Genomic DNA, 57537 nt, shown 5'->3' with positions numbered 1-57537 from the left:
AAAGCATGCTCCAACATGCACATTCTGCGCTTTCTCGGCAAAATGGGCGCAGGCATGGACATTGTATCGGGCGGGGAGCTTTTCAGAGCGTTGCGGGCAGGTATTCAGCCGGCCAAAATCGTTTACAGCGGAGTAGGAAAAACACGCACTGAAATTCTGCAGGCACTGGAAGCTGGCATCCTGATGTTCAATGTGGAATCCATGGGAGAGCTGGAAAAAATAAGCGAAGTGGCCAACCAGACGGGTCACACAGCCAACGTAGCTCTGCGCATCAACCCCGATGTGGACCCGCATACCCACCCGTACATATCCACCGGACTGAAAGAAAACAAATTCGGTCTGGACATGGAACAGTCCTATGCGGCTTATATGCGTGCCATGGAACTGCCCGCCATCACACCCATGGGTATTGATTGCCACATAGGTTCACAGCTGACCAGTCTGTCACCATTCAGAGAAGCTGTCGAAAAGATACTTCTTTTCCGGGAAAAGCTGTGCTCTGCAGGACTGTGCATTGACTACATAGATCTGGGCGGAGGACTGGGAATACCGTATGACACCGAAGAACCGCCTCATCCGCAGGAATTCGGCAAGCTGCTTACTGATATGCTTTCGGGACTTGGCATCACATTGATACTGGAACCCGGAAGGGTCATTGCAGGCAACGCGGGCATTCTGGTCACCAAAGTCCAGTACACCAAAAAAACCGCTACCAAAGAATTTGTCATTGTCGATGCCGCCATGAACGATCTTATCAGACCTTCTTTGTACCAGTCACACCATCATATTGCCGAAGTCAGCCCCAGAGGCAGGGCAAAACACACGGTGGATGTTGTGGGCCCCATCTGTGAATCGGGCGATTTTCTGGCACGCGACAGGCTCATGCCTGCGGTAGAACCGCGCGAACTGCTGGCGGTGTTCTCCGCCGGAGCATACGGGTTCACCATGAGCTCGCAGTATAACTCGCGGCCTCGTGCCGCTGAAGTTCTGGTGCGGGGTGATACTGCTCACCTCATCAGGCGCAGAGAGACCTATGAGGACCTCATTGCGCCTGAAGAAACACGTTCTTAAAAGCGGAGGCACTATGAAAGGCCAGCGTAACATCGGCATGGTGGCGCATGACGAACGCAAAGAAGACCTGCTGGACTGGGTGCAGCACAACCTGCAGGCTCTTGTTCCGCACAGGATATTTGCCACCGGCACCACTGGCGGGCTGTTGCGTCAGCGCTTCTGCGACCTGACCATAACCCCCATGAAAAGCGGCCCGCTGGGCGGAGACCAGCAACTGGGTTCCATGATTGCCGAAGGCAGGCTGGATATGCTTTTCTTTCTCATCGACCCCATGGCACCCCATCCTCATGATGTTGACATCAAAGCACTGCTGCGACTGGCAGTGCTGTATAACATCCCTGCAGCCTACAATCGCTCCACAGCGGACTTCCTTATTACCAGCCCGTTTATGACCGGAGAGTATATTCCTGAAATAAAAGATTATACTCCGTACGCGAAGCGGCTTGGCGCTAAATAGCAATCTGCACACGTTAACAAAAATTAACTTTATGCGCTCTGACCGTTGACATCTTTGGAGCGTGCGTTTACAAAAGTGAACATCAAACAGCAAAGCAACAAGGACACCATGGAGAAGCTGTCTTTTGATACATTCTTCCGGCGCGTGAAAGAATCGACCGAAATAAACACCCAACAAGCGCTGGCCAGGGCACTGGGGGTTAACAGGTCCGCCGTTTCACAGGCCAAACAGCGTGAAAAAGTGCCTGAGAAGTGGGTACTGAAAATCGCACGCATGTTTGCGCTGTCCCCTGACTGGCTGGAATCAGGCTCTGGCAGCCATGCGCTCCGCACTGCCGCTTCCGACATGCCGGACGGAATTTTCATTCCCGTACCTAAAGTGGAGGCAAAACTATCTGCGGGGGGCGGCTCGCTTGAAGTGGGCGCCACTGCGACCGGAGAGCATCTGTTCCACAGTACATGGTTGCGCCGTAAAGGAAATCCCGCAGACATGGTACTGATGGATGTGGTGGGAGACAGTATGGAACCGGAAATATTTGCAGGTGATACTGTGCTTGTTGATCAGGGAAACCAGACATTGCGCAACGGAGCCATTTTCGCCATGGGCGTGGATGACTCGGTACTTGTGAAGCGCGTACAAAGTGCCCCCGAAGGTCTGATACTGCTCAGCGAAAACCCGTCATATTCTCCGGTGCTTCTTCAGGGCGATGAGATTGAAACTGTCAGGGTGATAGGCAAAGTCATCTGGATAAGCAGAGAATACCGCTGACAGGACAATATATACGGGCGGCCCGCCGCCCTTTATTTTACAAAAACATGTTCACTTTTTGCAACAAGGAGGCCGCCATGCAAAAACGATTCTGCACTTGCGGAACAGCAGTCTGGGTTTGCTACCTTTTCAACTCATGGAGCAGCGTGTTCTTCAATTGCGAAGATGAAGACTCTTCTGCCCTGCTTGCCCGTTGTCCCTGCTGCGGCAACAAGCTGGATATCAATCAGCTCAAATAGCTGCGGCTGCGGTGTTAATAAAAGTCAACACGCACTGCTCCGCAGCACTGGCTGACTGCGCATGCTGTCCATTCCCCGAACATAAAAGCCCGCCGGTGTGGTGTCGGCGGGCTTTTATGCACATGGCAAAAGAACGAACGAGTCAGATGGCAGGCACGTTGCGCGCGATGTCTTCTGCCAGCAACGCCAGCAGGCGGCTGTGAGCCTGCACATATCCGCTGTAATTATTCTGTTGCGCAGAAAGCCTGTTCACAAAGTAGTGCCACTCCCCGGTATCCGCACCGCTGTCCAGCCGCCACATGGCTTCCATTGTCACATCACCGTCTGTCGAAGCATCCAAACGCAAAATGACAATCTTCACCCGGTCTTCACCGGCTGCATAACTTTCTGTGACAACAGCACGGTTCGTATCTCCGGCAAGTTTTCTGGCCAACATGCGCGAGATGGAATCACGCAGCGGCTCAGCCCAGTAATCAAACTCTGCAAGATAGATCCGGCCTGCATCTCCGCGTACAACGATATTCGGACGATCCAGATACGGCGGAATTTCGACCTTTTCCAGCCACAGCACTGCGCGGGTTTCCTGCGGTATCGCGGCCGGCAGCACGTCATCAGCAGAAAGCAGATAAAATCTCGTGGGGGCGCTTTTTCCCGCACAACCTGTCAGCAAACCTGCAGCAAACAGCAGACATAGCAAAGCCCGCAAAACTCCGGAACAGACACTCATACGCATGCTACCTCCTGTACTCACCTTTGCCCCGGATCAGGGCTTCCGGATGCCGCTCAAGATAATCAGCCCACACCCGCAACGAACGGGCTGCGCCTGTAAGCTCTCTCAACGCTTCCCGCATATCACGCACGATGGCAGCATCAGGAGCTGTAAGCGCCTCCACACCTTCCATCGCTTTTTCCGAACGCCGGGCAGCGGCCTCCAGTGCATCCAGCGAAGCGCGCATGGCAACCGCCGTTTCCTCGGTCTGTGACTTCAGAGTATCCGCCAGTGAACCGTATCTGCCGAGCACATCTTGCGACTTCTTACCAAGCGGCTCCACAGCCGCATGCGTGTCCCGCATCAGTCTTTCTGCAGCCGACACAGCCAGACGGGCCTCCTGCGCAAGGGCAAGAAGCTCCGCGGGCAAGGCCTGTGTTTCAGGTCTGCTGACCAACCTGTCCACAGCCTGCAGCGTGTTCGCAAACCGTCCTGCAAGCTCTTTGACGGGAATCTGCTCAAGCGTTCTGGCAACCTCTTCCATGGCTGATGATATAGTGGGAATTTCAGGCAGCCGCGCCCTTTCATGCAGGACAGGTCTGGTATCGGGATAAAAATCCAGCGTGATGACAAGCTGACCGGTCACAAAGCTTTGCAGGTCAAGGCGCGCCCGCAGCCCGTTGCCAATCAGCCGGTCTAACACTCCCTGCTCTCCAACGCCCAGCATCTGTTCAAGAGAAGCTTCGCCCGACGTGACTGCACTGGAAGAAACCACCATCTGCCTGGTATCAAAATCCACAACCACCGGTATGGTAAACTCCAGAGCTTCCGGATCGGTATAAATGGAAATACTGGAAACTGATCCCACTTTCACTCCGCGGAACATCACGGGAGAACCTATGGTCAGCCCTTTAACGCTTCCCTTGAAAAACATGACACACTGCACGGTTTCGGTAAAAAAACGCCCCGAACCGAACAATGCCACAGAAGCCACTGCAACAATCAATGCGCCGGAGACAAACACTCCCACCACAAAAGAATTTTTAAACCTGCTCACCGTACCTCCTGCACATGTCCCTGACCGCGGGTCAGGAACCTGATCAATGCCGGATCATCAGAAGTATTTAATAATGTTTTGGGATTTCCGGAAGCAGTCATTGTACGCCTGCTCACATCCAGAAAAATGGAATTAGTGCCAATGGCAAAAATACTGGGCAATTCGTGTGTCACAAGGACAACAGTGGCATCCAATGATTCGCGGATTTCCAGTATCAGTTCATCCAGCAGGTACGCGCTGACCGGATCCAGACCGGCTGAAGGTTCGTCAAAAAAGAGGATTTCAGGGTCAAGAGCCATGGCTCTGGCCAATCCGGCCCGCTTGCGCATTCCGCCGCTGATTTCAGAAGGGTAAAAGTCAGCAAATCCTGCTAGTCCCACCAGTGCAAGCTTGAATTCAGCAAGCTCTCGGATTTCCTTTTTATTCAAGGAAGTATACTGTTCCAGCGGCAAAGCAACGTTTTCAGCCAGAGAAAGCGAACTCCACAATGCGCCGCTCTGGTACAGCATGCCGGTTTTGCGCAGCATGTCGCGCCGTGCGCCGGCATCAGCCTGCCACAGGCTTTGTCCCTCATACAGCACCTGTCCTTCAGCAGGGCTTTTCAACCCCACAAGAACCTTAAGAAGAGTACTCTTGCCGCAACCGCTGCCCCCCATAATGACAAAAATATCCCCTCGCCTGATGCTGAAGGACACATCCCGCATCAGAACAAAATCACCATAGGCCACTTTAAGCCCGCGTACACCAAGGTGTTCTGAATCTGTGCTCATAGATTATATCCCGAGAATATTACACAGAAACGTTATAACAGCAGTAGCTACAACGATACTGACTATGCTTGACACAACAGCAGACGTTGTCGCCTTGCCCACAGCAGAAGCACTCCTTCCACAGTGTATCCCCATATAGCAACTGCACACGGCAACAACAAAACCAAAAACCACACTATGTGCAATACCTACCCCGAAGTGGGTTAAAGAAACCGTCTGCCACGTCATATTGAAATACTGGTGCAGATTGATGTCCAGCATCAGCCAGCCCACGGCCGCCCCCCCCACGATACCCATAAGATTGGCATACACGCACAGCAACGGCATCATGAGTACCAGAGCCAGCATCCGCGGCAGAACAAGAAAATCCAGCGGAGAAATTCCGAATGTGGAAAAGGCGTCGATCTCCTCGTTGACCTGCATGGTTCCCAGCTCGGCCGCAAATGCAGCCCCGACGCGTCCGGACACAATAATAGCGGTCATCACTGCACCCATGACACGCAGCATGGCAATCCCTACAAGGCTCGCCACATAAATCTCAGCACCGAACATCTTAAGCTGCACCGCGCCCACAAAGGCAAAAATCAACCCGGCCAGCATGCTGATAAGCGAGACAATCGGCAGCGACTGCGCACCGCAAAACCGGAGTAATGCAAAAGTATCAGACCAGCGGAACACTGCTCTTCCGATACACATCCGCAAAACGGAAAGAGTTACATCACCGATGAACTCCATGACCGAAATCGTACCGGCAAACGCGGCATGCAACGCTTCGCCCATTCTGGCCGATAACGGCGATTTTCTGCTGACGGCTGCGCCTTCTCTTTCAGGAACCTGCGCCGCCAGTGAGAGCAACCGCAGCACACCGTCGGGCAACCCGGATGTGTCATACGCAATACCGCGGCCTTCAAGCGTTTCCAGCACAGAACGGCAAAAAGTGAGAAAGCGGCTGTCCCATGCCGTCAGTCCGGCACATGAAAACGAAACAGCCCCTCCGCGGCAATCACTTTCCAGCCGGAGCGCGAGCTTTCCGACAGAAGGGACAGTGTCGTGCAGCGTCCATCTGCCCTGAAAAACAATCACACAGCGTCCCGCGCCGTCATGCTGCAGATCAACTCTGGCCATAAGAAAACATTCTCCACGCAATGGTTCTTCAGCAAAACTACTCAATACCAACTACGCCAAAAGAAAAGACATGGCTATATGTGAACAAAAAAAGAGGGGCCGAAGCCCCTCCTGACATGTCACACGGCACCCTTTAGCTGATGATGCGGCACGGCTGAACATATGGTTGCACAATTCATGGAAGCATTGCCGGGAGTTACCAGGGTATTCCCTGCTCTGACAACCTGCGGCGGACTCGCCGCTCAAGGCTGCGCAAAAGAAATCGGGTTTTCAAAGAACGGAGCGTGCAGAGAGCCTTGATGCGCCGCCGCAGTGTGTGAAAGCTGTTTTCCTTGTCGGCTGCTTTCCGCTTCAGTCCTTTAGCTTTCCAGATATCCAGCTGAGCCTCTATCTCCTGCATATCCTTGCTGATAAAAGCATCTACCAGCGGCAGAAAGGCCGTCTGCTCCTTAAGCTGCGGAGCAAGAAAATCCGAGCGGAACCATGCAGGATCAAGGCCTTCAAACAGGGTCAGGCAATGACTCACACACCGCTCCCGCCAGACAGCATCCTCGCCTGTCATCCGCGGAGCCAGCTTTTTTATATCTCTGAACAGATTTTCATTAAGATACTTCACAAGCGGCTTTACCGCACCGGCATCAAGCAGGATGCGTTTCACCTCTATGAAATGGGCTATCTGATGATCCACTTCAAGGGGTAACGCCATGGATGTCCGTTTGTGATCCTGACGGAAATAGTACATGAAATGGCCGCACTGAGAAAATCTGTTCACAGAAGTCAGAGCCTGATACATACTGCATACATCCTGACCGAGCTTGAATGCAGGATGGGTAAGGCCTATACGGCGCAGGAAACTTGTTCTGAAAATCCAGCGCCAGAGAACCTTGCTCTTCCAGTATGCAGGGTCGTCAAACGTAATGCCGGAAGCCTCCGGAAGATAAAAATACCTGCGGGTATTAAACGTTTTTTCGGAAAAAACCACCGCGTTGCCGCACACCATGTCCACATCGTCACGATAGGCAACGGCAAGCATTTTCTGCGCGGCATCTCTGTCCAGAAAGTCATCGGCATCAAGCCACAGCAGATAGTCGCCGCGTGCATGCTGCTGACCGACTTCACGCGTGACTCCGGCGCCCCTGTTTTCCTGATCAAAAACCTTTACCCGGCTGTCCGCCTCGGCATATATGCCTGCAACATCAAGAGTCCTGTCAGCGGAACCGTCATTGACGACAATAACTTCAATATCGCTTTCTGTCTGCCACAGACACGACTCCAGCGCCACCGGCAACCAGCGTTCCATATTATAAGCCGGAATCACTATCGACAATTTAGGGGCCATACCTTCTCCGTAACGCTGAAAACATAACGCGTGTACAAAAAAAGCGCTGCAGCTTTCCGCCGCAACGCTTTTCCGCTCAATGGTGCCGAGGGCGGGACTCGAACCCGCACGGACGTAATCCACTACCCCCTCAAGATAGCGTGTCTACCAGTTCCACCACCTCGGCAAATATCTACTGATCGGAAGCAGCAGGCTTTTCAGCAGGTTCTTCGATTGTTACCGGAGCCTGCTTGGGTTTTTCAACCTGCACGTCGATTATGCTCGACTCTGCACGGTGGCTGGCACCGCTGATGTAGTTATAGCTCAGAGACGTGACAATAAAAAGGGCGGCAACAACGGCAGTCAGCTTTGCCAGCATGCCGCCGGCACCCGCCCCGCCGAACATGGAAGAACTGCCGCCACCGAAAATGACGCCCATTCCTTCCTTGCCGGACTGAAGCAATACAAGCACCGTCAACACGATACAAGCGACGATGTGGAGAGTGAGAATCACAGTTTGCACGGTTCTTGTTCCTCCTCGGAGCTATATGCGATTCCGCACCGGCGGAAATCAGGCAAGAATTATCCGGCTGAAGCTTTCAGCCTGTAAAGAAGCGCCACCTACCAAGACTCCGTCCACATTGTCAAGAGAAATGATAGCGGCCGCATTGTCGGGCTTTACGCTGCCACCGTACAGAATACGCATGGAATCAGCCGCTGCGGGCAACAATTCGCGCAGCATACCGCGCACCACAGCGTGGGTTGCGGCAATTTCGGCGGTACCGGCAACTTTGCCTGTACCTATGGCCCAGACAGGCTCATAAGCTATAGCCAGCCGTTCAGGAGCAATACCGGCCGGCACACCGGACAGCCCCTCGGAAAGCTGTCCGCGAAGCACCTTTTCCAGCTGCCCGCCTTCACGTTCTTCCAGCGTTTCGCCGATGCACAGCACCACATTCAGGCCTTTTTCCAGACAAAATGCGGTCTTCTGCCCCACAAAGGCACTGCTTTCACCCAGAACGCTCCGGCGCTCCGAATGTCCGGTCAACGCCCACGCGGCACCTGTAGACGCGATCATCCCCGGCGATATTTCGCCGGTATACGCTCCTTCATCTGCGGGATAGACGTTTTGAGCTCCGCAATAAAAACCGGCAACACCGGAAAAAGCCTGAGCAACCTGTGCAAGCCCCACAAAAGGCGGAAAAACAAGTACCTCACGGTCATCCGGCACTGTCCCCACAGCTTTTACAAGTTCTCCGGCGGTAAGCGCAGCTTCCTGCGGGGTCTTATACATTTTCCAGTTTGCAGCCATCAGTTTTTTCATAGTCTGATCTCCTAAAGTTCCGGACTTTGTTTTTCCGCGTTGTGCGGCGGAACCTGCCGCGTGTAAACCAGAGCATCTTCGCCGGTATCCTGATAATACCCTTTACGCACTCCCGCCGGTTCAAACCCCAGCCGCTCATAAAGCCGAATGGCAGGCAGATTACTCCGCCGCACTTCCAGGATTGCTTTTTCTATGCCCATCCTTGCAGCCACTTGCAACATCATTGACAGCAGCTTACAAGCATAGCCGTTGCGGCGGTGGGCCGGGTGAGTCGCTATGTTCAGAATTTCCAGCTCACCCGCGGCATGATAGATAGCAATATATGCCACCAGCGTCTCCGACAGCCTCAGGCCGAACACGGCAAACACATTCTGCGTAAAAGCCAGCTCAAACTGCTCTTTTGTCCACGGCGTGGCAAAGCACATTTTTTCCAGAGCTACAATTTCGGCACTGTCTTCAGCCGAAAGACGATAAAAAACACAACCGGCAGCCATAAACCCCTGCGTGATACAACATGCGAAAAACAGAAAAAAAAACCGGCAATTCACCAGACGCCGGCACCATGCACCTTGTGGAAGTAGTGGACGCTCTGGGACGCCCTCTGCTGGTTATGCCAGCAGAATCGGTCCATCGGCAAGGGCTTAACCATAAAATCATCCTTGTGCTGCTTTACGACCTACAAGGCAGACTGTACCTGCAAAAGCGCGCCGCCTCCAAGACGGTCTACCCCGGCAGATGGGATCTTTCCGCCACAGGACATGTGCAGGCCGGCGAAGCCGCCATGGACGCAGCCGTACGTGAGCTGCGCGAAGAGCTGGGCGTTGAGCCGGTCAGCATCAAGGAGCTCTGCAGAGTCGCAGCCTGCGCCGAAACCGGCCATGCGTTCACCACCCTGTTCACAACAGGACGCATTTCAGCCGTCCCTTCTCCCAACCCGGCAGAAGTTGCCGAGGGAATGTTCATCAGTGCGGATGATCTCGATGCTACTGTCAACCACTTCGGCGAAATGCTCACTCCGGCTGTCCACTGGGCGTACACCAACGGTTTTCTGTTCCGACGGTCTGCATGAACACCACTATACCGCCAGCAGGCCGGCAGCGGCCCCGTGCAGCACCCCGTTGGTAGCCAGAATGCCCAGCGGATCAAACGCATATGCACTCCGGCCGTCAAAAGCAGTGACACGCCCGCCCGCTTCCTCCACCAGAAGCCAGCCGGCAGCGGTGTCCCACGGTTTCAGTCCGCGCTCATAAAAAATATCGTAATGGCCGGCAGCCAGATAGGCAAGATCAAGCGCAGCGGCACCATAACGGCGCACACCTCTGCATTGTTCAAGGCTGTTTTTCAGCCATGCCAGCACATCCCCGCTTTCTTCCGCCACCGAATAAGGAAAACCGGTGGCCACCAGCGCATCAGCCAGAGAACCGGTGGTTGTAACCCCCAGCCGCACAGGAGCGGCATCTGAACCGCCGCACTGCCGCCAGGCCCCTGCGCCCCGCACGGCCCAGAAGCATTCGCCCATCACAGGGTTATTCACGATGCCCGCCACAACCTTTCCGTCGTGCCACAGCCCCAGTGACGTGGCTACAAAAGGCAGCCCGTGGGCAAAATTTGTCGTCCCGTCCACCGGATCCAGAATCCATGTCCATTTGCCCAGAGAAGCGTCGGGGGAAGTCTCTTCACCCAAAAAAACGGCATCGGGAAAAATGCGTTTCAGCGCATTGCGCAGAAACTCTTCCACAGCGAGGTCAGTGGCTGTCACCAGATCGATCCTGCCCTTGAACCTGATCGTGCGGGGTTTATGCCAGTGTTCCAGTATAATGCCGCCCGCCTCACGCACCGCATTTTTTGCCGCTGCACATAATTCTTCTGTCTGCTGCATCTGCGCCCCGTAAAAAAAGCGGCCTTTCAGCCGCTTCATCTTGTTATAATTCAAGGCTAGTTGACATAAACTCTGCTGTAAAATTTCTTATCATCCAGAGTTCTGCCCGTGCCCCGCACAACCGTGGTAAGAGGCTCGGAATCTATGGTGACCTTCAGTCCCGTCTCTGCCGTGATCAGGCGGTCAAGCCCCTTGAGCAGGGCACCGCCTCCCGCCAGAAGAATACCGTGTGTCACAATGTCGCCTGCAAGCTCAGGCGGAGTTTTTTCAAGAGCCTTGCGGACGGCCATGACTATAGCTTTCACGGGGTCCTGCAGTGCCTCACGGATTTCAGAGTCAGTCACCTCGACCGCTTTAGGAGTGCCGGTAACCATATCTTTACCGGATACACTCATGGAAAGCGGTTCGGGCAATTCAAAGGCCGAGCCCACGGTCATCTTTATCCGTTCGGACATATTCTCGCCGATAAGCAGCTGGAAACGTTCCTGCATAAACCGCTGCACAGCCTGGTTCATGGCATCGCCGGCGACGCGCACTGATTCTGCATATGCTATGGCGGAAAGTGAAATAACCGCCACTTCAGTGGTGCCGCCGCCGATATCAACAACCATGCTGCCAAACGGCTCGTTAATGGGCATATCAGCGCCTATGGCCGCCGCCATGGGTTCTTCTATCAGCTTGACATCGCGTGCGCCTGCCTGCTGGGCAGATTCGATAACCGCACGCTTTTCCACCTGCGTTATCCCCGTGGGCACGCAGATGACAATTCTGGGCTTGGCCATGCTCATCCCGGAAATAACCTTGCGGACGAAATACGCTATCATCTGCTTGGTCACTTCGAAATCAGCGATGACTCCGTCCTTCATGGGACGGATGGCCCTGATACGCTGCGGAGTTCTGCCAAGGAACTCCTTGGCCTCCTTACCCACAGCCAGCACGGTGTTGCGCTGCTGGTCTATGGCAACCACAGAAGGCTCGTTAAGAACTATGCCCTCGGTTCTGGTATACAGCAGCGTGTTGGCCGTGCCCAGATCCATGGCCAGGTCCTTGCCCAGGAACCCGAAAAGTTTTCCAAACATTATATATCCCCGGAGGTGGTGGTATCAGAAGGTTCGCGTGCTCCGGAACCGGCCGCACGCTGCTGACCGAGCTCGTTTTCCAGATCGTGCAGCTGGCTTCTCAGATACAGATTTTCAAGAAACAATGCCAGATGCCCGGCGGCCATTTGAGAAAAAATCCTGACTTCGTCTGAAACTTTTCTAGGCGTTTCGTGCGCCAGACACAGTACGCCCCGCGTTCTTTTATGAACATGCATAGGCAGACAGATAACACTGTGAAACTGAGGTGTCACAGCATCTTTGCCAAACAGCGGCGCCACCTGAGACCCGGATGCGTTGCTGTCCGTTATCACAGGCGTGCCGTTTTTAAATACCCAGCCGATAAGACCGGCACCCAGCGGCAGCTCGCTTGCTGCATGGGCATTCTCAAAAGGTCTGGTCTGCCCTTCCACAAAATATGTTCCCGCTTTTTCGTCAAGAACACAGAAATACGCGTGGCTGAAGCGGGCTGTTTCCGCAGCTATGGTCAGAAACTGCGCGAGAAAAGGCTTCCAGCGGGTCACACGCTTGCGCAGCTCGTAAAGAAGCTGCAGGGCGTTGTAATAAGAAGAAACACTCGCTTTTTCTTCAATGGCGCAGGAGCTGTCCTTCATGTCGACAATCAGTTCTCCGAACAGCTGAAGAATTTTCTGATCCTTGTCGGAAAAAGAGTACTGCCGCTTGCTGTCAAGACAGATCGCTCCCATGCCCTTGCCCAGCGGATACCCCATGAACGCCTTGATCTTGGATTCCTCGTTCTGCATGTAATAGCCAAGGAAACACTGCCGCTGATCAAAATTGTTCACCAGCATGGGCTGCTGGTTCCGCAGTATCCAGCCCACAAGGCCCTGCCCGGGCATGATGGTGCAGGCGGGGTCTATCTTGTCACCCAGGCTGAATCTGGCAGCGACGGAATATGCTTCTCCGCTTCCTTCCGGAAGAAAAAGCACGGAGGAGTACGCATCAAAAACGCTGCTGATGATGCCGAGAATATGCTGATAGCAGGAATTAGTGCTCATAGAATTAGTGACCGATACATGCCGCCGGACAGTCGGGCCGGAATAAATCCGGCGCGAACCGGACGTTGAGACAGTCGGGACAAAACTACCTTTACAAGACATCAGGACGGCTTTCAATGCCGGTCTGCAAACTTACGCGCTTAAAGAGACGTTCAGCAGTGTGAAAACTTCACGGAACCGGCACTATCATTCAAAAAACAATTTTTTGTAGAATATTTTTAGAAAAAAAACTAACATAAAAGATAGCCGGACATGACTGACGGCACACGTGCGGCTTTAGTATTTCATCACATTTATACCGCCATCTTTGCACATATGCTTACACGCTGGGAAGATTCATTCAGGGAGTGCGGCCTCCCGTGGAAGGACGATGTCTCGTTTGACGAGCCGCTTTCCGTCACGTCCCTTGACCAGCTGCGAGACTTCCTTGACGTAGTTCACATCCGCCATTGCCTTCTGCGCCCCTTTTTTGAGCAACAGGATTACCCGCTCATCGATTCCAGAGAGCTGCTGCCCTCGTTTGAAGGCGATCTCATTGAATATAAAAATCTGCCGGGGTTCTGCATGGTGGCTTTCGGCAGACCCATGAACTACTTTCAGGAAATTTTCCAGTACGACAAACTGCACAGCCTGCTGGATGTGACCGGCAAAGCCGAAGGACAGGCATGCCCGCTGGAAAACAACATCATTGTGCAGAACACGACAACTCTGCAGAACAGACTGCCCAAATCCCTGCACGAAGAGTTTCGCTCACGCTTCGGCAAGACTGATGTTTCACAGCTGGAGTACTACCCCGCACTCATGCCGCTGCTGCTTGAAATGGACCGGGGGCAGGTCATGGCGCAGGACAGTTTCGGCTTTTATCATCTTGCCGGCGTCTATGCCTCATTCCCTTCCGACCTTGATTCGGAAATCAAGCGGTTCGGCCTGCACATCGGCAAATTTGCCGTAGGTGACAACGAGCTGTACGAACGCAACCGCCTTTTCGTCTACCAGTTTTTAATGGAACTGTACGGCTTTCCCATTGTTTCCGAACGACGCACCTCAAGCGCGCTTTTTGCGCGCCGTCTGCACAAGCTTGGTGAACACTTCATGGTACGGGTGCTGGGACAGACCGACAGAACCATCACAACCATCAAAAACGGTTCGAACCTGCGGCACTACCCCACTGTGGACAAAATAGCACTGGTTCCCGTGGAACCGGAACAGACCGATGCCATAGCCGACCTGGCACAAGGCGGATACTTTGTCGACGAAAAGCGGCGCGTCATCATACTCAAGGTTACGTACCGCCAGCATAAATTCAATGCCGACAACGTGCGGCAGGAGCGTGCTCTTTCGGTTGAAAGGCAGGAGGTCATCCATCCGGTAACGGGGCAGACACTTACGCATCTCAATATCATTAAAGATACCAGCAATATGTTCCTGCGCCTGAACGATATTGTGCGTGGTGAGTATTCCGGCAGAATAATCTACAAGCGCAATGAAATCATCGAGAACACCGATACAGACGAAAAACGCCTGAAATTCCTGTACGCATGGCTTTCCAAACATCAGCGCAGAATCATCGGCTACAGTGATGAATTTTATGCCAATGTTGTAAAAGTTCTGGACAATTACCTTCTTTCGCCGGACAGATACGAGGTGTTCGGCAGCATGCACGAACTGTATCAGGAAGTCTGGTCCAAATACAGCTACATCCAGCAGGCGCGCAAAGTACGCTACCTTGAAGATATTCAGGACAGAATATATAAGGGCGAGCGTATTTCATACGGCACCATGCTGCGAGAGGCCGTAGAGTTGCTGCGCAACCTCAAATTTGAAATAGTCAGCTACTTTGACCAGCTGGTAGCCAGTGTCATCGCCACCGGCGAATCCATGCTGAACGACCGTTATCTTGTCAGAAATTATATTGAAAAACGTGACGAAGAACTGACGGAATACGGGCGGGACATAAAACGCCTTTACGGCAAACTGGTGGCGCTCATTGACGAGTTCAGAGCCATACGCCGCTCGCGCCGGGAATAACCGTCCGCCTACCTCACACCACTCCTGCGGCGCAAGCCGCAATGACCGCAAGGAGAAATGCCTTGGCCCAACTGCACACCACCCCGCTTACAGCATGGCACCGCGCACACGGCGCTAAAATGGCCCCTTTTGCCGGCTGGGATATGCCCATCCAGTATTCCGGCATCATTGCCGAACACCAGCACACCCGCAATGGCGCATCGGTTTTCGATATCTGCCATATGGGCGAATTTCTTCTGAAAGGCGAAGGAGCCCGCGAAGCGTTGTCACAGGTGGTCACCCACAATCTGGCCACCCTTGCACCGGGCAAGTGCCGGTACGGCTTTCTGCTCAACGAACAAGGTGGCATTCTTGACGACCTGATCGTCTACTGCCTGAACACCGACGAGTACATGCTGGTGGTCAACGGTGCCTGCACTGAAAGCGATTTCGAGTGGATACAGTCCCACATGCCCGCAACTGCCGTGCTGGACGACGTTTCCTCCGCCACGGCAAAAATAGACCTTCAGGGCCCTGAGTCCTTGAATGTACTGGAAAAATGCTTTGCCCGCGATTTCCGCTCACTGGGCTATTTCGGATTTGAACAGGTGACACTGGACGGTGCCTGCGTCATTGTAAGCCGGACCGGATACACAGGCGAACTCGGGTATGAGTTTTATCTGCCCTGGACAAAAGCCCTGATGCTCTGGGAACTCCTGCTGCAGGACAGCCGTGTGCAGCCCGCCGGTCTCGGGGCCCGCGACACGCTGCGGCTGGAAGTTGGCCTGCCTCTTTACGGTCAGGATCTTGATGCCGCGCACACCCCTGCCGAGGCGGGATACGGCATGATGCTGAAATCAGAAGCGGCTTACATAGGCAAAGGAAAAGATACTCAAATCAGAGAGCAGCTCATTCCCCTTATTATCCGCGGAAGGCGCAGCGCCCGTCACAATGATATAGTCACCCTGCCCGACGGCCGGGAAGTGGGCGTTGTCACCAGCGGCTCTTTTGCACCATCTGTGGGCAGCGCTGTGGCTCTGGCGTATATCAACGCAGAATATGCAGACAGGCAGAAATTCCTTGTGCAGGCAGCCCGTACGGCGCTTGAAGCTGAAAAAGCCGACCTGCCTTTTTATAAAAAAGGCACAGCGCGCATCAAGCTGTAACCACAGAATTCCGAAGGCTCCACCTTTTACAGGCACGGCTTTCCGTGCCTTTTTTCATAGAGCTTATGAGAACGTTTTTTCTTTCACCGGACGAATGGGACAGACAGTGCACTCTTAGAGGCTCCGAAGCACACCATATGATAAAGGTGCTGCGGATGCGTGCAGGAGACACCTGCCGGATTCTGGACGGCAAAGGCCGTGAAGGCTTATTCATAATACGCGGTATGGATAAAAACAGTGTGCAGCTGGAGCTTGCAGAAACTGTCATGCACCCCGAACCGCATTCGCGTGCGTATATTGCCCTGGGCTGGGGCAAATCAGTAAGGCGCAGCTGGATTTTTGAAAAGGCAGTGGAGCTGGAAGCTGCGGGAATCTGGCTGTGGCAGGCGGCACGCAGCCAGTCAAAAATGCCTGACATGACAAAAGAAAGCTGGCACAGCCAGCTTGTTGCAGGTGCAAAGCAATGCGTCAACCCATGGATTCCCGAACTGAAATCGGTGACCGCGGGGGTGACCGGACTGGTCGAACTGGCTCAGGGCTTTGACCGTAAATTCATTCTGTGGGAAGGAGAAGCCAGAGAAGCGTTGCTGTCTGGCGAAACCCTCGGCAGTTCAGGTGACACTCTGTTTGTAATAGGCCCCGAAGGCGGCTTCGCAGATGACGAGGTCAGCCTGCTGAAAGAAAGCGGCTTTGCAGCCGCCAGTCTGGGCAACAGAATACTGCGCTGGGAAACGGCGGCACTTCTTTGCCTTGGGCTGCACTTCTGGAGCAAACAACGATAAACCGGAGCATTCCCCTGTTACACCTGACACAACCACAGCAGCCCCTGCCGGAAAAAATCCGGCCGGCCGATCTGGAAGGCTTTGTCGGACAAACACACCTGCGTGACAGGCTGCGGGCGCTTATGAACGCCTCGCGTCTGCCCAGTCTGTTGTTTTTCGGCCCTCCGGGCTGTGGCAAATCAACCATAGCACTGCTGCTTGCCCGCAACACCGGCCAAAAATACATCCGTATCAGCGCGCCGGAAGCCGGTCTGCAGCAGCTGCGCAAGTCTCTGGCGGGAGTCCGCATCCTTGTGCTGGACGAACTGCACCGATTTTCCAAGGCGCAACAGGACTTTTTCCTTCCCGTGCTGGAAAGCGGCGAAGTCACACTGCTTGCCTCCACAACGGAAAATCCTTCTTTCAGCGTAACGCGGCAGTTGCTTTCCCGAATGCATGTTCTGCGACTGAAACCGCTGGCCCACAGCGACCTGCTGACTCTGGCCCGCAGAGGAGCCGAGGCTCAAGGCGCTGCACTGAAAGACGATGTGTGCGAAATGCTTGCCACGGTGGCCCATGGCGATGCCCGCACACTGCTTAATCTGGTGGAGTATGTCGCCGGACTGCCCGAAGAAAAACAGACCCCCGAAGCCGTTAAAGCTGCTCTGCCAGAGCTGGTCATGCGTCATGACAAAGACGGCGACAGCCATTACGAAATTGCTTCAGCGCTCATCAAGTCCATCCGCGGAAGTGACCCCGACGCGGCTCTTTATTACCTTGCCTGCCTGCTTGAAGGCGGAGAAGACCCGCGTTTTATCTGCCGGCGGCTCATTCTCTCCGCATCGGAAGACATAGGTCTTGCAGACCCGCAGGCTTTGCCGATGGCTGTATCCTGCCAGCAGGCAGTTGAATTTGTAGGCATGCCCGAAGGCTTTATTCCGCTGGCGGAAACCGCCGTTTATCTGGCTCTGGCACCCAAAAGCAACAGCACATATGCAGCGTACCTCAATGCCTCGAAAGAGATACGGCTGAACGGTCCCAAACCTGTGCCCATGCATCTGCGCAATCCTTCCTCCAAGCTCCAGAAAGACTGGGGCTACGGCAAAGGGTATCTGTACCCGCACAACTATCCCGAAGGCTGGGTGGAACAGACATATCTGCCGGACGGATTGCAGGAGCGGGCTTTTTACCACCCCAGAGAAAACGGCCATGAACAAAGGATGGCCGCGTGGTGGCGCCGCCTGCGCAGGCCCCGCCGTACAGGAAAATAGCACTATGCCGGCAATACGTTACAGTGTTATCACACCCAGCCGCGGCGACCGTCCCGCAGCACTCGCACACGCCATAGACAGTGTTTTCGCAGCGGCAGACAACGCCGCATTGCCGCATGAACAGATTGAGGTGCTGGTTGGCTTTGACGGGGTGAAGGGCAGACGCGTGCATACCTCTTCAAGTATCCGCTATTATGACTTTCCTGCGGATAACGACTACGGAAACGCCATAAGAAACGGTCTGCTGAAAGCCTCCAAGGGGACGAAAGTGCTGTTTCTAGATGACGATAATGCTCTGACAGAACAGGCATTTGCCGTATACGAATGTTTTACGCACATAGAGATGCTCGTGGCACGCATCGATATCAGCAGGGCTCACCCGAAGCCGTGGATTCCCGTAATCGAGCAAGGTAAGGAGCCATTCTTTCAGGGGAACGTCGACCCGCTCTGTCTCTGCCTTTCACGCGAGCTTGTGACTGTGCGCTGCGGTGGCTGGCTGGGCACTGGTTACGAAGCAGACTATCTCAACATGTTCCGTTATTTCAGGCGGACAAAGAGTATTCACTACACGGAAAAACTTGTCGGAATATACGACGCAGGACGAGGGCTTGATGACGGCGCGCTGAACTTCCGCCAGCAGGCACTGCTTTCCTGACAGACCATGGAGATACCAATGAAAAAAATCATGCTGTTTCTGGCTGTAGCTTATTGCGCCTTCATGCTGAACGGCTGTGCCGTTTATAAAGCCAGCGTGGATGAACGCCCCATCAAAACCATTTACAACGATGAAGTCATCACCGCCAACATCATGGCCGCATACCTTAAAGACGATGCCAAAAAAATTCTTGATATTTCCCCGGCATCTTATGAAGGCCATGTGTATCTTGTCGGAGAATATGCAACCGATTACCAGAAGCAGCGGGCCATCGAACTGGCGCGGAAGACCGATGGAGTCCGCTCTGTCACCTATTACCTGCTGCCCAAAAAAGCCGGCAGCAGCTGCGGTACCACGGACAATATTGAAATTCAGGCCAAAGTGGATGCCAAGCTGATCGCTGACGACCGCATCTGGTCTACCAACGTGGATGTGAAAGCCGTGCAATGCAATGTGGTTCTTCTCGGCATTGTGGGCACACAGCAGGAAATTTCCAGATCAGTGGCGCATGCCCGCAGTGTTCCGGGCGTTCGCAGTGTCCGCTCTTATCTGCGTGTGAAATAACTACGCAAAATATACCAGCCGGAAGCATACACATGAATACGGATGTACATGACTTTACCGACGACTATCAGACACCGGAAGGCAGGGCCGGTGTTTTTTCATCGTTATTTCCCAATGTAAGCTTTTACCTGCGCATGGCTCTCACGGTGCGTCACGCTGCAGCATTGAGCAAAAAAAACTGCTATGACAGCCAGCAATGGGTCCGCAGCAGCCTGAGAATAGTCCATGCACTGGAACGCGCCGGCGGCTCGGTCATCACAGAAAACACTAAAGCTTTCAAAGCAGCTCAGGGGCCTTGTGTTTTCATCGGCAACCACATGAGCACCCTTGAAACGTTCATTCTGCCCTGCATTATCCAGCCTCACAAAGACGTGACATTCGTCGTCAAGCAGAGTCTCGTTGAGTATCCTTTTTTCAAGCACGTACTGCTGACCCGCAACCCCATTACCGTAACCCGGACTGCGCCGCGCGAAGATCTGAAAGCAGTTCTTGAGGGCGGAGAACAGCGGCTGGCTCAGGGACTTTCAATTATCGTTTTCCCGCAAAGCACCAGAAGCTACACACTGGACCGCACACTTTTCAATTCCATAGGCATAAAGCTGGCAAAACGGGCGGGAGTGCCCGTGGTGCCCGTGGCTCTGGATACCCGGGCCTGGGGCATAGGAAGCCTGTGCAAAGATTTCGGAAGCATTCGCCCTTCCATTCCGGCCAGATTCCGGTTCGGCGACCCCATAACCGTCCACGGAACAGGGAAGAACGAACATGCTCAGGTATGCGACTTTATAGAGGACGCGCTGGCCCGGTGGCGCACCCGGCCTGAAGACACTCAGAAAACCATTGAGTGATTGAACACTTTTTTCTTGTGAAGTTTTTGTCATAAGCCTTGACAAGCCGACAGGCGGGCGTTACCTCTTTATCTACCAACTTGGTTGAATAAACAATCAGCGCTTTCCTGTCCCGAAGCACTTCCGCAACGCTAAAGGACAAAGCGGGTGCTCACTCAATTTTTCTGCTTAACCAGAATTATTATCAGGCGCCGGTTTCCGGAAAACGCTCCTCACAGGCCTCTCACGAGGCCTTTTTCTTTTTCTGAGAACCATTGTCAGCGAGCATGACTGATTGACTGATGAATACAAGTAATATAAAGCATTACAACCTGAGTGAAGAAGAAGTTCAGTAAGAGCGCTTCTTGGGCGTAGGAGCGGTTCTTACCTCCCTGCCAACCTAAAAAGACGGGCACTGCTATGACAATGACAAAAAAAGACGCGCTGCTGCTGGCAGCGAAGGAACTCTTCGGGGAGTACGGTTACTCTGAAACCACATTCAAAAAAATTTCCGAACGGGCCGGAGTGGCACTGGGGTTACTGACACACCACTACGGCAACAAAGAAAAGCTGTTCCTCGCAGCCGGTCTGGACGTGCTGGACAGATTTATAGTCTATCTGCAGGACGCATGTGCCAAGGGTAATAACGGCTACGAATCCGTCATGAACTTCTGTCGCGCGTATCTTGACTTCTCCATCGACAAAAACGAGCACTTCATGGTTCTTGTACGCTGCTCACCCTACAGCGATATGAAAACCAAAACAGACCGCGACATAATGTACGAAAAGTTCAATCAGGTCCCACGGGAACTTGAATATCATGTCCGCCGCGGCATTGAGGACGGTTCGCTGAAGTCTCTGCCCGCCTACGAAACTACCACGGTTCTCACCTGCAACCTTGTCGGCTCTATCCGTACAAAACTTCTCACTCCTTATGCCCCCCCTTCTCTTTATGATGATGTGCTGGAATTCATTTCCAGAAGCATCAAAGCCTGATGATAAAAAAGGGGGTGCCCAAAGCACCCCCTTTTCTTGTAACGCATAAAAACGCGGCGGCTATTTGCGCCTTGTTATAACAAGGGGAATACAATGCCGCTCTCTTGATTCTTCCCGCGTCCTGCCAAGCTCCCACTGCAACTCCTGTACAGGTACCCCGGCTGCAGCCGCAATCTGTTCCACAACTCCGGCAACACCGATAACGGGATGGCGTGAAAAAACCTGAGGCAGACCATAGGTCAGATTGCAGGCAAGACACATTCCCGGCTTTTCTTCCAGAACAAAAGCAAATTCCAGAATGCCGGAACTGGCGGAAACAAACTCCAGCCGGATGGTATAAGCTCCCTCTTCCGCTCCGCCGAACAATGCGTCAAAAAACGCATCGGTCCGTTCAGCAGGAAAAAGAGCTGCCATTTTTTCAGCAGTAAAAACAGCTTGTGCATTTTCAATCATAGCATACCTTCCTTGCAATAATACCGGAGCAGATATCCGGACATCCCGCCTACCATGTAACCATCAGACTATGCAAGAGAACCCTGCTCCGATATACCGGCAAGCAGCGAAAGGATATCATGATCGAGCCGGATATCCTCATGTGGCAGATTCTCTTTCCGGAAGCGGGCCGCAAGCAGGTCAGGCGGGCATGGCACACAGGTTTCCAGCAAACCGGCTTTCCACCCTAAAAAACCGACAAGCGCCTGCGGTGCAACGCCTGCTTCACGCAGCCTGCGCAGTTCGAAGTGACCGTGACGCTTGGCCAGCCTTTCTCCCTCCGCATCAAGGACAAGGGGTACATGAATATATGCCGGCGGTTCGGCTCCTATGGCCTCATAAATAACAAGCTGCCGCGGCGTACAATGCAGAATATCACGCCCGCGGACGACCTGATTGACCTGCATTGCGGCATCATCCAGCACAACGGCAAACTGATATGCATAAACACCGTCAGACCGGCGGACAGGAAAATCCCCGCCCCATTCAGCAGGAACATATCTCTGCCTGCCGTACACTGCATCCACAAAAGTCCGCGGCTTCTCCCCACAGCGCATACGCTGTGCAGGTGCCCGCCCGGAAGCTTCACGGTGCCGTTGCCCGGCTGCATCAAGATTGCGGCATGTTCCCGGATAAACAGGAACATGCTCCCCCAGATGCGGAGCAGACGCCATGGACCGTAGTTCCTTACGGGTGCAGTAACACGGATACACTTTACCGCTGCGGATAAATTCATCAAGCACCTGACCGTAATACCCCAGCCTGTCACTCTGCCTGTAGGGGCCAAAGGCCCCACCGCTGTCGGGGCCCTCGTCCCAGTCAAGGCCCAGCCACTTAAGGTCCTCTACAATTCCAAGCTCAAATTCCCTGCGCGACCGGTCAGGGTCGATATCTTCCATGCGCAGAACAAGACTTCCCCCCTCAGCCCGCACGGCAAGCCATGCGATCAGAAAGGCCCATGCGTTTCCTATATGAAGATACCCTGTCGGACTGGGAGCCAGCCGTCCCCGAACGCCCATAACAGCCTCTTTTACATCTCTGTGTTAACAATTAAAGCTGAAGCAGAATCTGCTTACGCTCTTGCCGGTATTTCAGCAAACTTGACAAGTCGCCTTTCGTCATATATCCCCCAACATCTCCGGCGCTCGTAGCTCAGTCGGATAGAGCGACGGCCTCCTAAGCCGTAGGCCACAGGTTCGATTCCTGTCGAGCGCACCACGATCAAAAGAAAAGGCTGCCTTCTTTAAAAAGAGGCAGCCTTTTTTGTTATAAAAAATAAAGTGCTGTTGAAAGCCAGCTAAACGAAATCAGTCGGCCCGTTTATGTACAGCCTCATGTATTTTTAAATATGCCTGCACAGCAATTGCCTGTGTTGTGCACATACGGTATCAACTCATTTCTGCCCCGGCACAGGTGCGGATAGCGGCAGGCTTTGACAGCCGGGCATCCGCCTTTACAGCACGAAACACTCAGAATCCGGACTTCACAATGAGTTACAACGAATTATTTCATCTTTTTGATGGTTTTTTTCTTCTGCTGGGCATCACCGTCATGCTGCTGCACATTTTCATTCTGCGCTTCCGCCGCAACAGAGACTTGCTCGCTGTAACCGGCGTCATCGGCACTCCGCTGTTAATCCTTATGATCTTATGGATTGTATGGGGCCGCTACTCCCTCAGCCATGCCACACTGCAGGCGGTCCTGCAGAAAGACCCCGCAGTACGCATTGTCTCATTTGACAAACGGGTCCTGAAAAAGCCGGCAATCTACAAAACAAGAAACATCCGCTATATTATTGATCAGGAAGCGACCACCAATGAGTTTTATCTGCCCTGGCGACTCGTGCCGGTACGTACAGACAATGAGCAGAAGTAGACCCAAAAACAAAAGGCCCTCAAAGGGCCTTACCATTTTCCACACACTCACCGCGTCTTTTTCTTTACACATGGCGCACAACTATTGCCGAAAACAGTCACATGGTGTGTAACCGCCTCAATAAGCTCCCCCGCCAAAAGCTGCTGTTCCTGTGGCAGCTCTTCCCAGTGTACGGCAAAGTGCTCCGTACACCGGCTTTCTTCTTCAACATCAACATACAGGCGCCCCCCCACCGCGGCTTCAACCTCAATCCGTTTTCCGTCCGGGGTATAAACAACTACGGCTAGCCGTATTTTTTCAGGGGCCGTCTCAAACATGGTTGTCCTCCAGCAAAGGGATGCAAAATGCACCCGCACCTTATCAAATGAGATAAAAGGTGCAACGTTGATCATTTACTCAATCGGCTGTTTGTGAACAGAAGGACATACCAGCACAACGCCCTGTTAGCAGGGCACAACAGCAAACAGGCCTAACCCGCATCTCTATTGCAAAGGAGATATTCCGATATTGTGAAATTTATAATTATCTGATCAGCCTTATACTCAGCCTTCTCCCATTAATAGCCAACAAAAACCCCGCCTTCTCAGACGGGGTTCGCATACGCACATGGACAGGTAAAAGCCATACCGCCGGCATGCAGTTTCAGTCCCGCAGCATGGCGCGAAACCTCACAGGCGCCCCGCACAAGGCCGCCGTGGCAGAAAATTATTCATCCTTCTGGTCTGCGGATGAACTTTTACGTTTCTGCCTGCGTGTTTCACTTTTCTTGTCTCCAAAAGCACGCAGCCCCTCGGCAAGCGCCGTCAGTTTCTTTTCTACCAGATGATACACCGTGCCGGCCGGGAACTTTCCGTACTTACTCCGCTTACCAGCAGGCATACCGGTAAGAACCTCAATGCCATGATCAACATGGTCAACGGCCCATATGGAAAATTTCCCCTCCGCCACGGCCCGCACAACATGCTCGCGCAGCATAAGGTCCTTCAGGTTGGCTTTGGGTATGAGCACCCCCTGCGTTCCCGTCAGACCTTTCTTTTCACAACAGGCGAAAAAACCTTCGATTTTTTCATTTACACCACCAATGGGCTGCACTTCGCCACGTTGATTGACCGAACCTGTCACAGCTATTCCCTGCCGGATGGGCACACCACTGAGGCTTGAAAACAGAGCATACAATTCGGTGGACGAGGCGGAGTCCCCGTCCACACCGCCGTAGGACTGCTCAAAAGCGATGGAAGCCGCCAGACTGAGGGGCTTGTCCTGCGCAAAGTTCTGCCGCAGATAACCTGCCAGAATAAGCATGCCTTTATTGTGAATGGCACCCGAAAGATCCGCCTCGCGCTCGATATTGATAATACCTTCACGCCCCATCGAGGTGTTGGCAGTAATGCGCGAAGGCTTACCAAACATGTAGTCACCCAGCGAATACACAGCCAAACCGTTCACCTGCCCCACAACTTCGCCATCCGTATCAATAAACACACTGCCGCGGTCTATCATTTCCTGCAGTTTTTCTTCCATCAGGCTCGCGCGGTCTATCCTGGCCTTGATGGCTTCATCCACATGCCGGGCTTCCACCCGGGCATACTCCGCAAGTCTGGCAATATGGCTCGATTCTTCCATGACATCGCGCAACACAGGAAACGAGGTTGAAATCTTTTCCTGCCTGCCTGCATAGCGCACGCCTTCCTCCATCAGCCGGGCCACGGCAGAACGGTCGAACGGAAGCAGGTTCTGCGCCCGCCCGAATGTTTTCATAAGGCGGGCGATTTCATTCACCGCCTCGCTGCTGCGCTCCATGGTGGAATCAAAATCAGCTCTGATTTTAAAAACCTTTACCATGTCAGGGTCGTAATTCCGGAGCATGTGGTATAGTTGCGGTGTGGCCAGCACCACGACTTTCACTTCCATTTTTATAGGCTCAGGCTTCAGTCCCGAAGTCGTAACAAAATACCATGGGTCAAACGTCTGGATTTCTGTCTCTGCATTTTTCAGTGCCCGTTTGAGGGTCTGCCAGACTCCGGGCTCCATGATCGCGTCCATCAGGTTGAGAACAAGATATCCTCCGTTGGCTTTGATGAACGAACCGGAAGCGATTTTAGTAAAATCGGTACGCCAGACTCCGCTACGGTCCATCACCCGGTCTATGCCCCCGAAAAGGTTGCGATATGTGGGGTACGACTCCACAATAACCGGACGCCCTTTTTTCTCTGCATTATCCACTATCAGATTCGCCTGATAGGGGTGAAGGATAGACTCTGCTGACACAGGCATCATAGGCATGCCCGGCATTCCCTGCGGAGTCTGACCTATCATTCGTATGGTATCCAGATTCTCAGCCATATCAGCCAGCATGGCGTCAAGATGACGGATCACCTTTTCATCTTTAAACGATTCATACAGGGGCTGGGCAAGTTCAGCGGCTGCATTGCCGAACATAAGCTTGTCTACTTCTTCACTTTTCTTCTTAACTTCTTTCTGCAGGTGCCGCACTTCAAGAAAGATGGCATCTATCTCTTCTTTCAGTTCTTTGTATTTTTTCTGCAGGCTTTCCAGCTCTTCCTGAGGAAAACGTCCCTTATCCGCCATTTCCTCAAGTTTCATCAGGTGAACCGGCTCTCCGTCCACCAGCGGAACGATATCGGGGCGCTGCACCTGCCCCATCTGCATATTGACCAGCACAAATCCCGCATCACGCACACGTGCTTCAAGGTTTTTAAAAAAATCACGTGTCTTTCTGTCATGCGCCTCAATTATTTCATTCTTGCTGTTGATATATTCCTGACTTTCAAACAGCTGAGGTACTTCACGTTTGATATCTTCCAAAAACTGCTGCACGGCTTCTTTAAAGCGCCGTCCTTCTCCCGCGGCAAAGCGCAGCAGCGCCGGCTCATCCGGATTGCTGAAATTATTCACATAACACAAGTCATCAGGTGTACGGTCTTCCGCTGTATGATTCTTCAACAGCCGCTTGACCATTGCCAGCTTGCCGATACCGGCAGCACCGGTCACAAAAATATTGTACCCTTTCGCCTCGATACCCATTCCCATACGGAAAGCATCAACCCCCCGGCGCTGACCGATAATATGCTGCTGCTCATCCAGCTCCTCGGTGGAATCAAAAGGCAGGGACTCCGGGTCAAGAGTCCAGCGCAACTGCTCGACGGGGACAACGGGAATCTGTTTTCTGGTCATTGCACTCTCCATTACGCGCCGGTTTTCTTTATCTTTACAGGAATTCGCCGCGGCTCTGGTCTTCTGCATTTCGGCATACGGATACGCACCACGTCGTTATCCAGCTCCGCTTCCACTTCATCAGTCCTGACCTTGCACGGAAGCCGGAACCGCGTTTCGTAAACGCTGCGCTGACTGGTACACGCGCAGGAACTGCGCTGGTCACAGCGCATACTCAACATGTCACCGGTGACGCTTATTTCGATATCTTCCGGCTTCATACCCGGCAGATGCGCTTCCACCAGCACTTCTTCACTGTTTTCCGTCATCTGAACCGCAGGTTCCAGCAGCGGTCTGCACACAGACGGCAGGCCAAGCCCGGAACATAACCTGTCAAACATACTGTCACTTTCAGATTTAATTCTCTGCAGCTCCTCATTTTTCCATATCTTCAAATCAGCCACGACCCTCACCTCCGTAAGCGCGTGAATACAGGTTCATAGTCTGTAGCATTACTATAAAACCCCAATGAGGTGAACATGTTTGCCAAAAAAAGACATAACAGGAAAAAGATATAAAAAAAGGCGCCCGCAGGCGCCCTTAATCAACAGAAGTTTCAAAAATTTTATTCTGAACGCTCTGTGATTTCAAGAAGATGAAAACCGAACTGGGTACGCACAGGACCGTGCACCACGTTCAGATCGCCGCTGAACACGACTTCATCAAACTCCGGTACCATCTGGCCCTTGCGGAATTTACCGAGATCTCCGCCCCTGCGGCCGGACGGGCAGCGGGAATGTTCGCGGGCGATATCAGCAAAAGCCTCACCGGCTTCGATGCGTTTTTTCAGTTCAAGGCAGGCTTCTTCAGTATTCACAAGAATGTGTCTTGCACTTGCAGTTTGCATTTTGTCCTCCTGGGATTGGTCGTCACAAGTGATATCATGCCTTTTGCCACGACAGACGGCACGATGCAACATGATTCGCCTTGCGTAGCGCCGTCGTGCGGAGTATACCCCGAAAGCGCAGCCGGATGGCGCGTATTTTTCTAGGAGGCTCTAACCTATGACTGACGATCAGAACCAGACAGGCAGTGACAGCTTCGCTGACCTTCTTGACCAGTACTCCCCTGAAGCCGGATCCCCCCTTAGGGTAGGAGAAAAAGTAAAAGGCTCCGTTGTGGCCATGGATGAAAGCAGTGTGTTCATCGCCACCGGATCCAAGGTTGACGGCGTGATAGATGCGGAGGAACTGAAAGACAAAGAAGGCAATGTCACCTGCGCGGTGGGAGATGAACTCGACCTGTATGTAGTGGCAATCACACAGGGCGAAGTACGCCTTTCCCGCTCTGCGGGCAGTGCAGGCAGCGCCATGGCACTTACAGAGGCATTTGAAAACGGCGTGCCTGTGGAAGGCAAAGTCACCGCCCAGTGCAAAGGCGGATTCAATGTCGAGGTGATGCAGCGCAGGGCCTTCTGTCCGGTTAGCCAGATCGACAGCCGCTTTGTGGAAAATCCTGAAGAATACCTCGGTCAGACTTTCCAGTTCATGATCACCCGCTGCGAAAACAACGGCCGCAACGTTGTTGTCTCGCGTCGCGTACTGCTTGAGGCTCAGCAGGAAGAAAGCCGCAAAGAGTACATGAAGACACTGAATGAAGGGGATGTCGTTGATGTATGCATCACCCGTCTGACCAACTTCGGTGCATTTGCCGAACTGGCTCCCGGAGTCGAAGGACTCATTCATATTTCCGAACTCGGCTGGGCCCGTGTCCAGAGTGCGGACGAAGCCGTCACCCAAGGTGATACACTGCGCGCCAAGGTGCTTAAAATCGAAAGCACCGCCAAAGGACTGCGCATTGCTCTTTCTGCAAAGCAGGTGATGGAAGACCCTTGGAACACCGTAGCAGACAGACTTGCCGCAGGAACCGTGGTGGAAGGCAAAGTTGTGCGCTGCACCCCCTTCGGGGCTTTTGTCGAGGTGCTTCCCGGTATTGAGGGTCTCGTGCACATCAGCGAAATGTCGTGGACCAGGCGCATTCTCAAAGCCGAGGACGTGGTCATTCCCGGAGACACAGTTTCCGTAAAAATCAAAGATATCGACAGCGCCAAACGGCGGATAAGCCTGAGCCTGAGAGAAGCCGAAGGTGACCCGTGGGACGGCGCCGCCGAAAAGTTCGCCCCCGGAACCGAAGTAACCGGTACGGTTGAAAAATGCGCTAAATTCGGGATGTTTGTTAACATCGCTCCGGGGATAACCGGACTGTTGCCTCAGTCCCGCATCAGTGCAGCTCCCAAGTCCGGTCTGGCAGGGTGCAAACCCGGTGACACCGTCACTCTGGCGGTCATGGAAATCAATCCTGCGGAACGCAAAGTGACCCTGACCACCAAGGACGCTGCCCGCCAGGAAGATGCAGAAATACCTGCAAGCTACCGCGTGCAGCCCAAGTCGTCGCAGGGCGGCGGATTCGGCACACTGGGGCAGGCGCTTAAAGACGCACTTAACAAAAAGTAGCCGTCACGGATAATGACAAAGGGGGCCGCAGGCCCCCTTTTTTTGTGCACATCACCCTGCTGTCACCTCCGCGGCGAATGCTCCCGCTGCAGCCAGCGCCCTGCGGCCTGCATGGAACCGCGTGTATGTACTGACAAAGCCATGCACCGTGGGATACAGAGCCAGCCTTGCGGAAACGCCGGCCGCGCGCAGCCGCTGCACAAACAGTTCGCCGTCTGACCGCACCGGATCATAAACAGCATTAAACACAGCCGCCGGAGCCACGCCCTGCAGATTCTCTGTATAAAGAGGAGACACGGCAGGATCATCACAGGCCATTCCCTGCGGCAGGTAGGCGTTATAATACCAGCGGACAGACTCTTCCGTAAGGCCGAATCCGGTAGCACACTGATTGTGTGACGCACCGCTGCTTGCCATATCGACGCACGGATAAAAAAGAATCTGCCCCCGCAACGCCTCCAACCCCGCATCCCGGGCATACACAGCCAGCGCGGCAGCCAGCTGGCCTCCTGCACTATCGCCCGCGACCACCATTCTGCCACCGTTGACCCCGGCTTCTGCCGCATGGGCGCCCAGCCAGTGCAAAGCGCAGATACAGTCGTCCTGAGCCACCGGATAGCGATGCTCCGGTGCAAGGCGATACCCCGCAGCGGCCACGGCCAGCCCGCTGCGCAAGGCAAGCTCGCGGCACATGGCTTCATGCGAGCCAATGCTTCCCTTAACAAACCCACCACCGTGCAGAAACAAAATCACCGGCAGGCAGCTATCAGCAACCGGACGGTATATCCTCAGCGGAATTGAGCCGCGGAAGACAGGCACGGCATGCTCTTCCACCGCGGCCATGGCCGGAGCCTGCTCAATACCTGTCCTCAGCCTCTGTTCATAATCATTTCGTATGTCTGCAATATCCTGACGGGCAAGCGGCACGCCGCTGCCCGCGGCTGCGGCCAGAAACGCGCCGGTTTCCTCGTCCATAGTGTCATACCCTTCAATGCAGGTGACGGGTATCGTTGCCGATTCGTTCGCCATGACGGCCTCCTGTACAGATATGTCGTATCAGACAGCGTCTGATATGCAGCACGGTGGTTTACAACACAAAAATAAGCTCTATTATCGTTACGTATTGCCACGGCCTCCAGTTTTGAACCAAGGCAGGTTACAAGGAGTAACTTATATGAACCGATACACCAAACGCCTTCAGCTCACGTTGCTGACAACCGTATTCGCGCTGGCCGCCACCATGGCCCACGCGGCCGGAGTTCCTGATTTCACCGCACTGTCGGCAAAAGCCGGACCGGCAGTTGTCAACATCAACACCGAAAAAAGCGTGGAAAACAAAATTCCCGAACAATGGAGAGAATTCTTCCAGAACAGACCCCACGGTCTGCCTTTTGATGATTTCTTCAACCAGTTCGAGCGATTTTTCAACCAGCCCCAGCGCCCGCGCAAACAGCGCTCGCTCGGTTCGGGCTTCATCATCTCTCCGGACGGATACATTGTCACCAACAACCATGTGATCGCCGGCGCCGATGTAGTTTCGGTAAACGTGGAAAGTGCCAAAGGCGAACCGGACACGTTTGAGGCCACTGTTGTCGGCACCGACAGCGAAACAGACCTCGCTCTGCTTAAAATCGATGCAGGCCGGCCGCTTGCCACCCTGCCGTTCGGTGATTCCGACGCACTTCAGGTCGGCGAATGGGTTATGGCCATCGGCAACCCCTTCGGTCTTGACCACTCCGTGACTGCAGGCATCATCAGCGCGCTGGGCCGCGATATCCGCTCCGGTCCATTCGACGATTTCATTCAGACTGATGCGTCCATCAACCCCGGCAACAGCGGCGGCCCCCTCATCAACAGTGACGGCAAAGTGATAGGCATCAACACCGCCATCATAGCCAGCGGTCAGGGCATTGGATTTGCGGTACCCAGTAACCTTGCCAGAAGGGTCATAGAAGAACTGAAGACAAACAAGCGGGTGGCCCGCGGCTGGATAGGCGTCACCATTCAGGACATTGACGAAAATACCGCCAAGGCGCTGGGACTTAAAAACACCAGAGGCGCGCTCATCGGCAATGTGCTCAGCGGGGAACCCGCAGACAAAGCCGGAATACGCGCGGGCGATATCATCATCAAAGTGAACCGTAATGAGATTTCCGGTGCCTCTGACCTGTTGCGCACCATCGCCGACCTGTCCCCCGGAGACAAGGCCACAGTGGTCGCCGTGCGCAACGGTGCGCAAAAGACCTTCACTCTCACGCTGGGCGAGAGAGGAACAGAAATGGCAGCCCGCGATGAAACCCCGCAGCAGAAGCAGAATGCCGCCACAGGTCAGCTGGGGCTCAAGCTGCGCCAGATGACAGAGCAGGAAGCCGGACAGCTTGGTCTCGAATCAACCAATGGACTGCTTGTGGTGGGTATCCAGCAAAATTCACCCGCCGCCATGGCAGATCTGCGGCCCGGCGATGTGATCCTGATGGCGAATCTGAAGCCTGTGAACACCGTCGGCCAGCTGCAGAAAATTGTTGAAGGCGACGCCGCAAAGCGCGGAGCCATCATGTTCCAGATATACCGCAGGGGTGAGACGTTTTTCCGCACGCTCTCCCTGAGTGCCGAATAAAGCCTGTTCACCGCCTCATCAAGGGGATGCGCCATGCGCATCCCCTTTTCTTTTCCCCTTTTGCCCTTGTCTGTGCTGTGACAGATGCTTACAGTTGGCATCAGCCACGCATGCTGCTGCTGTCTCTGCCCGCCGTCCGCTTTTTTCACGGCCCGGACAGCCACACACTGCGCGCTGATATCATATGTCTTTCAAGGAGCAACCATGAGCGTACTCACGCCCAGAGAAATCGTTTCAGAACTGGACAAGTATATAATAGGTCAGGAACAGGCAAAACGAATGGTGGCGGTGGCACTGCGCAACCGCTGGCGCCGGCAACAGCTGGAACCTGCCATCAGAGATGAAGTGGCTCCCAAAAACATCATCATGATGGGCCCGACCGGTGTGGGCAAGACGGAAATCGCCAGACGGCTCGCCAGGCTTTCTTCCTCCCCCTTTCTGAAAGTCGAAGCCACCAAATTCACCGAAGTGGGTTATGTGGGGCGTGATGTGGAGTCCATGATCCGCGACCTGATGGAGATCAGTGTCAATCTGGTACGGGAAGAGGAACGGGACAGTGTCAAAACCCGCGCGGAAGCTGCAGCAGAAGAACGGCTTCTTGACCTGCTGCTCCCCTCTTCCCCTGCTGTAAACACAAGCTTTGACACCCCGCAGACACCTGCAGGCGGCGCAGAAAATACCCGCAACAAGTTGAGAACGCTCTGGCGTGAAGGCAGGCTTGATCACAGGGAAGTGGAAATGGAAGTGGAAATGCAGTCCGGTCCGCAGATGGATGTCATGACCATGCCGGGCATGGAGGACATCGGTTCGCAGTTCAAGGATATGTTCAGCAAGGCATTTCCGCCTAAACGCAAACGGCGCCGCATGAAGGTGGGTGACGCCTATGCCATTCTGCTGCAGGAAGAATCGGAACGGCTCATCGACCATGAAAAGGTCATAGAACTGGCAAGAGAACGCGCAGAACAGACAGGCATTATCTTTCTGGATGAAATAGACAAAATAGCCAGCAGTCAGCAAGGCGGCAAAACCGCCGACATATCGAGAGAAGGTGTCCAGCGTGACCTGCTGCCCATTGTCGAAGGCTCTGCGGTCAATACCAAATACGGCATCATACACACTGACCATATCCTCTTCATCGGAGCGGGGGCATTCCACTACAGCAAACCTTCCGACCTTATTCCCGAACTGCAGGGGCGTTTTCCGTTGCGGGTGGAACTGACGGCGCTTGGCAGCAAGGAATTTCTCCGCATTCTTACAGAGCCGAAAAACGCCCTGACCGTACAGTACAAAGCTCTGCTGGCCACCGAAGGTGTGCAGATAGAATATACCGAAGATGCGCTGGAGGCTGTGGCCGACTTTGCACAGGAAGCAAATCAGGAAACAGAAAACATCGGCGCACGTCGCCTGTATACCATAATGGAAAAAATTCTTGCAGATCTTTCTTTTGAAGCTCCTGACAAAAGCGGAGAGCGTATAGTCATAGACAGGGAATATGTCCGGCAGCATCTTGCAGATATCACTGCAAACAGGGATCTTACCCGTTACATACTCTAAACCGTGATACGGAGCATACCGTGCAGAACGATGCGTTCAAATCCAAGGTTCTCATTGAATCCCTGCCCTACTTCCGCCAGTTCAGCGGTGAAACAGTTGTCATAAAATACGGTGGCAACGCCATGATAGACGAAAGTCTGAAGCAGGCTTTCGCTCTGAACATCGTGCTGCTCAAGTATGTCGGGGTCAATCCTGTTGTTGTACACGGCGGAGGCCCCCAGATAGGCCGCATGCTGCAGCAGCTGAACATTCCCACAAACTTCCGCGAAGGCCTGCGTGTGACGGATGACGCCACCATGGACGTTGTGGAAATGGTGCTGGTCGGCAAGGTGAACAAGCAGATCGTCAACCTGCTGAATCTGAGCGGCGCCAAGGCTGTGGGGCTTTCGGGCAAAGACGGCCAGCTGATCAGGGCCCGCCAGATGGAAATGGTGATCAGCAAAGAGGCTCAGGCACCAGAAATCATTGATCTGGGCAAAGTGGGAGAAGTGACAGGAGTGGAAACAAAACTGCTGCACAGCCTGCAGCGGGACGGCTTCATTCCCGTCATTGCCCCTGTGGGCGTGGACGAAAACGGAGAGACTTACAATATCAACGCCGACCTTGTGGCCGGTGCGGTAGCCGGTGCACTGGGAGCAAAAAGGCTTCTGCTGCTCACTGATGTTCCTGGCATTCTGGATAAGGACGGCAGACTCATATCTTCGCTCGATACAGCCCGCACCATGCAGCTGTTTGAAGACGGTACACTGAAAGGCGGCATGCTGCCCAAGGTCAAGTGCTGTCTGGAAGCTCTTGAGGACGGGGTTGAAAAGGCCATGATCATTGACGGACGCATCGAAAACTGCGTGCTGCTTGAGCTCTTTACCGATCACGGCATCGGTACGGAGATCACCAGGGCCTGTTCCTGATTACAACCGGCAGGCGGAACCGCCGGGTTCCGCCTGCCGGACAACATGCATGCCGGACAATCTCTTGCTAGCGGCGCAACAGCATCACAGCATCGTCGCCGTCACGCTCCGACACAAGGACATTGACCTGCTCGTCCCTGCCTGTTGTGAGTGACTTGCCCACATAATCAGCATGAATAGGCAGCTCTCTATGCCCTCTGTCCACCAGAACCAGCAGCTCGACCCTCTCCGGCCGGCCGTAATCAAGAATAGCTTCAAGTGCGGAACGGATGGTTCTGCCTGTATAGAGCACATCGTCCACCAGCACTATCCGGGCGTCATCCACGGCAAAAGGCAGCTCCGTGCGGTTGATCATGGGCTGGGTGTCCAGACTGGTCCAGTCATCCCGGTAAAGATTGATATCCAGACTGCCCAGAGCAACCTCTCTGCCCAGCCGGGCGGACAAAAGACCACGCAGTCTGCCCGCTATGTCCACCCCGCGGCGCTGGATGCCCACCAGAGCAAGATTGTCCGCGTCTCCGTGGCGTTCAAGTACCTCACAGGCCAGCCGCTCAAGCGTTCTGGCTATGTCCTGTGCCGAAAGAATGCACTTTTTCTGCATAAAAAACCCTTTCCGGTCTTGCGTTAGCTTTTTGCGTCCCCATATGTATAGCGTTATGCGGGGCAAGGCAAATGGACAGCCACAAACCGCATTTGACTTTTCCTGTTAAATTCTGTATATTTATCAGGTCGATACATAAAACGAAACACATTGGAAAAATCTATGATACCATTGGTTTTTCCATGGAGGATTCACAATGATCACACTGCAGGAAAGCGCCGGCAAAGAGCTGGACGCCTATTTCACCGACAAAGAAAAATCTCCCATCCGCATTTACCTCGCCCCCGGCGGCTGCAGCGGTCCCCGTCTGGCGCTGGCGCTGGATGAACCCGGTGAAGCCGACACGACGGAAGACGCAGGTGGATATACCTTTATCATGAACACCGGACTGTTTGAGCAGGTAGGTAACGTAACCATCGACCTGACATGCAGCGGGTTCACCCTGACTCCCGAAATTCCCCTGCCGGGCGGCGGCGGGTGCAGCGGCTGCGGTAGTTCCAGCAGTTGCTGCAGCTAATATAGCGCGCACACCAACGGCCCTTCGGGGCCGTTTTTTTTATTGCGGCTTCCCATGCCAACCTTCCACGGAAACGGGCAATTTTCAACCATGCTAGAGTTTTCATCTATGGGTTTTGCCGTTTGCATTGACAAAGCTTGCTGCGGCCCTTACTTGTTGCCCATACCAGAACCGTGGAGGAACGGAATGTTCGAACTTACCGATACCGCTCACAAGGAGCTGGAATCCTACTTTGCGGACAAGGAGCGCACTCCTATCCGTGTGTATCTTGCGCCCGGTGGCTGAAGCGGCCCCAGGCTGGCATTGGCTCTGGATGAGCCAAACGAATCTGACAACGTATACGAAGTGAAAGGTTTCACCTTTGCCGTAAACAAAGAACTGATGGAACGGGCGGAGTCCATCAGGATTGATCTCTCATACATGGGATTTCAAGTTGAATCCGGTCAGCCTCTCGGCAGCGGCGGCGGCTCTTGCAGCAGCTGCTCCTCCTGCGGCTAGACAAACACCCGCACCACCGGCCTTCCCGCAGGGAAGGCCTTTTTCATGCACACACAAAAAGCGGGGCCGCCATATGGCGGCCCCGCTTTACCTGTTCAGGCATACTGTTTTTTCCACTCCTGCAAAAAAAGCAGTGCTGTTTCCAGCTCCGTCAGAGTGCCTTTACGCTGCCGCACCGCCCAGCACAGATCATCAAATGACGCATCTGCCGGCAGGCCCAGGCGTTCGAGCAACTGCCCGAGCTCCGCTGTGAGCTCCGATGGCAGTTGCGCACCGTGCAGGGCACTTTCCAGCGTACGGCGCACTGCCGGCCACGAGGGACGCTTTGCACGCACAAAATCAAGCAAGGCCTGCATCCGGTGCTCATAAGTATGCTCACACAGCACCCTTTCTCTGGCACGAAGAGCATACGCCTGCCGCGCCTCTTCATCCTCCAGATAGTCCCGGATCAACCCGTGCAGCTCCTCCACAGAGCTGAAGGTGACAAGTTCATCACAGGCAAAAAGTTCGGGCAGCAACGACCGTTCGTCCACAAGCTGAAACGCGCCGCACGCCGCCAGTTCAAATGTCCGGGGATTAACAAAATCTCCGCGGCCGACCAGTTCACTGGCGTGCACACTTGAATGCAGGTTAAGGTTGATACGGGTGGCATTATATATTCTAACCGCATCTTCGGGTGAAACGCGCGCCCCGCCAAGCTGTACATGGCGCTGAAGCAAAGGCTCGCCTTCCCACTCCGTACCCCATATTTTAAAATCATATCCGGTAAACTGCCTGAACGCCAACCGTCTGTTGGGATAACCGGCCCCCATAAACGAGACATCGGCACCAAACCGGCGCTTTTCCACGGGGCTGAGGTCCACAGGCTTATGGAACGAGGCAAGAGCCGCCAGAGGCAGATACAGAGCGCCATCCACACCCAGTTCTTCCAGCTTGTCCAGAAAATCATCCTTCTGGATAACTGCAAAAAAGTCATAGTACGGTGCAAAAGCACGCCAGTATGTGAACAGCCGATGGTCTTCCACAAACCACATGGCCGTTGCCACCCCGTCTCTGCGCAGCCTTTTGAGCGCCTGTCTGCTCAGAGGGGCCTGAGCAAGCGCCAGCACCAGATCAGGCTCAAAGGTCTCCACCTTGGCCAGCACCGCCTGCGAGACCACCTGCAGAAAACTGTTTTCCAGATACTCCAGACGATCGGTGGTGACACGCAACCCCTTCAACGCCGAAAAGGCCGAATGAAAATCCGGAGCCTCGAAAACCTCGACGGTATGCCCCAGATTACGTAACGCATCAACGCAGTACCGTCCCACGGGCAACGATCCGCCATACATGGGAAGCACCACCAGCACCCGCGCCTTTTCACCGCGCGACGCAGCATCATCACAAAGGGAACTGTTCATCATCACCTCGAAATAAATCAGCAGAAACCCGGCACGTCCGCGACATCCGGAAAGTCCCGCCCCGCCGCGTCCAGCATCCAGTCGCTCTCGCTGAAAAGAAAACGGCCCAGACTGTCCTGCAGTGCCATATCCTGCATGGCGCTCAGGCCTATGAGCCCAGCCCCTGCTTTGGCCGTTTCCGGGCACACATGCTCCGCTACCAGCCGCCTCAGCTCCCGCCGCTCCGGCGCGGCCATATCCTCTCCGAACACGGGCAGATACGTCACACCCACGGCATCAAACATGCTGACAAGACCGGACAGATGCTCCGGATACGCTTCTGCGGCCTTACCGGCCAGCACCTGAAGAAACCGTTTGTCGGCAAAGGGAGCGAGGCAGGCCACGGACACAGGACACGGCCGGTTTTCCTCGCACGGGGAGCACTGAACCATTCCTTGCCAGACTCTGTGCCCCATACCGTAAGGGCCCGTCTCGAAGCACCAGGCGGAAGAAAGAAAAAAAGCCTGCACGGGCGTACCCAGATGAGCAGCAAGATGCATGGTGCCGGTATCGGGAGTTATCAGCGTATCCAGCGTACCCACCACTTCGGCAAGGTCCGTGTACCCTGTTTTGCCCGCCAGCGTTACGGTACGCTCCACCATGGGGCCGGAAAAGTGGCGCATCAGCTGTCTGGCCAGCGTTTTTTCCGCAGCGGTGCCCAGCAGTGTTATTGCCGGACCTCCGGTTCCCTCAAAAACCGCCTGCACACAGGCGGCAAGCACTGCAGGCGGCAACGAGCGGCGTGAATCACGTCCGGCCAACACCACGCCTATACCGCCTCCCCCGCGTGCCGCCACGGGATTAACTTCTCCTGCACACACAGGGTTGCGCGCAAAATATGCCCAGAAGTCAACAAGATTGAGCGGTGCTATGCGGCGTTTTCTTGTCCAGCGAAAGGCCAGTCTTGCCCACAGCGGCACCACAGGCTGCCCGCTGCGCATGGCATACCCGCGCACACTGTCAGCATCAAACAAAGCGGACAGCGAAAAATTAAGACGCGAAAAATTAAGATTATATACAGCGTCAAAACGCTCTGAAGCCAGCCTGCCGAACAGCATTCTGCTTGCGGCAAACACTTCCGCCGGAGAACCCGCTCCTCTGTGTGCCGCAAGGCCGTGCACGCAGAGCTGAGGATATACCAGACGGGCAAGCGGAACCAGCGAACTGTCCACAGCCAGATGCACCTCGTCATAGCGGCCGATCAGCGTCAGAATGAGCCGCTTGGTCTGTATAATGTCCCCGAATCGGGCAAGCTGAATCACCAGTGCTTTTTTCATGTATTCTCTCTATGCGTAATACCTTTTTTTACTAGCCTATTCCGTCATCAGCGGCAAGAAGACCACACCGGCACTTTCCCCTTTTCCTTTACAGCGCACAATTGTATAACGCGGCAATGCGATATTACCCCATGTTGCTCAATCTTCAGGGAGCCGCCTGCCTCATCGTCGGCGGCGGGGAAGTAGGCAGGCGCAAGCTGCAGGCACTGCTGCCCTGCGAGCCCGCCTCCGTTCTTGTGGTCGACCCGCGCACCGCCTCTCCGGATTGGCAGGACTTGCTATCCGGCGGTACGGTAGTGTACGAATGTCGTCCATTTGATGAAAATGATGTGACCGGCAAGGCGGTTGTATTTGCCGCTACGGGCAACGCCGCAGTAAACGCCGCAGTCGCCCGCGCCTGCAGGCACAACGGCATCCCCTGCAACGTGGCCGATGCCCCGCAGTCCGGCAGCTTCATTGTTCCCGCGCACTTCACCAGCGGAGACATTCTGGTCGCCCTTTCCACGGGGGGGCACAGTCCCGCTCTGGCACGGCGCATAAGGTCCGATCTTCAGGAATGGTTCGGAGACAGATATACCGCTCTGGCTGCCTTTATGGGCAGGGTGCGGCCTCTCATTCTGGATATCGGGCTTGAAACACACCGTAACACGGAAATTTTCAGAAATCTGGTCAATTCAGACCTCGCAGAAATGCTCCGGCATAACCGCAACACAGAAGCAGAAGCTCTTTTACGGAATCTGCTTCCCGAACAATTGCACAACAGAATCGGAGAGTTGCTGAATGAGCTTGCTTAAGCTGCTTACCCTGACCATTATCGTGCTCTACTTTCTGGGCACCTGTGTCGAGCTGTTCGGGCTGGTTACACGCCGCCAGCGAGTGACAAAGGCGGCATCGTGGCTTACCGTTGCCGGTTTCGGCGTGCATACCCTGCTGCTGGTCTTCAACATTCTCGACTCTTCATGGGCCGAAATGACCAAAGGGTATTACATGCAGATGCTCTCATGGAGCATGCTGCTCATCTATTTCATCATATGGTGGAGAATGCGTCTGGCCTTTCTGGCCATCACGGCCGCACCGCTGGCTCTGTTGCTGTTCATTTCCTCGTTGCGCATCACGGTGGTCCAGTCGGCTTTTCCGGCTTCCATGTCCGGCCTGTTTTTCAGTCTGCACATCGGGTCGCTTTTTCTCAGCCTCGGCTTGATGACCATGGCCTTCGGGGCGGGGCTCATATTCCTTTACCTTGACAAAAAAATTAAAAACAAGGACAGGTTAAGCGGTTTTGCAAAAGACCTTCCTTCGCTCAACGCCTTTGACAGAGTAAACCATGTAGCCGTCATGTCCGGCTTTCCGCTGTACACACTGGGCATGGCCAGCGGTTTCATTTGGGGGCACATCCAATGGGGACGTGCCATCACATGGGACCCCAAGGAAATGGTTTCTCTTGTGGTCTGGTTTCTGTTCGCCCTGCTTTTCCATCATCGGCTGGCACTGGGCTGGAGAGGCCGAAAGGCGGCAGTATTGGCCGTCTGGCTCTTTGCCCTAACCGTGTTTTCGCTTGTCGGCGTTAACTATTTCATGCCCACACACCACAGCTTTCAGCAGTAAATCATGGATCAGGAAATATTCATCATCGGTTTGAACCACCGTACCGCCGACGTGGAAGTACGCGAAAAGTTTGCGCTTACAGGCTGTACTTCTCTGGAACCCGCGGTGATACCGCTGGGCAACGGCATAAGTGAAGTCATCATTCTTTCCACATGCAACCGTGTGGAAATAATGGTCGCCGGACGCGGCGATGACGTGCCGGACACTGTGCTTTCACTGTGGGCCAATGCCAGAGGCCAGCATCCGGAAGAACTGCGCCCCTACGTCTACATCCACAGGGGGCTTGCAGCCGTTGAGCACCTGTTCACCGTGGCTTCAAGCCTCGATTCCATGGTGCTCGGAGAACCGCAGATTCTGGGACAGCTGAAAGATGCCTACCGCGATGCCGTGGCACGCAACACCACACGCGTCATTCTGAACAGAATGATGCACAAGGCTTTTTCCGTAGCCAAACGTGTGCGCACAGAAACAGCCGTGGCTTCCAGTGCGGTTTCCATCAGCTACGCCGCCGTGGAACTGGCCAAACGCATTTTCGGCGAAATGAACGAATACAAAGCCATGCTCATCGGTGCGGGCGAAATGGCGGAACTGGCCGCAACACACCTGCTGAACTGTGGTGTGAATAAAATCTATGTAGCCAACAGAACCTTTGAACGCGGGCTTGAGCTGGCAAAACAGTTCGACGGCGAAGCCATTCTTTTTGAAGAGCTGTTCACCCGTCTGCCCGAAGTTGACATTGTCATCAGTTCCACAGGAGCGCAGCAGGCCGTCATAAGGGCAAAAGACATCCGTGACGTACTCAAACGCCGTAAAAACAGGCCCATGTTCTTCATTGACATCGCCGTGCCCCGTGACATTGATCCGGATGTGAACAACCTCGATAACGTCTACCTCTACGACATCGACGACTTAAAAGAAGTTGTTGAAGAAAACCTGTCGCACCGGCGCGAGGAAGCCGCCAAGGCTAAAGCCATTGTCAGATCCGAAACAGAAGTCTTCGGCCGCTGGCTGCGCTCGCTGGATCTGCAGCCAACCATTGTGGACATGTATTCCCGGTCCACTGAAATCGCGCAGGAAGAACTGCTGAAGACACTGCGCCGCATAGGGCCTGTGGATGAAAGCACTCAGAAAGCCCTTGAGGCAATGCTCAACGCCGTTGTGAAAAAAATTCACCACGAACCCATCTGCTTTCTGAAAAGACGATACGAAGAAGAGGATTCCGGCCAGCGCTACATAGACTTTGCGCGGCGCATGTTTAATCTGGATAACGAGCCGGAACAGCCGGAAGCACATAAAAACCGCAAACGGCCGCAGCCCGACCTGCCTGCCGGCTGTCCGGGGAAAACCATTCTATGAAACTTTACGTCATTGAAGACCTGCAACCGGAAGACATCTCGGTCATAACCGGCCGCCTGAAAGCCATGGAGCTTGAAGCCGGTCTTGAAGACCTGTACTGGCTTCCGGTTCCGCCGGAGCACCTGACCCCCGTGCAGAAAGAGCATCTGCCCCGGTGCGGCCCCTATGCCATGGCACTGGAAATTTCCGGCGATGCCCTTAGAATGGAACTGCTGGTCCGTGCACGCAATATGCTGCGCTGCGAATGCATCGCTTACGCGTCTCCGGCTCTGCAATCCCATATGACCGGCTATCTTGACTCTTTGCTGTCAGAAAACGGCATCGCCATCTGAACGGGACAGCCCTTTTCCGCCGTTATACCGCGTTAAAGGGCTGCCGCCCACCCTGCCATGCCGTACCCGCCACTGCCTAACCAGCTTCCTGCAAGGCTGCAGGATATCCCCGCGCCGCAGGCACGTCTGTGTCTGGATGTCGGGCGTTTTATGACGGAACAGCTTGCCCGTACCGGCTGTATTTCCCGCGAGCAAGCCCTGAGCAGTGCCCCCCTGAACGGATATACGATGCTGGCGGCTTGTTCCGGAGGCGCCGACTCCACAGCACTGCTGCTCATCCTGCATTATCTGGCTCCGCGCATGGGACATACCGTAGTTGCCGTTCACCTTGACCATGCGCTGCGACAGGAAAGCGCAGACGACGCGCGCTTTGTCAGTCAGCTCTGCTCCGCCGCCGGCATCAGGCTTTTTTCAGTCCGTACAGACGTTGCGGATCTGGCGGCCGCCGGACGCTGCGGTCTGGAGGAAGCAGGCCGCAAAGCACGTTATGCCTTTTACGCGAAAACAGCCGCCCTTTTTTCCCGCCCTGTCATATGTACCGGCCACCATGCGGATGATCTTAAGGAAGACGTGCTCATGCGCCTTATCCGCGGTGCAGGCTGGCCGGCACTCGGCGGAATGCAGGCCGTCATTCCCGAACGGAGCCTGCTGCGCCCCCTGCTTGTGACAGAAAAGAACAAGCTGACAACTTTTCTGGAAGCCTGCCGGTGCCCATGGCGCGAAGATGCTTCAAATTCTGACCCGTCGTTCACCCGCAACCGCATCCGCAACACCATCATTCCCCTGTTGCAGCAGGAAAATCCTTCTTTCGGAACCACAATCACAGAACTGTGGGAAGCCGCAGCCGCTGACAGAGACTACTGGACAGACGTGCTGCCCGAACTGGCACCGGACAAAAACGGCCAGATTTTCATTGCCCGCAGCACACTGCAGGGTCTGCACAAAGCAGGCCGGCTGCGGCTGTACAAAAAAGCTCTGGAAGCTCTGGGCGCCGGACAGCCGCTGCATGCCTCCATCATGGCGCTGGAACATGCCTGGCACAGAAATCAGGGGGGCAAGTGCATTCAGTTTCCCGGCGGAAAAACAGCCAGGATACGCCATGGCGGCATATGCTTCTGCCTAACCGCCTGATTCTTTTTTATCCGATTGACAGGTTGCGATTCTTCGCAGTATGACTTCGTGAAATAAATGACAAGGAGGAATGACGTGAATATACTCATCTTCGGCCCCAACGGTAGCGGTAAGGGAACACAGGGTTCTCTGGTTAAGCAGAAATACAATCTGGCCCACATCGAATCCGGTGCCATCTTCCGCGAACACATCGGCGGTGGTACGGAGCTTGGTAAAAAAGCCAAGGAATACATCGATCGCGGCGATCTGGTCCCCGACGAAATCACCATTCCCATGGTTCTTGAAACGCTCAAGAGCAAGGGTGCCAACGGCTGGCTGCTGGACGGCTTTCCCCGTAACATGGTGCAGGCTGAAAAGCTGTGGGACGCGCTGCAGGCCGAAAACATGAAACTTGACTACGTCATCGAAATCCTGCTGCCCCGCGAAGTGGCCAAAAACCGCATCATGGGCCGCCGTCTGTGTGTCAACGACAACAACCACCCCAACAATATTTTCATCGACGCCATCAAGCCCGAAGGCGACAAGTGCCGCGTATGTGGCGGCGCGCTGAGCAGCCGTGCTGATGATCAGGACGAAGGTGCCATTAACAAGCGTCATGACATCTACTACAACACCGAAGACGGCACTCTGGCCGCTGCCTACTTCTACAAAGACCTCGCAGCCAAAGGCGCCACCAAATACATTGAACTGAACGGCGAAGGCGACATCAACTCCATCAAGGAAACCTTGCTGGCCCAGCTCGCCTAGTCTGATCTCTTCCGCCACAAAAAGGCCCCCGCTGAAAGCGGGGGCCTTTTCTTATGCATACGCACCGACAGCAAGCAGGCGGTACATGTTCTGCGCGCGTGTACCTTCCGCACCACTGCCAGCGCCAACGGCCGGTTACTTGCGCCAGAACTCAGGCACAAAGAGGATGAAAACAGTATAGATTTCCAGTCGGCCCAGCAGCATGCACAGTGTCAGCACCCACTTGGCAGCCTGAGGCAGGTGGGCAAAATTCTCGGCGGGACCTACGGACCCCAGTCCCGGGCCGATATTGCCTATGCAGGCCGCCGTGGCGGAAAAGGCCGTCAGCACATCAACCCCCATAGCTGCTATGAGCGTGGATGACAGTACAAACAACCCGATATACAGAACAAAAAATCCCAGCACACCGGAAAGTACCTCTGCCCGCACAATGCGGTTGCCCAGCTTGACATAAGATACCGAGTGCGGATGGATCAGTCTGAAAATTTCATGATATGCCTGCTTGAGCAACAACAGCACTCTCATACATTTAATGCCGCCGCCGGTGGACCCTGCACACCCGCCAAGAAACGTCAGAAACAGCAATACTGCCATGGTTACGGGCGCCCACTGTTCATAATCCGCCGTGGCAAACCCGGTTGTTGTACAGATGGAAACAACCTGAAAAGCCGCATGACGCAATGCTTCAAGAAAACTGTCGTACTCTGTGCCATACACGGCCAGTGCAACCACAGCCGTACTGACAAGCACCACGACCGTATAAAAACGAAATTCCGCATCCTTGAGAAAAGCCCCGGGCTCTCCCAGCAGCAGACGGAAATGCAGAGAAAAATTAACACCCGCGATGAACATGAATATAATGATGACGGTCTGCAGGTATCCGCTGTCGTAGTGCCCCACAGAAGCATTCTTGGTTGAAAAACCGCCCGTGGCCATGGTGCCGAATGTATGGCAGATGGAGTCGAACACATCCATTCCCCCGAAATACAGCAACACAGCCTGCAGCACGGAAAAAAGCAGATAGACCTTCCACAGAGCCATGGCTGTATCTTTGATGCGGGGCTTGAGCTTGTCAGGCACAGGGCCGGGCACTTCGGCTTTGTACAGCTGCATGCCCCCCACGCCGAGAAAAGGCAGAATGGCAAGTGAAAGCACAATAATACCCATGCCCCCAAGCCAATGGGTGAGGCTACGCCACATAAGCAGACCGCGGGGGACTATTTCGATATCAGTCAGCACCGTGGAGCCGGTGGTGGTAAAGCCAGAAACGGATTCGAAAAGCGCATCGGTAAATCCCAGCATGCCGCCGAACCAGAAAGGAAGCGCTCCGGCAATACCCGCCCCTATCCACCCCAGAGCCACAATAGCCATGCCTTCTCTGTGGTTCAGCAGGGTTTTGGTCCGCTCACGGAAAACGGCAATCAGGCAGCCGCCCGCAATCACTGTTATCCCCATGGAGTACAAAAGCGGCAATATACTTTCATCCTGATAGTATACGCCGAACATCAGCGGAAAAATCATGGTAAGTCCAACGGAGCAAAGCAACGCCCCGATGACATACAATGTATAGCCGATACGCATTACAAGCCGCCTAGTACGCCTTGAGCTTGACCATAAGAGCCTGCTCAACATCGGAAACCGCCTGACGTGTGGAAAGAATCAGGATGCGGTCCTGCGGCTCGATAACAGTGTCGCCGCTGGGGATGACGACCTCGGTGCCGCGCACCAGAGCCAGCACCAGCGCTCCCTTGGGAAAGCTCAGCTTATGGATGGGTCTGCCCACAATATCTGACTGCGCTTCCGCCAGCGCCTCCATCACTTCAGCCTCTTCCCCGCGGATGGCTACTGAAGAAAGCACCTTTCCTTTGCGGATATAATGCAGAATGCTGTTCACGGCTGACAGACGCGGGCTGACCGAATGCTCGATGCCGATGGCGCGGACAAGCGGCTGGTAAGCCACCTTGTTGATGCGCGCAACGGTTTTGCGCACGCCCATATTCTTTGCCAGCAGTGAGCAGAGAATATTGGTCTCTTCATCAGAAGTCAGACACACAACGGCATCCATGGTTCCGGCGTTTTCTTCACGCAGCAGATCCTGATCGGTGCCGTCACCGTGCAGAACAATGGTCGAGTTCAGCTTTTCTGCCAGCACAGCACAGCGTTCCTCATCGCGGTCGACAAGTTTGGTATGATAACCTTTACGCTCGAAAAGCGTGGCAAGACGCATACCTATGTTTCCACCACCCACAATAAGAGCACTCCGGATAGGGTCTTCCAGAGCGGCAACCACATTGCGGACCGATTCCAGGCTGGATTCGGTGCAGACAAAGTAGACCACGTCGTCTGCTCTGATTTCATCCATACCGGTAGGAATTATCAGCTCATCATTGCGCACTATGGCCGCAATGATCACATCGCCGTCGGAAATCACCGTCCGGAAATTCATCAGCCGCACACCGACAAGAGGTCCGGAACATATACGCATGCCCACCATGCGGATGCGTCCGTCGGCAAACTCGCTGTAATCAACGGCTCCCGGCAACGAAAGCAGCCGGTCGATGTTTTTTACCACTTCCACTTCAGGATTGATGATCATGCTTATATTAAGAATATCCTGAGCCAGAGCATCGCGGTACAGCGTATATTCTTCATTGCGTATGCGGGCCAGCTTGGTAGAAGCAGGCGAAATAATATTGGCGAACAGACATGCTATGATATTGATCTCGTCACTGTCTGTCACCGCCAGAATAATATCGGCATCTTCTGCACCGGCGTCGTGCAGCACCACGGGGCTGGATCCCGACCCCCTGATGGTCTGTACATCAAGAGCCTCGGCCACCCTGCGCAGGGCTTCGGGCTGCTGGTCCACCACCACAACCTGTTTATTCTCACGGGTCAGCCTGTGGGCTATGTGGTAGCCCACCTCACCCGCGCCGATAATAATAACCTTGAGCTGTTCAGCTTTCGGTTCTTTACGAAACAAACGCATTGTGCAATCCGTTCTCAAAAGATGAAACCAGAGGGACGCATCTGCCGGTCAACCATGGTCACTAGCAAAAGGACGGGGCCTGTTCAACCGCTATAACATGCCGTCAGCATTTACCAACATGCACAGTGGTGCGCGGGGCGCCCGGCAGAACAAAAAAGCCCGCCACCGAAGTGACGGGCAATACTAACTAGAGCAACAATACGATATTACTCGATTCCGTCCACAGCCTTGCTGAGACGGGAAATCTTACGGGCGGCGTTCTTCCAGTGAATAACGCCCTTGCTGGAAGCCTTATCCAGCACGGACATAGCGTCGGTCAGTTTTGCCTGAGCCTGCTCTTTATCCTTTTCCGTAACAGCTGTGCGAACGGCTTTGATAGCGTTCTTGATACGGGTTTTGACAGCGCGGTTACGTGCGGCTCTTTTGACACTCTGCTTATGCCGCTTAATGGCAGACTTATGGTTAGCCAAGGGACTCCCTCCAAAAAAAAGGCTTCTATGTGAAAAATTATATTTGACCTACTGGAACACTGGGGAACGAGTCATTTACAGTCAAGGCCGGACTCTTGTCAACCCTGACAGACTATTTTTTCCCGGCTGTTCCGGCAATTTTTTGCCTTGCCACCGTTACATCTGCAATGCACCGAAATCAGCAAGACGCCCAAGACGCTGCACAAGAGACTGCAGCAGATTCAACCTGTTACGTCTGATATGCGGATCTTCGCACATGACCATGACGCTGTCAAAAAAAGCATCCACGGCCGGACGAAGCACACCCAGCAGACCAAACAGCGCATGGTAATCATCCGCGGCCCACCGTGCTTCAAAATCAGGGGCGATGTCTTCCAGCGCACCGGCCAGCGCCTTTTCAGCTTCGTCCTCAAACAACGAAGCATCGTAGCAACCATCCAGTCCGCCGTCTTCCTCCTGCCCCTGCTTGCGGATAATATTCGCCGCACGCTTGAATGTAAGCACCGCCTGACCGAATTCTGCAGATTTGCTGAAACGGTCCAGAGCCTCCAGCCGGGCACCTGCGGCCCACACATCGTCGGCACCGGCATGCAGCGCGGCTTCCACAAGAAGCGTTTCATGCCCTTGTGACACAAACAGGTTTTTCAGACGCAACACAAAGAATTCATGCAGCTTTTCGGCTGCCTGCTCAGGTTCCAGCTTCCATTGACGTTCACCGTAGCCTTCCTGCGCGTATCTGAAAAGCTCGCGTACATCGAAACGAAGACCTTTTTCCAGCATAATACGCGCAATACCCAGCGCACAACGCCGCAATGCATACGGATCGGCCGCACCTGTAGGAATCATGGACAGTCCGAAACAGCCAGCCAGCGTATCAGCCTTGTCAGCTATGGAAAGCAGCGCACCGCACAAAGAATCAGGAACAGGGCTTTCGGGACCGGCCGGCAGGTACTGCTCGCTGACAGCCTGGGCGACAATCTCGTCCTCTCCTTTCCGGCGTGCGTAAATGCCGCCCATGATCCCCTGCAGCGAATCAAACTCGTACACCATTTCCGAGACAAGATCAGCCTTGGACAACCGGCCTGCAAGGGCGGCCTGTTCCTGAATATCAGGAGCCACGGCGGCAGCCAGCCAGCGGCACAGCCTTTCCAGACGGCGCGTTTTGTCACCCATGCTGCCCAGCGGAGCAAGAAAGATGACGTTATCCAGCTTGGCAAGCCAGCTGTCAAAATCGGAAGCAAGGTCCGCCTTCCAGAAGAAGCGGGCATCTTCAAGACGTGCACGCAACACCCGCTCCCAGCCTTTTTTAACCAGCGCGGAATTCTGCGGCGTCATGTTGAGCACAGTCAGAAAGTGCGGCATCAGGCTGCCATCGGCAGCGGCAACACCAAAGCTCTTCTGATGGCTTTCCATACTGGTCAGCAGAACCTCTGCCGGCAGTTCCAGAAAAGATGGATCAAAATCTCCCAGACAGGGAACAGGGTGCTCGCAAAGGCCCTGTACTTCGTCCAGCAGGGAGTCTTTCCAGAGGATACGGCCACCGGCCTGTGCGGCAAGGGCGTCTCCACCTTCTACGGTCACGCGGCGCCGGTCGGCAGCGCACAAGGTGACATGGCACTTATCGCGCACGGTACCGGCATAGGCGTCTGCTCCGGAAACCTCAAAAGGCCCCGGACCATGAACCCTGTGCCCACAGGTTTCGTTGCCGGAAACAATCCCCGCCACTGTGAACGGTACTACTTCACTGTCAAAGAGGGCCAGCACCCAGCGCAGAGGACGGCCGAACGTAAAATCGCCGCTCCCCCACTTCATTTTTTTAGGGAAAGGTAAAGCTGCAATGATCTCAGGGGCCACCTCTGACAGAATTTCCTGTACGGGACGGCCGCCGGTTTTCTTGCGCACCGCAAGGTATTCACCTTTATCGGTGGTCAGCGTGAAAAGCTCGTCCAGCTCAGCGCCCTGCGTTCTGGCAAATCCTTCGGCCGCCTTGGTAGGCCGGCCTTGTGCGTCAAAAGCTATACGCACGGGCGGACCGGAGACTACTTCTTCAGCTTCGCGCTGCACGGCATCAATATTTTCAATGGTCAGAGCCAGCCTGCGCGGGGTTGACTGCACATTCAGAGTACCGAATTCCACATTGGCTGCTGCAAGCGCAGCCTCAAACCGCGAAGCAATCTCCTGCTCCAGTCCGGAAAGGAAACGGGCAGGCAGTTCTTCTGTTCCAATCTCCATCACGAAAACAGACATATATGACTCCCCTATCCTTTCCTGATTCCGGTATTGAGCATGGGATAGCCCATTTCCTCACGCTGTGCGGCATACAGCCGCGCCACGGAAGAAGCAAGCACACGCACTCTGCCGATATACCCCGTTCGTTCCGTAATGGAAATCGCTCCGCGAGCATCCAGCAGGTTGAACGTATGCGAGCACTTGAGGCAATAGTCATACGCAGGCCAGAGAAGCTGCTTTTCACACAGGCGGGTGCATTCGCGCTCGTACGCATTGAAAAGTTCCAGCAGCATGCCCGCATCACTTTCTTCGAAATTGTAACGGGACATTTCTACTTCGTTCCGATGGTAGATATGCCCGTATGTCACAGTGTCATTCCACATCAGGTCATAGACCGACTCTTTTTCCTGCAGATACATGCACAGCCGCTCAAGACCGTAGGTAATCTCGACACTTGTCGGGCTTAGATCAATGCCGCCGACCTGCTGAAAATACGTGAACTGAGTGACTTCCATACCATTGAGCCAGACTTCCCAGCCGAGCCCCCATGCCCCGAGCGTCGGCGATTCCCAGTCATCTTCCACAAACCGGATGTCGTGTTCTGCGGGGTTGATGCCAAGAGCGCGCAGGCTGTCGATATAAATCTCCTGCACATTGTCGGGAGAAGGTTTGAGAATGACCTGAAACTGAAAATAATGCTGCAGGCGGTTGGGATTTTCTCCGTAGCGGCCGTCCGTGGGACGTCTGGATGGTTCCACATACGCCACATTCCACGGTTCGGGGCCGATCACGCGAAGAAAGGTGGCAGGGTTGAACGTCCCCGCACCACATTCGCTGTCAAAAGGCTGCTGTATGGCACAGCCTCTGCGGGCCCAGAAATTCTGCAGCGTAAGAATAACGTCTTGAAAGTTCATATTTTCCCCTAAATCACTATAAATAGTACACCATCCGGCCGGAACGGTCCGTCCCGTCATATTCTGCGGAACCGGCCCTTATCCCAGACAAGGCCTACATGGTATTGAATAAACGCATCAACAGCGCGGCCCCACTGCTTCCACCCTTCGGGTGACAGCGGAATATCAGTCCACATGAGCGGGGGATTCTCCTGCACAAATCGAACGGCGTCAAGGGTTTCAGCGGACATCATAAAACCGCCGCCGGACGCGCCCCCGTGTGCCGAACACTCAAACACACCTTCACGGGGCAAAAAGCGGACACCGGCAACATCTTTCAGCCGCATGCCGCAGCGCGCACAACGGACAGGATCAATGCGATAGCCCTGATCAAAAGCCAGCCGCCCCCGAAAAAGCACCGGAAAAATTTCCGGCACCACATCGGCCGTTTCCAGCAATTCCAGCATGCCGCACGTCAGATCATACGCATCGGCAGCACCCTCAGGCCCTACTCCCATGGCTTCCACAAACTTGATGCAGTTGGCAGCCACACCGGTACGGCCCCAGTCGGAGCGCAAACGGACAGGGCCGTTGAGCAGAGTCCCTTCGTCCAGACACAGATATGTACGCCGCTTGTCACTGGAAACCTTTACCAGCACATGGTTGAGCGCATCAAGACACCCGCAGAAACGTCTGCGGCTGCGGCACCCGCCAAAAGCAAACGCAGTAATCACGCCTCTTGAGGGAGACAAAAAGCGGACCCATAAGTCCGCTTCCCGAAATCTGCCGGTGCGGAGCACCAGCGCTTTTTCCGTAAAATCCATATCCCTCTTGCCGGTAACGGCTATGGAAACTGCAACGTAACCACATCTCCGGGTGCGGCTTCCACCGGAACGGCACGCCCGTTCAGCTTCACGTCCACTCCGCCGCCATTGCCCAGCTTGACAGAAAGCGACTTGTCAAACCGGAACACCACCGCCTGACCGGCCCGCAAAAAAAGCTCTTGATCTCTCACATCATCCATGCGGGCCTCTATCCAGCAGTCGAGGCGGGCCTCGACCCGCAGTTGCTGCTCACCTGCGGCTGCGGCTTTTTTCTGACCGGCCACAGGGGCCTGTTCTGCCTGCGGAACAGGAACTGCCGGAACAGGCGGGGCAACGGGGGCTTTTTGCGGCACAGGCTGCTGTGCTGTCTGTGCACCGGTGCCGGCGGTGTCTGCCGCAACGGCCATTTCTGCAGGCGCCGGAGCAACGATACGGGATGCCGCACCGGAAGAGGCCTTGCCGGTTTCGTTCACAGGCTCGGCTGATTCCGCGGCATTGCCCTGCACAGAGGTGGCGTTGCCTTCAGCCGCGGACGGCGTGGAAACCGCAGGCACCGCAGCAGCCGGCACAGACGACCCGTTGCTCTGCACGGTATCGCTCCGCTGCTGTTTTTCGGCAACCACAGGAGCCACCAGATAACGGTACGCCAGGTAACCGCCTGCGGCAAGCAACACCACAACAAGCAATCCGGCCACCAGCGGAGCGGTTCTGCGCCGCGGTTTTACCACCAGCTTGGGCGGCGGCAGCACGGGATCATCGTCACTGTCGTCCACAAATTCCTGTTCAACGACTGAACGCACCAGTTCGGCATCAAACTCCAGCAAACGGGCATAGGTTTTGACAAACCCCTTGGCATACACGGGGTGAGGAAAACTGTCGTTGCGGCCCTCCTCAATGGAGGAAATGATTCTTGCGGCGATCTTGGTGCGTTTTTCCGCATCCTTCAAAGACATGCCGCGGGCTTCACGCGCCTGCCGCAGCGCCTGTCCCAATTCTTTCAAGGTCATCAGCGTCTCCTTGACTAGAGGCGGATATCAACCACCGCACGTTCACGCAGCTTTCGTGTATATTCTTCGAAACGCTCTTTAAGCATGGGTTCACGCAGCTTAGCTTCAATTTCATCGGCCACTTCGTCCACGGGGCGGACAGTGCCTTCAATCACTTCGTCCACATGCAGATAGGCCGCACGGCCGTCATACTCAATCGGGCGACTGAGGCCCCCTGCGGCCACACCTTCAAGAGCCTGCTTCCACTGGCTCACCAGCGAACTCCAGTCCAGCTTGCCTATGGCACCGCCGCTGCTGGCTGCAGGGCCCACAGAATATTTCTTCACCGCATCGGCAAAGCTGATATTCCCCTCGCGGATATCGCGCAGCACAGGTTCCGGATCTGCCGTGGGGGCAAATACAAGCAGGCTAAGACTGATGGATTTATCCTGCATATATTCGTTTTTATGCTCTTCGTAATACGCTTCAATATCCTGACGGGTCACAACGACCTTTCTGCTGACCATAAAGGAAAGCAGCTTCTGACGCATGATATTGTTGCGGATAAGCCCCCGGTAAAAATCAAGATCCTGACCTTCGGACTTCAGCTGAGCCACCAGCTGATCTTCGGTTATCTGCATGCGGGCCAGCAGCGAACGCAGTTCATTATCCACGGCGGCATCGTCTGCCCCCAGATTATAGCGTTCAGCTTCCTGCACCATCAACCTGTCCACGATCATGTCTTCAAGAGTCTCGGACTCAATCTTTTTTATGGCGGCCGCATCCGCAGGATCAAGGGCACTGAGGCCGGCACGGTGCAGCTTGGAAGCGGCACGGGCCTGCAGGTCGTATTGTGTGATTATCTCACCGTTCACAACGGCAACAATTTTATTGATTACCGTTTCCGCCCCGGCACCGGCGACAAACACCGCAAGGGCAGAAACAGTCAAAACGCCGAGCTTGAGTAGACGCAGCAAGAAACCCTCCTGAACAGCCCGCACAACGGGCCAGTTGGTAAGATGCATATAATCTGTGGGATGTAATATCTTTTAATCAGCATTGCAACGAGCGCCGGAAAACACCTGCCCGTCAAGGGCCGCGTCAGCTTGCCCCCGTGGCATTGAACGCTTCCGGAGCGGCAGGCTCCTCCGGCTCCGGCGCCAGTTCCGGAACAGGAGTCTCATCTTCGCCGGGGCGAAGCAACAGGTCAGAAACTTTCACCTCCGCGCTCTCCAGACGTTTTTCCAGCCATTGAGCATAGACCTGCTGCATTTTCTCCTCGATAAGCAGACGCTCGATGATGGGATAGGCCTGAGACGGACCGAGAACTTTTTCCGGCAGCAGCCCCAGCATGATAAAAGCCTCATAGCCAGCTTCGCCGTTAAGCACAGGTGAAGCCTGCCCGTCTTCAAGCTTGGCCAGCAGCTGCTTCCATGTGCCGTGAACCCGGTCTTCTCGCATTTTCAGCTCCCGGACCGAAAGCTGGCTGAAGCTGCCGAGCACCTCTGCCCGGTCCTTACCTTCTGTCAACAAATCGCGGGCCTTTTCCACAGTGCCTCTGTCCGGTCCGGAAATGTACAGAAAATTAATTCTTTCCGGCAGGTAAAAATCGCTCAGATGCGCTTTGTAATAATCTTCAGCTTCTTCAAAACTCAAAGAAATCGCAGGCCGCAGAATTTCGGAACGGAACTTTTCGCGCTGCAGATGCTGCCGCAGCATATACCGCCATGTGGCAAGGTCTATGTAATCTTCGACAAGCACTTTTTCAAACTCACCGGGGGGGTAGTCGGCCCGCACCTCTTCCTCGGCTTTCAGCACCTCTTCATCTGTCACGTCCAGTCCGGATTTTTCCAGATCCTGCTCCACAAGGCGCTGTACAATAAGTCCGGCAAGCGCACTGCCGTAGTCCTTGCGCAACTGATCGACGGAAGGGACCATGGCGCCGCTCCAGCTCAGATGATCCAGATCATAGCGGGCTTCCAGCTCCTGAAGATACACAGGGCTGCCGTTAACCGTGGCCACCACGCCCTGCTGTTCCACATCGTCTTTGCAGCCGGCTGCTGCCATAATCACACATGCAGCCACCACGGCCGCAATCTGTCTGCGCATATCCATCCCGATTGGTTTTAGCTACTGTGCCCGCAGCAATTCAAGTTCCGACTGCAGGGCAGAAAGCCGGTCTTCAAAAGCGGAACCTTCCGGCAGCTGGATTTCCATGATGGCAGGCGGCACCAGACGTGCCCTGCCTGCCCTTTCTGCAACCCAGCCCACCAGTGTGGCAGGAGAAACCGCTCCGGCGTTTTCCGCCCAGGTCAGCCTCACCTTATCCGCAAAAATATCAGCCTTCTGCACATCAAGAGTACCCAGATAACGCTTGAGGCGCAGTATTCCCAGAAAAGCCTGAAGCTCCTGCGGAAAATGACCGAACCTGTCCCGCATTTCCAGCTCGATACTTTCCTGCGCAGCACCGTCCGCTGCCGAAGAAAGAGCCTTGTAATACTTCAGACGCTCTCTTCCATCGTCCATATAGCCTTCGGGAATATGAGCCGTAATGCCTATGTTAAGCTCGGTCTGCACATCATCGCGCACCGGCTCACCCTTCAGGCGGGCCACTTCTTCTTCAAGCATTTCAAGGTACATGTCCAGACCGATCTTGACCATGTGTCCGGACTGCACCTCGCCAAGAATATTACCGGCCCCACGCAGACGCAGGTCTTCCATGGCGACCTGAAAACCGGCCCCCAGATAATCCATTTCAAGTATTATTTTCAAACGCTTGCGTGCAAGTTCCGGCACACCGTCCACATCCGGCACAACAAAGACAGCATGAGCCTGCCGGTCGGAGCGGCCCACCCTGCCGCGCAACTGATACAGCTGCCCCAGACCGAACATCTGCGCCTGATCCACCACAAGCGTGTTGGCACGGGGAAAATCCAGCCCCGATTCCACAATGGCGGTACAGACAAGAACGTCCAGTTCCGCATGCCAGAACTTGTGCATGGTTTCTTCCAGCGCCTTTTCCGACATCTGGCCGTGGGCCATACCCACGCGGGCGTCAGGAACAAGCGACCGGACATACTCGGCCACACGCTCAAGTCCCTGCACCCTGTTGTGCACCCAGAAAACCTGCCCCTCGCGCTGCAGTTCGCGCAGCAGAACCTCGCGCAGAATATCAGGGTCCCGGTCTATGAGAGCGGTCTTTACGGGCTTGCGCTCCGGCGGAGCCGTTTCAATGACGCTCAGCTCACGGATGCCCGACATGGACAGCTGCAGAGTCCGCGGAATAGGAGTTGCAGTCAGGGTAAGCACATCCACATTCCTGCGCATTTTCTTCAGGCGTTCCTTATGCCGCACGCCGAACCGCTGTTCTTCATCCAGAATAAGCAGGCTCAGATTCGGCAGGATGACATCATCAGACAAAATCCTGTGCGTACCGATCAGAATGTCAATCTGCCCGCGTTCACACGCGGCCAGCACTTCCTTCTGACGCTGACGTGAAACAAACCGGCTGAGCATACCCACATTGACGGGAAACTGCCCGAGGCGGCTCCGGAATGTCTGGAAATGCTGTTCCGCCAGCACGGTGGTGGGGCACAGCAGAGCCACCTGTTTTCCGTCCATGGCGGCGCGGAATGCCGCCCGCAGTGCGACCTCCGTCTTGCCGAAGCCCACATCGCCGCATACAAGTCTGTCCATGGGTTCAGCACGTTCCATATCATCAAGAACGTCCTCGATGGCCCGCGCCTGATCAGGAGTCTCCTCAAACCCGAACGATGCCTCGAACTCGCGGTACATGTCGTTTACGGGAGAATAACGGTATCCTTTTGCAACCTTGCGCCACGCATACATCTCCACCAGATCATGCGCGATCCTCTCGATGGCTTTACGGGCTTTGGACTTGCTGGCGCTCCAGCCGGCACCGCCCAGCTTGTCCAGCGAAGGTGCCGTACCGTCAGGCCCCTTGAACCGCTGAACCAGAGAAAGTCTGTCCACAGGCAGGTACAGCTTGTCATCACCGGCATAACGGAGCAGAAGGTAATCGTTTGAGACGCCCCCCAGATCCATTCGCAGCAAGCCCTCGAAGCGGGCGACGCCGTAATCGCGGTGAACCAGCATGGCCCCCGCCTCAAGGTCGTCGTAGGATTTCAACCCCGCAAAAGCGCCGGACCGCACCCTCTGCTGCCGTGTACGCGGCTGCAGCACATCTTCGCCCAGCACAACCGAGTTATCCCACTGCAGTTCAGCCCCCTTGCGGAAAGCCGACACAAGAGCAAAAACACCAGCGGTGCTTTTGTCATACCGCAGATACGGACTGATGCCGTCCTGCTGGGCCAGTGAAAGAAATTTGGCCCTGCTGCGCGCCGAACCGAAACTCAGAACAGTCTGGCGTCTGGTGCGGCTCCATTCCTTGAGAGCTTCAATAAGTGTCTGCCACGGCCGGTCGCTCTGCTCTTTTTCGTAAAAAAGATCCTGAAAGACCTCATACCCGCGTTCCGGCAGGTTTTCTCCCTTCTGCTCCACTCCCATGACCAGTTCTTCAAAGTACACACGCACTGTCTGCCCGAACAAAGCGGTGACGTCTTCCGCCTCACGGATGGTCATGGCCGCAGGCTGGTGAATGCCGTACTCCCGCTCCTGCTGGTCGGAAAAATCATCCCAGGTTCTGGCAGACTGCTTGAGTGCTTCGGCCACATCCCTTTCAGCAGGCAGAATATAGACCGCATCGGGCGGCAGCCAGCGCTCCAGAAAAACGGCATCCTGATAGTATACCCCCGGCAGTAGCGTTGCACGGGCCTCTCCTGCGGCCCCATCAAGCGCTGCAGGCGCACCGTCCGGCAGCAGGCCGGACTCGGCAGCCCGCTGCCAGAAGCTGCGGGCCTCGGCACGGGGTGCGCCTTCCAGCACCACCGGCGCAGTGGGAATAAGAGTCACCTCCGCAAGATTGCCTTTTGACCTCTGGCTTGAAGGATCAAAAAGACGGATTTCTTCCAGAGTGTCGCCGAAAAAGTCCAGCCGTACCGGTTTGGCATAGCCCGGCGGAAAAATATCCAGAATATCCCCGCGCAACGCTATTTCTCCGGGCTGGGTGACATATGCGGTGCGCGTGTATCCCCACTCCACAGCCTGTTCCATGACCAGCCCGGGGGACATGTCCTCGCCGGTCGAAAGAACCAGCTGATGCTTATCAAAAAGGGAAGGAGGAGGAAGCTTGGGAATGAAATTATCAAGCGATACTATGACCGCCTGCGGCATGTGCCGCCTGTTGAGCGCATACAGGCTGGCCATGCGTGCTGCCCACGCAGTACGTCCGGGGCTGCCCGCCGGATGCTGGGGAATAATAATCCAGCGACGCTCCCACGCGGGTACCGTCAGACTCACGTCCTCCGACGATTCGTCCGGCGAAAAGAGCGTTGCCAGCGCCCTGAGCTCTGC

General features: G+C 54.7%; 57 protein-coding genes and 2 tRNA genes (2 of these 59 cut by a window edge). 27 read left to right on the top strand and 32 right to left on the bottom strand.

The genetic code is table 11. The annotated features are described in order from the left end of the window. The 4 genes from lysA to ACZ5D1_RS08315 form a co-directional block, all read left to right on the top strand. Positions 1-1071: the 3' portion of a diaminopimelate decarboxylase gene (gene lysA / locus ACZ5D1_RS08330; RefSeq protein ID WP_011367885.1), read on the top strand. Its footprint begins 177 nt before the window's first position; 1071 of the gene's 1248 nt are visible here — the last part of the coding sequence; the start codon falls outside the window, past its left edge; its stop codon occupies positions 1069-1071. Between the two features lie 13 nt (positions 1072-1084). After that, positions 1085-1528, top strand: coding sequence for a methylglyoxal synthase (locus ACZ5D1_RS08325; RefSeq protein WP_273194478.1), 444 nt, complete (start codon positions 1085-1087; stop codon positions 1526-1528). Between the two features lie 75 nt (positions 1529-1603). Continuing rightward, positions 1604-2296: a LexA family transcriptional regulator gene (locus ACZ5D1_RS08320; protein WP_464554556.1), complete on the top strand. Its 693-nt coding sequence runs from the start codon at positions 1604-1606 to the stop codon at positions 2294-2296. A 77-nt stretch (positions 2297-2373) separates the two neighbouring features. Next, on the top strand, positions 2374-2535 hold the full coding sequence (locus ACZ5D1_RS08315; protein WP_011367888.1) for a hypothetical protein: 162 nt from the start codon (positions 2374-2376) through the stop codon (positions 2533-2535). 142 nt (positions 2536-2677) lie between these two features. Here the strand turns inward: ACZ5D1_RS08315 and ACZ5D1_RS08310 are convergent, their stop codons facing one another. The 9 genes from ACZ5D1_RS08310 to rimI all read right to left on the bottom strand — a co-directional run bounded on the left by ACZ5D1_RS08310 (position 2678) and on the right by rimI (position 9332). Next, positions 2678-3268: a PqiC family protein gene (locus tag ACZ5D1_RS08310; RefSeq protein WP_464554554.1), complete on the bottom strand. Its 591-nt coding sequence runs from the start codon at positions 3266-3268 to the stop codon at positions 2678-2680. A 1-nt stretch (position 3269) separates the two neighbouring features. After that, positions 3270-4301 carry an MlaD family protein gene (locus ACZ5D1_RS08305; RefSeq protein WP_011367890.1) on the bottom strand — a complete coding sequence of 344 codons (1032 nt, stop codon included), beginning with the start codon at positions 4299-4301 and terminating at the stop codon, positions 3270-3272. Continuing rightward, entirely contained in the window at positions 4298-5071 is a 774-nt protein-coding gene (locus ACZ5D1_RS08300) for an ABC transporter ATP-binding protein (RefSeq protein ID WP_273194485.1), read from the bottom strand. Before ACZ5D1_RS08300 ends, ACZ5D1_RS08305 begins: the two co-directional genes overlap by 4 nt. A 3-nt stretch (positions 5072-5074) precedes the next feature. Further along, complete coding sequence (locus ACZ5D1_RS08295; RefSeq protein ID WP_011367892.1) at positions 5075-6196, bottom strand: MlaE family ABC transporter permease; 1122 nt, start codon at positions 6194-6196, stop codon at positions 5075-5077. A 196-nt stretch (positions 6197-6392) separates the two neighbouring features. Then, positions 6393-7535: a glycosyltransferase family 2 protein gene (locus ACZ5D1_RS08290; protein WP_464554552.1), complete on the bottom strand. Its 1143-nt coding sequence runs from the start codon at positions 7533-7535 to the stop codon at positions 6393-6395. Positions 7536-7615: 80 nt separating this feature from the next. Further along, positions 7616-7701, bottom strand: a tRNA-Leu gene (locus tag ACZ5D1_RS08285). Between the two features lie 6 nt (positions 7702-7707). After that, positions 7708-8037 carry a preprotein translocase subunit SecG gene (gene secG / locus ACZ5D1_RS08280; protein ID WP_027182048.1) on the bottom strand — a complete coding sequence of 110 codons (330 nt, stop codon included), beginning with the start codon at positions 8035-8037 and terminating at the stop codon, positions 7708-7710. 48 nt (positions 8038-8085) lie between these two features. Continuing rightward, positions 8086-8838 carry a triose-phosphate isomerase gene (tpiA, locus tag ACZ5D1_RS08275; RefSeq protein WP_027182049.1) on the bottom strand — a complete coding sequence of 251 codons (753 nt, stop codon included), beginning with the start codon at positions 8836-8838 and terminating at the stop codon, positions 8086-8088. 11 nt (positions 8839-8849) lie between these two features. Further along, positions 8850-9332 carry a ribosomal protein S18-alanine N-acetyltransferase gene (rimI, locus tag ACZ5D1_RS08270; RefSeq protein WP_011367896.1) on the bottom strand — a complete coding sequence of 161 codons (483 nt, stop codon included), beginning with the start codon at positions 9330-9332 and terminating at the stop codon, positions 8850-8852. 20 nt (positions 9333-9352) lie between these two features. Here rimI and ACZ5D1_RS08265 point away from each other — a divergent pair, with 20 nt between their 5' ends. Beyond that, positions 9353-9907: an NUDIX hydrolase gene (locus ACZ5D1_RS08265; RefSeq protein WP_011367897.1), complete on the top strand. Its 555-nt coding sequence runs from the start codon at positions 9353-9355 to the stop codon at positions 9905-9907. Positions 9908-9913: 6 nt separating this feature from the next. Here ACZ5D1_RS08265 and ACZ5D1_RS08260 read toward each other — a convergent pair whose 3' ends face one another. From ACZ5D1_RS08260 to ACZ5D1_RS08250, 3 genes are read right to left on the bottom strand one after another with little or no spacing between them, the layout of a single operon-like run. Further along, a complete protein-coding gene (locus ACZ5D1_RS08260) occupies positions 9914-10717 on the bottom strand; it encodes an inositol monophosphatase family protein (RefSeq protein ID WP_464554550.1) in 804 nt (267 codons plus the stop codon). A 56-nt stretch (positions 10718-10773) separates the two neighbouring features. Next, positions 10774-11796 (bottom strand): rod shape-determining protein, encoded by a 1023-nt coding sequence (mreB, locus tag ACZ5D1_RS08255; protein WP_011367899.1) that lies wholly within the window; start codon positions 11794-11796, stop codon positions 10774-10776. Further along, positions 11796-12833 (bottom strand): GAF domain-containing protein, encoded by a 1038-nt coding sequence (locus tag ACZ5D1_RS08250; protein ID WP_464554549.1) that lies wholly within the window; start codon positions 12831-12833, stop codon positions 11796-11798. Before ACZ5D1_RS08250 ends, mreB begins: the two co-directional genes overlap by 1 nt. Positions 12834-13148: 315 nt before the next feature. Here ACZ5D1_RS08250 and ACZ5D1_RS08245 point away from each other — a divergent pair, with 315 nt between their 5' ends. The 8 genes from ACZ5D1_RS08245 (at position 13149) to ACZ5D1_RS08210 (ending at position 21077) form a co-directional block, all read left to right on the top strand. Further along, positions 13149-14861 (top strand): hypothetical protein, encoded by a 1713-nt coding sequence (locus ACZ5D1_RS08245; protein WP_273194677.1) that lies wholly within the window; start codon positions 13149-13151, stop codon positions 14859-14861. Positions 14862-14923: 62 nt separating this feature from the next. Then, entirely contained in the window at positions 14924-16006 is a 1083-nt protein-coding gene (gcvT, locus tag ACZ5D1_RS08240; RefSeq protein ID WP_011367902.1) for a glycine cleavage system aminomethyltransferase GcvT, read from the top strand. 65 nt (positions 16007-16071) lie between these two features. Beyond that, the gene (locus tag ACZ5D1_RS08235) at positions 16072-16788 is read left to right on the top strand and encodes a 16S rRNA (uracil(1498)-N(3))-methyltransferase (protein ID WP_455696337.1); all 717 of its coding nucleotides are present in this window, start codon (positions 16072-16074) and stop codon (positions 16786-16788) included. A 23-nt stretch (positions 16789-16811) separates the two neighbouring features. Continuing rightward, on the top strand, positions 16812-18038 hold the full coding sequence (locus ACZ5D1_RS08230; protein WP_034619189.1) for a replication-associated recombination protein A: 1227 nt from the start codon (positions 16812-16814) through the stop codon (positions 18036-18038). Positions 18039-18042: 4 nt separating this feature from the next. Beyond that, positions 18043-18693: a glycosyltransferase family protein gene (locus ACZ5D1_RS08225; RefSeq protein ID WP_011367905.1), complete on the top strand. Its 651-nt coding sequence runs from the start codon at positions 18043-18045 to the stop codon at positions 18691-18693. A gap of 18 nt (positions 18694-18711) precedes the next feature. Continuing rightward, a complete protein-coding gene (locus ACZ5D1_RS08220) occupies positions 18712-19257 on the top strand; it encodes a BON domain-containing protein (protein WP_011367906.1) in 546 nt (181 codons plus the stop codon). A gap of 32 nt (positions 19258-19289) precedes the next feature. Continuing rightward, positions 19290-20102 (top strand): lysophospholipid acyltransferase family protein, encoded by an 813-nt coding sequence (locus ACZ5D1_RS08215; protein WP_464554547.1) that lies wholly within the window; start codon positions 19290-19292, stop codon positions 20100-20102. Positions 20103-20501: 399 nt separating this feature from the next. Beyond that, the gene (locus tag ACZ5D1_RS08210; RefSeq protein WP_011367908.1) at positions 20502-21077 is read left to right on the top strand and encodes a TetR/AcrR family transcriptional regulator; all 576 of its coding nucleotides are present in this window, start codon (positions 20502-20504) and stop codon (positions 21075-21077) included. A 60-nt stretch (positions 21078-21137) separates the two neighbouring features. Here ACZ5D1_RS08210 and ACZ5D1_RS08205 read toward each other — a convergent pair whose 3' ends face one another. Both ACZ5D1_RS08205 and gluQRS read right to left on the bottom strand, forming a co-directional pair. Then, positions 21138-21530 (bottom strand): hypothetical protein, encoded by a 393-nt coding sequence (locus ACZ5D1_RS08205; protein ID WP_011367909.1) that lies wholly within the window; start codon positions 21528-21530, stop codon positions 21138-21140. Positions 21531-21598: 68 nt separating this feature from the next. After that, positions 21599-22588, bottom strand: coding sequence for a tRNA glutamyl-Q(34) synthetase GluQRS (gene gluQRS / locus ACZ5D1_RS08200; protein WP_011367910.1), 990 nt, complete (start codon positions 22586-22588; stop codon positions 21599-21601). A gap of 122 nt (positions 22589-22710) precedes the next feature. Here gluQRS and ACZ5D1_RS08195 point away from each other — a divergent pair. Further along, positions 22711-22787 (top strand) — tRNA-Arg (locus ACZ5D1_RS08195). A 270-nt stretch (positions 22788-23057) separates the two neighbouring features. Further along, the gene (locus ACZ5D1_RS08190; RefSeq protein ID WP_011367911.1) at positions 23058-23444 is read left to right on the top strand and encodes a hypothetical protein; all 387 of its coding nucleotides are present in this window, start codon (positions 23058-23060) and stop codon (positions 23442-23444) included. 47 nt (positions 23445-23491) lie between these two features. Here the strand turns inward: ACZ5D1_RS08190 and ACZ5D1_RS08185 are convergent, their stop codons facing one another. The 4 genes from ACZ5D1_RS08185 to ACZ5D1_RS08170 form a co-directional block, all read right to left on the bottom strand. Next, entirely contained in the window at positions 23492-23836 is a 345-nt protein-coding gene (locus ACZ5D1_RS08185) for a hypothetical protein (protein ID WP_148204132.1), read from the bottom strand. A gap of 313 nt (positions 23837-24149) precedes the next feature. Further along, positions 24150-26639 carry a Lon protease family protein gene (locus tag ACZ5D1_RS08180; RefSeq protein ID WP_011367913.1) on the bottom strand — a complete coding sequence of 830 codons (2490 nt, stop codon included), beginning with the start codon at positions 26637-26639 and terminating at the stop codon, positions 24150-24152. Positions 26640-26650: 11 nt separating this feature from the next. Beyond that, positions 26651-27082 (bottom strand): Hsp20/alpha crystallin family protein, encoded by a 432-nt coding sequence (locus ACZ5D1_RS08175; protein ID WP_011367914.1) that lies wholly within the window; start codon positions 27080-27082, stop codon positions 26651-26653. A 161-nt stretch (positions 27083-27243) separates the two neighbouring features. Further along, positions 27244-27525, bottom strand: a complete 282-nt coding sequence (locus ACZ5D1_RS08170) for a peptidylprolyl isomerase (protein ID WP_011367915.1) — start codon at positions 27523-27525, stop codon at positions 27244-27246. A gap of 157 nt (positions 27526-27682) precedes the next feature. Here ACZ5D1_RS08170 and ACZ5D1_RS08165 point away from each other — a divergent pair, with 157 nt between their 5' ends. Next, positions 27683-29131: a 30S ribosomal protein S1 gene (locus ACZ5D1_RS08165; protein WP_011367916.1), complete on the top strand. Its 1449-nt coding sequence runs from the start codon at positions 27683-27685 to the stop codon at positions 29129-29131. Positions 29132-29182: 51 nt separating this feature from the next. On the opposite strand, the gene ACZ5D1_RS08160 is transcribed toward ACZ5D1_RS08165, so the two are convergent. Continuing rightward, positions 29183-30160 (bottom strand): alpha/beta hydrolase, encoded by a 978-nt coding sequence (locus ACZ5D1_RS08160; RefSeq protein ID WP_464554544.1) that lies wholly within the window; start codon positions 30158-30160, stop codon positions 29183-29185. 145 nt (positions 30161-30305) lie between these two features. On the opposite strand from ACZ5D1_RS08160, the gene ACZ5D1_RS08155 reads away from it, so the two are divergent. The 3 genes from ACZ5D1_RS08155 (at position 30306) to argB (ending at position 34210) form a co-directional block, all read left to right on the top strand. Then, entirely contained in the window at positions 30306-31748 is a 1443-nt protein-coding gene (locus tag ACZ5D1_RS08155; protein ID WP_011367918.1) for a DegQ family serine endoprotease, read from the top strand. Between the two features lie 204 nt (positions 31749-31952). Further along, complete coding sequence (hslU, locus tag ACZ5D1_RS08150) at positions 31953-33302, top strand: ATP-dependent protease ATPase subunit HslU (protein ID WP_011367919.1); 1350 nt, start codon at positions 31953-31955, stop codon at positions 33300-33302. Positions 33303-33322: 20 nt separating this feature from the next. Continuing rightward, positions 33323-34210: an acetylglutamate kinase gene (gene argB / locus ACZ5D1_RS08145; RefSeq protein ID WP_011367920.1), complete on the top strand. Its 888-nt coding sequence runs from the start codon at positions 33323-33325 to the stop codon at positions 34208-34210. Between the two features lie 67 nt (positions 34211-34277). Here argB and pyrR read toward each other — a convergent pair whose 3' ends face one another. Next, positions 34278-34811, bottom strand: coding sequence for a bifunctional pyr operon transcriptional regulator/uracil phosphoribosyltransferase PyrR (gene pyrR, locus ACZ5D1_RS08140; protein WP_011367921.1), 534 nt, complete (start codon positions 34809-34811; stop codon positions 34278-34280). 196 nt (positions 34812-35007) lie between these two features. Between pyrR and ACZ5D1_RS08135 the strand changes: the two genes are divergently transcribed. Continuing rightward, the gene (locus ACZ5D1_RS08135; protein ID WP_011367922.1) at positions 35008-35328 is read left to right on the top strand and encodes an IscA/HesB family protein; all 321 of its coding nucleotides are present in this window, start codon (positions 35008-35010) and stop codon (positions 35326-35328) included. Between the two features lie 186 nt (positions 35329-35514). Then, on the top strand, positions 35515-35826 hold the full coding sequence (locus ACZ5D1_RS08130; RefSeq protein WP_011367923.1) for an IscA/HesB family protein: 312 nt from the start codon (positions 35515-35517) through the stop codon (positions 35824-35826). Positions 35827-35921: 95 nt separating this feature from the next. Here ACZ5D1_RS08130 and ACZ5D1_RS08125 read toward each other — a convergent pair whose 3' ends face one another. Both ACZ5D1_RS08125 and ACZ5D1_RS08120 read right to left on the bottom strand, forming a co-directional pair. Next, positions 35922-37226 (bottom strand): CgeB family protein, encoded by a 1305-nt coding sequence (locus ACZ5D1_RS08125; RefSeq protein ID WP_464554542.1) that lies wholly within the window; start codon positions 37224-37226, stop codon positions 35922-35924. Positions 37227-37243: 17 nt separating this feature from the next. Further along, on the bottom strand, positions 37244-38542 hold the full coding sequence (locus ACZ5D1_RS08120) for a glycosyltransferase family 9 protein (protein ID WP_464554541.1): 1299 nt from the start codon (positions 38540-38542) through the stop codon (positions 37244-37246). Positions 38543-38673: 131 nt separating this feature from the next. Between ACZ5D1_RS08120 and ACZ5D1_RS08115 the strand changes: the two genes are divergently transcribed. The 6 genes from ACZ5D1_RS08115 to ACZ5D1_RS08090 all read left to right on the top strand — a co-directional run bounded on the left by ACZ5D1_RS08115 (position 38674) and on the right by ACZ5D1_RS08090 (position 43713). Continuing rightward, positions 38674-39336, top strand: coding sequence for a precorrin-2 dehydrogenase/sirohydrochlorin ferrochelatase family protein (locus tag ACZ5D1_RS08115; RefSeq protein WP_273194543.1), 663 nt, complete (start codon positions 38674-38676; stop codon positions 39334-39336). After that, positions 39323-40147 (top strand): cytochrome C assembly family protein, encoded by an 825-nt coding sequence (locus ACZ5D1_RS08110; RefSeq protein ID WP_011367927.1) that lies wholly within the window; start codon positions 39323-39325, stop codon positions 40145-40147. Before ACZ5D1_RS08115 ends, ACZ5D1_RS08110 begins: the two co-directional genes overlap by 14 nt. 3 nt (positions 40148-40150) lie before the next feature. Next, positions 40151-41503 carry a glutamyl-tRNA reductase gene (gene hemA, locus ACZ5D1_RS08105; protein ID WP_011367928.1) on the top strand — a complete coding sequence of 451 codons (1353 nt, stop codon included), beginning with the start codon at positions 40151-40153 and terminating at the stop codon, positions 41501-41503. Further along, entirely contained in the window at positions 41500-41835 is a 336-nt protein-coding gene (locus ACZ5D1_RS08100) for a hypothetical protein (protein WP_011367929.1), read from the top strand. Before hemA ends, ACZ5D1_RS08100 begins: the two co-directional genes overlap by 4 nt. A gap of 57 nt (positions 41836-41892) precedes the next feature. Further along, a complete protein-coding gene (gene tilS, locus ACZ5D1_RS08095) occupies positions 41893-42966 on the top strand; it encodes a tRNA lysidine(34) synthetase TilS (protein WP_464556510.1) in 1074 nt (357 codons plus the stop codon). 75 nt (positions 42967-43041) lie between these two features. Further along, positions 43042-43713: an adenylate kinase gene (locus ACZ5D1_RS08090; protein WP_011367931.1), complete on the top strand. Its 672-nt coding sequence runs from the start codon at positions 43042-43044 to the stop codon at positions 43711-43713. 135 nt (positions 43714-43848) lie between these two features. Here ACZ5D1_RS08090 and ACZ5D1_RS08085 read toward each other — a convergent pair whose 3' ends face one another. The 10 genes from ACZ5D1_RS08085 to mfd all read right to left on the bottom strand — a co-directional run. Further along, positions 43849-45294 carry a TrkH family potassium uptake protein gene (locus tag ACZ5D1_RS08085; RefSeq protein ID WP_011367932.1) on the bottom strand — a complete coding sequence of 482 codons (1446 nt, stop codon included), beginning with the start codon at positions 45292-45294 and terminating at the stop codon, positions 43849-43851. A gap of 10 nt (positions 45295-45304) precedes the next feature. Continuing rightward, positions 45305-46702, bottom strand: coding sequence for a Trk system potassium transporter TrkA (gene trkA / locus ACZ5D1_RS08080; RefSeq protein WP_011367933.1), 1398 nt, complete (start codon positions 46700-46702; stop codon positions 45305-45307). 206 nt (positions 46703-46908) lie between these two features. Continuing rightward, a complete protein-coding gene (gene rpsT / locus ACZ5D1_RS08075) occupies positions 46909-47172 on the bottom strand; it encodes a 30S ribosomal protein S20 (RefSeq protein ID WP_011367934.1) in 264 nt (87 codons plus the stop codon). Between the two features lie 156 nt (positions 47173-47328). Then, positions 47329-49419, bottom strand: a complete 2091-nt coding sequence (gene glyS, locus ACZ5D1_RS08070; protein WP_464556508.1) for a glycine--tRNA ligase subunit beta — start codon at positions 49417-49419, stop codon at positions 47329-47331. Positions 49420-49430: 11 nt separating this feature from the next. Continuing rightward, positions 49431-50315, bottom strand: coding sequence for a glycine--tRNA ligase subunit alpha (glyQ, locus tag ACZ5D1_RS08065; protein WP_011367936.1), 885 nt, complete (start codon positions 50313-50315; stop codon positions 49431-49433). A gap of 56 nt (positions 50316-50371) precedes the next feature. Continuing rightward, positions 50372-51118, bottom strand: a complete 747-nt coding sequence (gene recO / locus ACZ5D1_RS08060) for a DNA repair protein RecO (RefSeq protein ID WP_011367937.1) — start codon at positions 51116-51118, stop codon at positions 50372-50374. Positions 51119-51138: 20 nt separating this feature from the next. After that, positions 51139-52125: a helix-turn-helix domain-containing protein gene (locus ACZ5D1_RS08055; RefSeq protein ID WP_027181091.1), complete on the bottom strand. Its 987-nt coding sequence runs from the start codon at positions 52123-52125 to the stop codon at positions 51139-51141. Between the two features lie 14 nt (positions 52126-52139). Beyond that, a complete protein-coding gene (locus tag ACZ5D1_RS08050) occupies positions 52140-53081 on the bottom strand; it encodes a peptidyl-prolyl cis-trans isomerase (protein WP_011367939.1) in 942 nt (313 codons plus the stop codon). A gap of 124 nt (positions 53082-53205) precedes the next feature. Further along, on the bottom strand, positions 53206-54213 hold the full coding sequence (locus ACZ5D1_RS08045) for a SurA N-terminal domain-containing protein (protein WP_027181093.1): 1008 nt from the start codon (positions 54211-54213) through the stop codon (positions 53206-53208). A gap of 21 nt (positions 54214-54234) precedes the next feature. After that, positions 54235-57537, bottom strand: the 3' portion of a protein-coding gene (mfd, locus tag ACZ5D1_RS08040) for a transcription-repair coupling factor (protein WP_464556504.1). The gene runs 156 nt beyond the window's last position; the window shows 3303 of its 3459 coding nt (coding positions 157-3459); the start codon falls outside the window, past its right edge; the stop codon is at positions 54235-54237.

This window comes from Oleidesulfovibrio vietnamensis (genome assembly GCF_055388115.1).
Note: the sequence above shows the minus strand (reverse complement) of the source record. Positions and strands in the feature narration are given on the sequence as shown.

Bases quoted from the DNA above. Each gene is read 5' to 3' on its own strand.
- ACZ5D1_RS08325 (WP_273194478.1), top strand. From the start codon at position 1,085: ATGAAAGGCCAGCGTAACATCGGCATGGTGGCGCATGACGAACGCAAA.
- ACZ5D1_RS08315 (WP_011367888.1), top strand. From the start codon at position 2,374: ATGCAAAAACGATTCTGCACTTGCGGAACAGCAGTCTGGGTTTGCTAC.
- ACZ5D1_RS08310 (WP_464554554.1), bottom strand. From the start codon at position 3,268: ATGCGTATGAGTGTCTGTTCCGGAGTTTTGCGGGCTTTGCTATGTCTG.
- ACZ5D1_RS08300 (WP_273194485.1), bottom strand. From the start codon at position 5,071: ATGAGCACAGATTCAGAACACCTTGGTGTACGCGGGCTTAAAGTGGCC.
- ACZ5D1_RS08295 (WP_011367892.1), bottom strand. From the start codon at position 6,196: ATGGCCAGAGTTGATCTGCAGCATGACGGCGCGGGACGCTGTGTGATT.
- ACZ5D1_RS08290 (WP_464554552.1), bottom strand. From the start codon at position 7,535: ATGGCCCCTAAATTGTCGATAGTGATTCCGGCTTATAATATGGAACGC.
- tpiA (WP_027182049.1), bottom strand. From the start codon at position 8,838: ATGAAAAAACTGATGGCTGCAAACTGGAAAATGTATAAGACCCCGCAG.
- rimI (WP_011367896.1), bottom strand. From the start codon at position 9,332: ATGGCTGCCGGTTGTGTTTTTTATCGTCTTTCGGCTGAAGACAGTGCC.
- ACZ5D1_RS08265 (WP_011367897.1), top strand. From the start codon at position 9,353: ATGCGAAAAACAGAAAAAAAAACCGGCAATTCACCAGACGCCGGCACC.
- ACZ5D1_RS08260 (WP_464554550.1), bottom strand. From the start codon at position 10,717: ATGCAGCAGACAGAAGAATTATGTGCAGCGGCAAAAAATGCGGTGCGT.
- mreB (WP_011367899.1), bottom strand. From the start codon at position 11,796: ATGTTTGGAAAACTTTTCGGGTTCCTGGGCAAGGACCTGGCCATGGAT.
- ACZ5D1_RS08250 (WP_464554549.1), bottom strand. From the start codon at position 12,833: ATGAGCACTAATTCCTGCTATCAGCATATTCTCGGCATCATCAGCAGC.
- ACZ5D1_RS08245 (WP_273194677.1), top strand. From the start codon at position 13,149: ATGCTTACACGCTGGGAAGATTCATTCAGGGAGTGCGGCCTCCCGTGG.
- ACZ5D1_RS08235 (WP_455696337.1), top strand. From the start codon at position 16,072: ATGAGAACGTTTTTTCTTTCACCGGACGAATGGGACAGACAGTGCACT.
- ACZ5D1_RS08225 (WP_011367905.1), top strand. From the start codon at position 18,043: ATGCCGGCAATACGTTACAGTGTTATCACACCCAGCCGCGGCGACCGT.
- ACZ5D1_RS08220 (WP_011367906.1), top strand. From the start codon at position 18,712: ATGAAAAAAATCATGCTGTTTCTGGCTGTAGCTTATTGCGCCTTCATG.
- ACZ5D1_RS08215 (WP_464554547.1), top strand. From the start codon at position 19,290: ATGAATACGGATGTACATGACTTTACCGACGACTATCAGACACCGGAA.
- ACZ5D1_RS08210 (WP_011367908.1), top strand. From the start codon at position 20,502: ATGACAATGACAAAAAAAGACGCGCTGCTGCTGGCAGCGAAGGAACTC.
- ACZ5D1_RS08205 (WP_011367909.1), bottom strand. From the start codon at position 21,530: ATGATTGAAAATGCACAAGCTGTTTTTACTGCTGAAAAAATGGCAGCT.
- gluQRS (WP_011367910.1), bottom strand. From the start codon at position 22,588: ATGGGCGTTCGGGGACGGCTGGCTCCCAGTCCGACAGGGTATCTTCAT.
- ACZ5D1_RS08190 (WP_011367911.1), top strand. From the start codon at position 23,058: ATGAGTTACAACGAATTATTTCATCTTTTTGATGGTTTTTTTCTTCTG.
- ACZ5D1_RS08185 (WP_148204132.1), bottom strand. From the start codon at position 23,836: ATGATCAACGTTGCACCTTTTATCTCATTTGATAAGGTGCGGGTGCAT.
- ACZ5D1_RS08180 (WP_011367913.1), bottom strand. From the start codon at position 26,639: ATGACCAGAAAACAGATTCCCGTTGTCCCCGTCGAGCAGTTGCGCTGG.
- ACZ5D1_RS08170 (WP_011367915.1), bottom strand. From the start codon at position 27,525: ATGCAAACTGCAAGTGCAAGACACATTCTTGTGAATACTGAAGAAGCC.
- ACZ5D1_RS08165 (WP_011367916.1), top strand. From the start codon at position 27,683: ATGACTGACGATCAGAACCAGACAGGCAGTGACAGCTTCGCTGACCTT.
- ACZ5D1_RS08160 (WP_464554544.1), bottom strand. From the start codon at position 30,160: ATGGCGAACGAATCGGCAACGATACCCGTCACCTGCATTGAAGGGTAT.
- ACZ5D1_RS08155 (WP_011367918.1), top strand. From the start codon at position 30,306: ATGAACCGATACACCAAACGCCTTCAGCTCACGTTGCTGACAACCGTA.
- hslU (WP_011367919.1), top strand. From the start codon at position 31,953: ATGAGCGTACTCACGCCCAGAGAAATCGTTTCAGAACTGGACAAGTAT.
- pyrR (WP_011367921.1), bottom strand. From the start codon at position 34,811: ATGCAGAAAAAGTGCATTCTTTCGGCACAGGACATAGCCAGAACGCTT.
- ACZ5D1_RS08135 (WP_011367922.1), top strand. From the start codon at position 35,008: ATGATCACACTGCAGGAAAGCGCCGGCAAAGAGCTGGACGCCTATTTC.
- ACZ5D1_RS08125 (WP_464554542.1), bottom strand. From the start codon at position 37,226: ATGAACAGTTCCCTTTGTGATGATGCTGCGTCGCGCGGTGAAAAGGCG.
- ACZ5D1_RS08120 (WP_464554541.1), bottom strand. From the start codon at position 38,542: ATGAAAAAAGCACTGGTGATTCAGCTTGCCCGATTCGGGGACATTATA.
- ACZ5D1_RS08115 (WP_273194543.1), top strand. From the start codon at position 38,674: ATGTTGCTCAATCTTCAGGGAGCCGCCTGCCTCATCGTCGGCGGCGGG.
- ACZ5D1_RS08110 (WP_011367927.1), top strand. From the start codon at position 39,323: ATGAGCTTGCTTAAGCTGCTTACCCTGACCATTATCGTGCTCTACTTT.
- hemA (WP_011367928.1), top strand. From the start codon at position 40,151: ATGGATCAGGAAATATTCATCATCGGTTTGAACCACCGTACCGCCGAC.
- ACZ5D1_RS08100 (WP_011367929.1), top strand. From the start codon at position 41,500: ATGAAACTTTACGTCATTGAAGACCTGCAACCGGAAGACATCTCGGTC.
- tilS (WP_464556510.1), top strand. From the start codon at position 41,893: ATGCCGTACCCGCCACTGCCTAACCAGCTTCCTGCAAGGCTGCAGGAT.
- ACZ5D1_RS08085 (WP_011367932.1), bottom strand. From the start codon at position 45,294: ATGCGTATCGGCTATACATTGTATGTCATCGGGGCGTTGCTTTGCTCC.
- trkA (WP_011367933.1), bottom strand. From the start codon at position 46,702: ATGCGTTTGTTTCGTAAAGAACCGAAAGCTGAACAGCTCAAGGTTATT.
- glyS (WP_464556508.1), bottom strand. From the start codon at position 49,419: ATGTCTGTTTTCGTGATGGAGATTGGAACAGAAGAACTGCCTGCCCGT.
- glyQ (WP_011367936.1), bottom strand. From the start codon at position 50,315: ATGAACTTTCAAGACGTTATTCTTACGCTGCAGAATTTCTGGGCCCGC.
- recO (WP_011367937.1), bottom strand. From the start codon at position 51,118: ATGGATTTTACGGAAAAAGCGCTGGTGCTCCGCACCGGCAGATTTCGG.
- ACZ5D1_RS08055 (WP_027181091.1), bottom strand. From the start codon at position 52,125: ATGACCTTGAAAGAATTGGGACAGGCGCTGCGGCAGGCGCGTGAAGCC.
- ACZ5D1_RS08045 (WP_027181093.1), bottom strand. From the start codon at position 54,213: ATGCGCAGACAGATTGCGGCCGTGGTGGCTGCATGTGTGATTATGGCA.